The following is a 55053-nucleotide window of genomic DNA, read 5'->3' on the forward strand; positions in this document are numbered from 1 at the left end:
AGCATCGCTGAGTACCAACTCGGCCTTCGGCCGCCCACGACCTGCCACCACCGCAGTCTACATTTAGATAACGAATTTCAGGCGCAGGACACTAGCCGACCGTCCACTGCTGGGCGGGGCGACCGTCGCAGGGCCGCTGCCGGATCTCGTCCCCGGCCTCGGCGCCGTCGTCCTCGGCCTGCGCGCACTTGCCGCTGTGCACCGCCACCAGCAGCACCGGGCCGGCGCCGGTGGCGGTGAGTCGCCACTGCTGGTTGGCCTGACCGTGGCAGGGGAACTGCATCATCCGCGCGCCGTCGTCACCGCTGCCGCCCTCGACGTCGAGGCACTGCCCGTGGGCGGCGTTGGTGAGCGTCGCCGCGTCCGGTCCGACCGGGTTGACCACCCACTGCTGCTCCGGTCCTCCGGTGCACGGGGCCAGCTCGGCCCCGGCCTTCTCACCGTCACCGTCGAGCCCGAGGCAGAGGCCCGAGGGCGACCGCAGCACGTGGGGTCCGGTGCTGGGGACGGCCGGCGTGGCCGACGGGGTCGGCGACGGCTCGGCCGAGGGCGTCGGGCTCGGCTCGGCCTCCGGGACGGTCGGCTCGGCCGCGCTGGACGGTGCGCCGACGGTCGCCGGCACCACCGGCTCGTCGTCGCCGTCGAGCAGACCGGTGGCGAAGACCACACCAAGGAGTACGCCCACCAGCCCGACCGCCAACGCCACCCGCAGCAGCGGGTCGGCCAGCGGCCCCGAGCTGGCTCGGCGCCGGCCGCCGTAGACGGTGCCGGCGGGGTCGGGGTGTTCCTCGGGGGTGGGCATAGGCGCCATCCTCACCCACGGCGGCGCGCCGGAGCCAGTCCGGCGACCGCGGCGGCGCTCAACGGGTGGGCTGCGGATCGGTGACGTCGGCCACAGTGGCGTCGAGGGCGGCGATGGCGGCGTCGGCGTTCACCGCGACGGCGAGACCCCGCTCGCCCGCACCCAGGGTGATCTCCCGGCCCCGCAGGCGCTCGTCGGCGATCACCGGCCACGCCGTGCTCGCGCCGAACGGGGTGATGGTGCCGCGCTCGTACCCGGTGGCGGCCAGCGCACCCGCCGCGTCCGGCATGGAGATGCGCTGCACACCGAGCAGCGCGCGCAGCTTGGGCCAGGAGACGACCCGGTCACCGGGAGTGAGCACGAACAGGTGGTCGTCCTCGCCACGGCGCACGACGATCGTCTTGACCACGTCCGGGATCGCCACGCCGCGGACGGCAGCGGCCTCCGCGAGACTGCCGACCGCGCCGTGACTGACCAACCGGTACGGCAGTCCGGCGGAGTCGAGTGCGACGATCGCGGGCGACGGCATGACCGCCACGGTAGCCGGCGGACCTGCTGTGGGGCGGGAAACAGCAGGCGAGGACATCCCACGATTTTCCGGGTCCAGGCGTAAGGTGATCACATGCGCGCTGAGCGTGTGGATCACCCCATTGACCATGATCAAGCGGTGGACACGTTGCGGCGGTCGTACGCCGCGGTGCCCACGGGCGAGCCTGTCCGGCTGGCCAAACGCACCTCCAACCTGTTCCGTCCCCGATCCGCTCCCCGCACTCCGGGCCTCGACGTGAGTGGCCTGAACGGAGTGCTCTCGGTCGACGAGACCGGGCGTACCGCCGACGTGCAGGGCATGTGCACGTACGAGGACCTGGTCGACGCCACGCTGCCGCACGGGCTGATGCCGTTGGTGGTGCCGCAACTGCGCACGATCACCCTGGGCGGCGCGGTGACCGGCCTCGGGATCGAGTCGACGTCCTTCCGCAACGGCCTGCCCCACGAGTCCGTACGCGAGATGGACATCCTGACCGGCTCCGGCGCGATCGTCAGCGCCCGACCGGACGGGGAGCACGCCGACCTGTTCCGCGCGTTTCCCAACTCGCTGGGCAGCCTCGGCTACGCCACCCGGCTGCGCATCGAGCTGCAACCGGTCGGCCGGTGCGTGGCGTTGCGCAACATCCGGTTCACTCAACTGGAGGCGCTCACCGACGCGATCGCCGAGGTGACCGCCACCCGATCCTGGGCCGGCGAGCCGGTCGACGCGCTGGACGGCGTGATGTTCAGCCCCGGTGAGGCGTACCTGGTGCTGGGTACCTTCACCGATACGGCCGACCCGCCCAGCGACTACACCGGCCAGGAGATCTACTACCGGTCGCTGCGTCAGCGCACCCGCGACGTGCTGACCGTGTACGACTATCTGTGGCGGTGGGACACCGACTGGTTCTGGTGCTCCGCGGCGTTCGGGGCGCAGCATCCGGTCGTGCGCAGGCTCTGGCCGGCGCGTTACCGGCGCAGCGACGTCTACCACCGACTGGTCCGCCTCGAACACCGGCACCAGGTGGCGGCCCGGATCGACCGGCTGCGCGGCCAGCCGGCCCGGGAACGGGTCGTGCAGGACGTGGAGATCCCGCTGGACCGGATGGCCGACTTCCTGCGCTGGTTCTCGGCCAGCGTGGGGATGACCCCGGTGTGGCTCTGCCCGTTGCGGTTGCGCGAGCCGGGGGGTCCCGGTTCCGCGCGTTCGTGGCCGCTGTATCCGCTCCACGCGGGGCAGGACTACGTCAACATCGGGTTCTGGGGGAGTGTGCCGATCGCGCCCGGCGCCGCCGACGGCGACGTCAACCGCACGATCGAGCGAAGGGTGTCGGAGTTGGGCGGGCACAAGTCGCTCTACTCCGACGCGTACTACGACCGGGACGCCTTCGATCGCCTCTACGGCGGCGAGACCTGGCGCGCGGTGAAGGACCGCTACGACCCGGACCACCGGCTGACGGGACTGTACGAGAAGGCGGTAGCACGAGCATGAGCCTGACCGACCGAGATCAGGGGGCGGCGAGCGTCCCCGCCACCCCGCCGGCGGGGGGCCGGCGCACCGGTCCGACCGTCGCGGATGTCGTCCGCGCGGTCACCGGCGGGCCGTTGCCGATCCGCATCGTCGGGTACGACGGCAGCGCCGTCGGGCCGACCGATGCCGGCATCACCCTGTCGATCCGTTCCGAGCGGGGACTGTCGTACCTGCTCACGGCCCCCGGCGACCTGGGCATGGCCCGGGCGTACGTCAGCGGCGACCTGGCGTTGCAGGGGGTGCACCCGGGTGACCCGTACGAGGCGCTGCGGGTGCTCAAGGACGAGCTGCGGCTGCGCCCACCGTCGGTGGCCGACGGCGTGGCGCTGGTGCGGGGGCTGGGCTGGGAGCGACTGCTGCCGCCGCCGGCCCCGCCGCAGGAGGCCCAGCCGCGCTGGAAGCGGGTGATGAACGGGCTGCGGCACTCCCGGGTCCGCGACAGCACGGCGATCTCGCACCACTACGACGTCTCGAACGCCTTCTACGAGAAGGTGCTGGGCCCGTCGATGACGTACACCTGCGCGGTGTACCGCTCCCCGGACGACACCCTGGAGAAGGCCCAGTCGGCGAAGTACGACCTGGTCGCCGGCAAGCTCGCGCTGAAGAAGGGCATGCGGCTGCTGGACGTGGGCTGCGGTTGGGGCGGCATGGTCCGGCACGCCGCGCGCGAGTACGGCGTCAAGGCGCTCGGGGTGACCCTGTCGAAGGCGCAGGCGCAGTGGGCGCAGGCCGCGATTGAGCGGGAGGGTCTGACCGAGCTGGCCGAGGTGCGGTACCTGGACTACCGGGACGCGCCGGCGGAGCAGTTCGACGCCATCTCCTCGATCGGGTTGACCGAGCACATCGGGGTGCGCAACTACCCGTCCTACTTCGGCGCGCTGCGGTCGCGGCTGCGCACGGGCGGGCGGTTGCTGAACCACACCATCACGCGGGCCGACAACCGGGCGCCACACCGCTCGGGCGCGTTCATCGACAGGTACGTGTTCCCGGACGGCGAGCTGGCCGGCCCGGGTCGGCTGATCAGTGAGGTGCACGACGCCGGGTTGGAGGTGCACCACGAGGAGAACCTGCGCCAGCACTACGCGCTGACGCTCGCGGCCTGGTGTCGCAACCTGGTGGAGCACTGGGACTTCTGCGTCTCCGAGGTGGGCGCGGGGACCGCCCGGGTGTGGGGTCTCTACATGGCCGGCTCGCGGATGGCGTTCGAGCGCAACGGCATCCAGCTGCACCAGGTGCTGGCCACCCACAACGGCCCGGACGGTGTGAACGGCTACCCGCTGCGACCCGACTGGTTGCCCTGATCATCTGCTGAACGTCGCCTGAAGCCGCGTCGAGAAAGTCGGCGCGGCTTCTCGCACAGCGATTGACAAACAAGTTTTGCGCAAGGTCCGGGGCATCACCGAGGGCATCTACCAGGCCGCCGCCCGGTCCTACTGGCTCTCACCACGGCTGGTCGGCCGCATCGGGCTGCGCCGCGCCCGTGACGAGCTGAGCCTGGGCTACCTGCTCGACCTGATGGAGGAGGTCCAGGCCGACGTCGCCGCCCTGGACCGGACGGCGCCCGAGCTGCCCTCGATCGGCGTGTCCGGCGAGATCCGGGTGCCCGCCGAGCGGCGACAGGAATTCCTGCACGACCTGCAAACCGCACTTCAGGACCTGTTCACCCGCTACGGCGGCAGCGAAGGAGATGCCTTCAAGCTGGCCGTCGCCTGCTATCCGAAAGGGAACGACGATGAGTGAGCCGTTGAAGGTGCAAGCCCGCCTCTCCGCGCCCGTGGAGCGCGTCCGCCAGGCCCTGACCGACCCGGCCGAGCTGCGCCTCTGGCTGGCCGAGCACGCCGAGGTCGAGCTGCCCGAGCGGTACGAGTTCTGGGGTCGCTACACGCCCGAGGGCGACGCCCCGCATCAGCGTCTGCTGCACGCCGACGACGACACGCTGCGCTTCGCTTGGCTGCTCGACGGTGTGGAGACCACCACCGGGTTCCAGCTCGCCGACGACGGTCCGGACGCCACGGTGCTCACGCTGACGCAGAGCCACTTCGACTTCGCCGAGGCGATGAGCGGCTCCAGCATCCGGGGCGTGCTCCAGACGTACTGGGCGCTGTCCATCGCCAACCTGGCCGCGCACCTGGAAGGCAGGCCGCTGCTGCCGCGCACCGACTTCACCTCCGCCGACCTGCGCGGTGAGCTGGTCATCGCCGCACCCGCCGACAAGGTGTGGGAGTCCCTCACTGACTCCGAGCAGGCCAGCGCCTGGTTCGGCTACCCGATCGGGATCGAGCCGTGGGTCGGCGGCCGGTACGCCATGGGCGGCTTCGAGCAGGGATACGCCGCCAAGATCGTCGACCTGGAGCCCGGCCGGAGGATGTCCGTCGACTGGGGACCGACCGGCGTCACGAGCTGGGAGCTGGCCGAATCCGGCGGTCGCACCACGCTCACCTTCGTGCAGAGCGGCTTCGACGAGACCAACCCGCCGTACGCCGCCTGGTCCGGCTCGGTGGCCGGGCTGTTCGAGCTGCGCCGCTTCCACGAGATGGCGGCCTGGCAGCCGATCTGGCTCGCCGAGGAGGTCCCCGGCCTGGAGCCCCAGCCCACCCTCTGACCGTCCCGCCATGATCGTGCTCGATCAGGGATGTAGTGGCCCCGTTTGCGCCATTGGCCACTACGTTCTGGATCGAGCACGATCTTGTGGGTGGGGAGAGAGTGTTGCCCGCAGGCGGCTCACGCGATGGCGGAGATATCACCGTCGTCGAAGTAGATGGCCTGGTGGAGTCGACCGCCGAGGGCGACGGCGTATCGGGCCACCACCTCCTGGCCGGAAATCCGGCCCTGCTCGATCTGGGACACCCGGCCCTTCGTGACGCCCATGCGCTCGGCGATCTGCTGCTGAGTGAAGCCGCGGGCTCGTCGTACCTCGGCGAGTCGGTGTCCGACGACCTGCGCGAGCAGTTCCTGCTTTCCGGCTTCGACGGCCTCCTCGCCACCGGCCCGCTGTACGTACTCCGACCGAATGTCCGACCACCGCACATGCCCAGTCATCGCTGGCCCCCCTCCTGCTGTGCGCGTTCCTTCAAGTAGATCTCGTAGCGTTGCTCCGCGAGCGGGACGGCCTGTTGATACCAGCTCTGCCACCGGCCTGCCTTGTCGCCCGCGACCAGCAGAATGCTTGCGCGCCACGGGTCGACGACGAAGACCTCCCACTCATCTTGCGGCATCCGGGGAGTATATCAATCGCTATACCGCCTTGTGCGGATCTTGCAGCTCGTGCGGCTGGTTCGGTGACTTTTCCGGGTGGAGTGGGTACTGCCGGGCGATGTTCTTCATCTTTGGTCTGCGTACCAAGGTCGACCGGTCCGGTGTCGTGCAGGAGGTCTGCCGCCACTGCGGTAACCACGCCGCGCAGGTGATCACCCGCCGGTCGACCAAGTTCACCCTCTTCTTCATTCCGCTCATCCCGATCCGCACCCGGTACGCGCAGCAGTGCACGTTCTGCGGAGCCGAGTACGAGATCGCCAAGTCCGACGCCCAGCGTCTGCCGGTCGGCTGAGCCGCAGATGGCCCGCTTCCTGTGCTGGCTGATCGGCCGACCGTCGTCGGACGAGGCCGTGGTGCACACCGCCGCCCGCCCGCCGTGCACTCCGGGCCGGCGACGACGCCGACCCGTGCGTCGACCCCTGGCCGGCACCGCGCTGCCCCGCTCACCCTGGAACCGCTCCGCCGGCCGCTGACCTGATCCGTCGGTCCGCGCAGGACTCAGGCCGCGATGATCGCCCGGGGAGGCCGCGTCGACCTGGATGTTCGGCCCTGGCGGCGTATTCCGGCGGTGGCTAGGCTTTCGGGGTTTGCCGTGGACCGGTCCGACCGATTGTGCACACACGACCAGGAGCCGGAGCGACCGTGTCGCGACAGGACGTGAAGCAGGCTGTGGGGCAGCTCAAGCCCGCCGGCCCGATCGGCGCGGGCTCGGTGATCCTCCTGGAGGCGTTCTGGCTGGTCGCGGCGCTCCCCGGTGCCGCGTTGGTCAGCGACGTGGGCGCGCTGCTGGTGGCCGGCTGGGCGACAGTCGCCTGCGTGACCGTCGCCCGTCGACATCCGACCCCACTGCGTAGGTTCTGGACCCTACTCGCCGTCACCATGGGGCTCGCCGCGTCGGGTCGGGCGATCTGGACGGTGCAGCGGCTCGCCGGTGGCGACCTGCCGCACAACGCGCTGGTCGGGGTGGTCTTCACCGCCGGCATCCTCACCGGCACCGCCGCGCTGCTCAGCTCACCGTCCGGGCCGCGGACAGCGGTCGGGCGTGCGCGGACGCTGCTGGACGGCGTGATCGTCGCGCTGGCCCTGGTACCGGTCGCGTGGGTGCTGGTGTTCCGTGGGGTCGCCTCCGCCGAGCTGGCCGACCCGGCGCGCACGCTGGGGCTCCTCTTTCCGATGTTCGACCTGATGCAGCTCACCATCCTGGTGGCGGTGGCCGGCCCGGCGCGACCGCTGTGGCGGCCGATGCGCCTGCTCGCGGCGAGCCTCACCCTCCGGGTGGTCGCCGACGTCGTGTACGTCTCGCTGGTCGCCCGTGGTGACTACGTCGCCGGTCACCCCATCGACCTGTGCTGGCCGGTGAGCTATCTCCTGATCGGCCTGGCCACCGGGAGCCCTCCACCGCCGGACTGCGACGGCATCGACGAGGCGGCCGAGTCTCCGCTGCCGCCGTGGTGGCGGGTGGCACTGCCGTACCTGCCGGTCGGTGGGGCGATCATCGCGGTGTTGCAGGCCCGCCGGCCCACCGGGCAGACCCCGACGCTGGTCTTCGTGACCATGATGGTGCTGCTCGCCGCCCTCGCGGTGCGTCAGGGGTTGGCCGCCAACGAGAATCTGCGCCTGGTGGCGCGACTGCGCCGGCTCGCGTACGGCGACCAACTCACCGGCCTGCCGAACCGGCTGCTGTTCAACCGACTGCTGCGTCTGGCTCTGCGCGACGGTCGGCCGGTGGCCGTCCTGCTGCTCGACCTCGACGGGTTCAAGCAGGTCAACGACCGGTTCGGGCATGCCACCGGCGACACCCTGCTGACCGGGCTGGCGGCTCGGATGCGGGCTGCCGTGGACGGTGACGGCACGATCGTCCGGCTAGGCGGCGACGAGTTCGCGGTGCTTGTCGAGGGGGACCGTCCGGTGTCCCCCGAGCGCCTCGCCGAACGGTTGCTGGACGCCCTGCGCCCCTCCGAGGGAGAGGAGGGCGTGGGCGTGCACCCGTCGGCGAGCATCGGCATCGCCGAGTACGGGCCGCAGCACGCCACCCACAGCGACCTCCTGCGCGACGCCGACATCGCCATGTACGCGGCGAAGGCCGCCGGTAAGTCGGCGTACCGCACCTGCACCCCGGCGTTGCGCGAGTCGGCCGTGTCCCGGGCCGAGCTGATCGCCGACCTGCGCCGGGCCGTCGACGAGGAGCAACTGCGCCTGGAGTTCCAGCCGATCGTCGACCTGGCCACCGGCGCGGTGCGCAGCGCCGAGGCACTGGTGCGCTGGCGGCACCCCCGCCTGGGGATGTTGCCGCCGGCGAGGTTCCTGCCGCTGGCCGAGGAGACCGGCTTGATCCTCCCGATCGACCGCTGGGTGATCCACGAGGCGTGCCGGGCGGCGGCGACGTGGCGGGAACGCGCGCCGGAGGCGACTGTCGCGGTGAACATCGCTGCGGCGCACCTGCGCCGACCGGACCTGATCGCCACTGTCACGGCGGCGACCGCCAGCGCCGGACTGGCACCACGGGCGTTGACGCTGGAGCTGACCGAGTCGGCGTTGATCGAGGGGACCGACTCGGTGTTGGAACGGCTGCACCAGCTGCGGGAGCTGGGCATCCAGATCGCCATCGACGACTTCGGCACCGGTTACTCGTCGCTGAGCTACCTGCACCGCATCCCGGCCACCGAGCTGAAGATCGACCGTTCGTTCGTGGCGCGGCTGGGGTCGGACGATCGGGCGTACGCCACGGTGGAGATGATCACCCGGCTGGCCGGCGCGTTCGACCTGGCGGTGATCGCCGAGGGGGTGGAGACCGAGCGCCAGCACGACGCGGTCACCGCCATCGGCTGTCCGCGCGGCCAGGGCTATCTGTACGGGCGACCGGACAGCCCCGCCACGGTGGGCCAGAATCGGGCTTGACTCTGACGTAACGGCAGGCGGCAGCCTGGTTCCCGGAAGGGAGGGGAACCATGGCGTACACGGTGGGTCAGGTGGCGAGGATCGCCGGCGTGACGGTACGGACGCTGCACCACTACGACGAGATCGGTCTGCTCTCGCCGAGCGGCCGGACCTCGACGGGTTACCGCCGTTACGACGACGCGGACCTGCAACGGTTGCAACTCGTCCTGTACTACCGCGAGCTGGGTTTCCCGCTTGAGGAGATCACCGCGATCATCGACGACCCGGCGGCCGACGCGGCCGCCCACCTGCGCCGCCAGCACGAGCTGCTGACGGTACGGATCAAGCGGTTGCAGGAGATGGTCACGGCGATCGAGTTCGCGATGGAGGCGAGCAAGTTGAACATCCAACTGACACCCGAGGAGCGGTTCGAGGTCTTCGGTGACTTCCGGCCGGAGGAGTACGAGGCCGAGGCGGAGCGGCGTTGGGGCGACACCGACGCGTACCGGGAGTCGAACCGGCGGGTGGCGCGGTACAGCAAGGACGACTGGCTGCGGAACAAGGCGGAGAACGAGGACTGGGGCCGGCGGATCGTGGCGCTGCTGACCTCGGGCGTGCCGGCGGACAGCCCGGAGGCGATGGACCTGGCCGAGGAGCACCGGCAGCTCATCAGCCGCTGGTTCTACGAGTGCTCGTACGAGATGCACATCGGGTTGGCCGACATGTACCTGGCCGACGAGCGGTTCACCGCGTACTTCGAGAACATCGCCCCCGGGCTGGCCGCGTACGTGAGCGAGGCGATCCACGCCAACGCGATCAGCCGGGCCTGACGGCGGTTCACTCCTCGACCGCTCCGCCGGATGGGGTCTGCCCGCCCCCGTCGCTCGGTCCGTCCCCGTCGCGCCCGCCGTCGGCCGGCGGCCCGTCGGGCGCGTACCCCGGGGTGGTCTGGTGGTCCGGGCCGGGACCGTCGGCGGTCGCCGGGCCGGTCGTTACCACGACCACCAGCGCGACCGCCATCGCGAGCAGGGAAGATGAGCGCTTCTTGTCGCTTTTCCTCACGTTTGCACGATAAGAAGCGGGGGAGGCGGATGGGGTTGCCGGGACGTCAGTCACCCGTCCGGGAGGGCTCGTCCCCGAAAGGGTGATGCCTCAGCGGCATCAAGATGACGCAGAGGCATCACGCTCAACACCGAACAGCGGCGCCCGCGCCGTCACACCACCAGATCGAGCAGGAGTACGCCGGCGAAGCCGATCACCGAGATGAGCGTCTCCATCACCGACCAGCTCTTGATGGTCTGCCCGACGGTCAGGCCGAAGTACTCCTTGACCAGCCAGAAACCGGCGTCGTTGACGTGTGAGAAGAACAGCGACCCACAGCCGATGGCGAGCGCCAGCAGGGCCACCCCGGGCCGGTCCAGGGTCGCGGCGAGCGGTGCCACGATGCCCGCCGCCGTGATGGTGGCGACCGTCGCCGAGCCGGTGGCCACCCGGATGCCGACCGCTACCAGCCAGCCCAGCAGCAGCGGGGAGAGGTTGGCGTCCTTGGCGGCGTCGGCGACCAGGTTGCCCACACCGGCGTCCACCAGCACCTGCTTGAATCCACCGCCGGCCGCCACGATCAGCAGGATGCCGGCGATCGGAGGCAGCGAACCTCCGAGCACCGACGAGACCTGGGACCTGCTGAAACCGGCCTGGTAGCCGAGGGTGAACATCGCCAGGATCACCCCGGCGAGCAGCGCCACGATCGGCGTACCGATGATGTCGAGCGTCTTTCGGCCCGCCGTGCCCTCGTCCAGCGTCAGCTCACCGATCGCGCGGAGCAGCATCAGCACCACCGGCAGCAGCACGGTGATCACCGCTGGCCAGAACGCCGGGGTACGACGAGCGGTCTCCGTGCCGCTGTCGTCCACCGGCTCGCCCGGTCGACCGCCGCCCGGGTTGACGAGATCGTCGTCGGTGAGCAGGTCACCGTCCACGTCGCGCCGATCCGTCGTTCCGGCGGTACCGGTCGTCCCGGTTGCGCCCGTGGGGTGGGCGGGCTGGCGGCGGGTGGGCAGCAGCGCGGCGGGTGCGGTCGCCGGCACGTAACGGGCGATGAGGTTGCCGAAGACCGGCCCCGAGATGATGACCGTGGGGATCGCGACGAGCAGGCCCAGCCCGAGCGTCAGGCCCAGGTCGGCGTCGAGCGACGAGATCGCCACCAGTGGGCCGGGGTGCGGTGGCACGAGGCCGTGCAGCACCGACAGGCCGGCCAGCGCCGGGATGCCGAGTTTCATCAGCGGTACGTCGGTCCGCATCGAGACGAGCAGCACGATCGGCACCAGCAGCACCACGCCGACCTCGAAGAAGAGCGGCAACCCGATGAGTGCCGCCACCCCGGCCATCGCCCAGGGCAGCGCGCGACCGGACACCCGGCCGACGACCCGGTTGACGATGCCGTCCGCGCCGCCGGACTCGGCGAGCAGCCCCCCGATCATGGCCCCCAGCGCGATCAGCAGCCCGACACCGCCGACAGTGGTGCCGACGCCACCGGTGAACGAGGCGATCATCTTGTCGGGCGCGACGCTGGCGACCACGCCGAGCACCGCCGCGCCGAGGATCAGCGACAGGAACGGGTGGACCTTGGCCCAGGCGATCAGCAGCACCACGGCGGCGATGCCGAGCAACGCGGCGAGGACGAGTTGGCCGTCGCCAGCCGTGGTGACCGGCTCGGCCGGCGCGGCAAGGACGGTCAGGGGTTCGACGAGGGGTGGGTGCACGGCGATCACGACCTTCTCCGGTGGGGGTCGGCCCGGGGGCGGGCCGGCCGAAGGGCCTACATCGGTTCGGCGGGTAGGCCGGGCGCCAGTCGACGCATCGACGTGAAGGTGGGCGCCAGCGCGTCGTACAGCTCGGCGAAGAGGGGCAGCAACGCCGCGTACGTGGCGGCGGCTGCCGGGTCGGGGCGGATGACCTCGTCGATGCGGACCAGATCGGCCGCCACGTCGATGCTGGGGATCAGGCCCAGCGCCTGCATGCCGAGCAGCGCGGCGCCGAAGCTCGACCCCTCGCGGCCGGCCGGGAAGCTCACCGGCATGCCGAGCACGTCGGCGAGCATCTGCCGCCACAGGCCGCTGCGGGCGAAACCGCCACCGGCCCGGATCTCGCGGACCTCGTTGCCGGCGGCACGTACGGAGGTGAGCACCAGCGCGAGCTGTTGGCAGACCCCCTCCATCGCGGCCCGGACGAGGTGTTCTCGGCGGTGCCCGTGGGTCAACCCGACGTACGCGCCGCGGGGCAGCGCACTCCAGTGTGGAGCACGTTCGCTGTGCAGGTACGGCAGCATGATGAGCCCGCCCGAGCCGGCCGGGGCGCGGGCCGCCAGGGCGACCAGCTCCTCCTCGGACTGCTCGCCCAGGTCGGGCGCGAGCGCCGAGCCGGCCCACTTGAGGACGATGCCGCCGTTGTTGATCGCGCCGCCGACCGCCCAGCGATCCTCGGTCAGCGCGTAGCAGAACACCCCGCCCAGCGGGTCCACGCTGGGGCGTTCGACCATGACCCGCAGGGCGCCGCTGGTGCCGATCGAGCAGGCCATGATGCCGGGGTGCACGGCGCCCAGACCCAGGTTGGCCAGCGGTCCGTCACCCGCGCCGACCACCACCGGGGTGCGCTGAGGTAGGCCGAGGGAGGTGGCGGCCTGCGGGGTGAGGCCGGGCAGGACTGCGGTGGTGGCGACCAGTTCGGGCAACTGCTCCTCGGTGATGCCGGCGACGGTCAGCGCCTCGGTGTCCCACTCGAGGGTGTGGATGTCCATCAGGCCGGTGGCCGAGGCGATCGAGTGGTCGACGACCAGCGCGTCGCAGAGTCGCAGCAGCACCCATTCCTTGATGCCGACCCAGTGCGCGACGCGTTCGAACAGCCTGGGCTCCTGCTCGGCGTACCAGAGCAGCTTGGGTAGCGGCGACATCGGGTGCACGGGCGTACCCGTGCGCCGGTGCAGGGCCAGCCCGGACGGCACGGCCCGCAACCGCTCGGCCTGGCGGGTGGCCCGGGAGTCGGCCCAGGTCACCGACGGCGTGAGTGGGTTGCCGGCCGCGTCGAGCCCGATCAGGCTGTGCATGGCGGAGCAGAAGGCCAGGCCGGCGACCGGCACGGTCAGCTCGGTCACCACGGTCCGGATCGACTCGACGACGGCGGCGAGGATCACCTCCGGGTCCTGCTCGGCGTACCCGGGGTGCGGGTCGTCGAGGGGGTACGCGGCCGAGTGGCTGGCGAGCAGCCGCCCGTCGGTGTCGTACGCCATGGTCTTGGTGCTCGTGGTGCCGATGTCGACCCCGACGACCACACCGGGCAGGGTGTCCGGCGGCATGACCCTCACCCCCTTCGTGCGGGCGGTGCGGCTGCGTCGCCACCCGGCTGCGGCTGACGTTACCGAGACAGCGACCACCCCGCACGACACGAGCGAAGGTGAATCGGCGCGGCAGTATCGCCCTATCGTCCGGGTTGCTCCACCGTTCGGATAGTTCGCCCGTCCTGGCGTGTCCCGGCGGACCATCACGACTGTTAATCCGAGTGCACCCCGGATTGGTGGCCTGCGCGGCGAAGGAGTCGGCGTGGCAAGGACTGAATCGACGGGTTCCACATGGCGGTACCGCTGGGCGCAGCGGCAGAACGTGCGGCGGGTCAGCACGTACCGCGGCGCTGAGACGGCGTGGCGGCGACGCGACGACGAGTTACGGCGGCTGCGCGCCCTGGCCGCCGACTTCCACGGTTCCGCGGCGGCCGGCGCGGGCCTTCCAATCGAACTCCTCGACGACGAGGTGGTGCTCTGGGCGCTGCCCGCCGCGCAGCTCGTCGAGGTGCGGCACACGACCGTGCTGCCCGCGCCCGACCTGACGGTCGCCGTGCCGGCCGCGCCGCTGCGTCCGCGTCGGCCGGACGGCGTACGCGTCACCGACGCCGGCGTGGCCGTCATCACCAGCCGTCGGTTGGTGCTGCTCGGCGGGCGCGGCCGGCGCGACTGGGCGTACGGCCGGATGACCGGTCTGGCCCACGACCCGGCAGCCCCGGTGACCCTCGTCCAGGTGCTGGACCGGCGGCGTACCTCCGGGCTGTTGCTGCCCACCGACGCGGCGGCGGACTTCCGGTTCAAGCTGACGCTCGCCTTCGCCGACTCGATCGAGCAGCGTGCCGCGGTGCTCGCCCAGCTCGACGAGCTGATCGCGGAACACGCCCAGCTCAAGCCGTTCCGGCCGGCGGCGGCCACGCCGGCGCAGGCCCGGCTCTCCTCGCTCGTGCCCGGTGGTCGTAGGTCCATCGCGGTGGCGGCGGCCGTCGCGCTGCTGGTACCGGCGGCGCTCGTCGACTCGAACCCGTCGCACCCGACACGTGGCGGGGAGGTCGCCGTGGCGGCCACGCCGGCACCGGCCGCCAGCGCGCCTCCCGCGCTGCTGCGGCCGGCGATCCCGCTGCCCGCCGCCACCACCGCGCCGAAACGGAAGCCGTCGCCACGCCCGTCGCCCAGCGCGACGTCCGGGCCGCGCTGCGGGGCGCCGGAGAACCCCCTGGGGTACGACTTCTGTGGCGGGACGCGGATCCGCAAGCCGGCCGCCGAGGTGTGCGACTGGTTCGACTGCGTGCCGCAGTTCTGGGCGGGACGGGGTTACCTGGTGCAGTGCCGGGACAGCTCGGTCAGTCTCGCGGGTGGGCGAGCGGACGCGTGCGCCCAGCATGAGGGCGTCCGGCGGACCGTCACGAAGTAACGCGTTTTGACCATAACGCTCGTTCAGGTCAGTCAGAATGATCGAGTGGAGATCCGATCCGACGACGGCGCCCGGGTGCGGATCCGCCCCGTCGGCTACCAGCCCGGCGTCGATCCGCCCGACGACCTCGACGCGGCCGCACCCGGCTGGCACGACTGGTTGCTCATCGAGGTGGACGCCCGCACCGCCGACGGTCAGACCTGGTCACACCACTATCCGAGCCTCATGGTCGAGGAGGCCCGCGCACTCGGTGGCTGGCTGCACGGGCAGGCCACCGCAGCCCTCGGGCTGAGCGCGCCGCCGGCGACGGTCCGGTTCACCGAACCCAACCTGGCGGTGCGCAGCCGGGTGCTGCGCCGCCGCCGGCTGGAGTTGATCGTGGAGTTCTCCGCCGAGTCGCTGCCACCGTGGATGCGCCGCCCGTCCACGGCGATCTACCCGCTGATCCTCACCGTCTCCGCGGACGCCCTGGCCACCGCCGCCGAGCACTGGGCCGAACACTGCGAGGCGTACCCACCGCGTACCCAGTCGCGGTTCCCGACCCAAGGGCCACAGCCGTACCGGCGGCGGGCGGGCTGACCGCCGGGCGCTGGTCGGCGGCGCGGGCCTGTGTAGGGTGACCGCCGTCAGCCGTGAGAGGAGGTGAGCCCGGTGACCACCCATCGTCATTCCTGGGCGCTCCTTTCGGCCGTCCCCCTCAGCTGACCTCTCGCGTCGGGGAGCGCCCTTCACCGGAGGACACATGTCTGTCTCCCCGTTCCGCATCGACGTTCCCGCTGCGGTTCTCGACGACATGCGGGCTCGACTGGCCCGTACCCGCTTCACCGACCGCAGCGGCACCCGACCGTGGCAGGGCGGCGTCGATCCCGACTACCTGCGGGACCTGGTGTCCTACTGGCACGACGGGTTCGACTGGTCAGCTCGCCAAGCCGAGCTCAACGCGTACCCCCAGCACCTGGCCGTCGTCGGCGGCCGCAAGCTGCATTTCCTGCATGTCCGGGCCGCGCGCCCGGCCGGCGCGCCCGCGCCGTTGCCGTTGATCCTCAGCCACGGCTGGCCCAGCAGCTTCGTCGAGATGCTGCCGCTGGTCGACCGACTGACCGACCCTGACCGGCCCGGCGGCGCGTTCGACGTGGTGGTGCCCTCGCTGCCCGGCTTCGGCTTCTCGGAGACACCGAACGAGCCGGTGACCCGGGCGCTGCTGGCCCGGACGCTGCACGAGCTGATGACCGACGTGCTCGGCTACGAACGCTACGGCGCCTTCGGTGGTGACGTCGGGGGAGTGGTCACCGGTTGGCTCGGCGCCCTCTACCCGGAGCAGGTGGTCGGTATCCACATGATCCATCCACCGTTCCCGGCCAGCTTCGATGCCCACCCGCTGTCGCCGGCCGAGCAGGCGTTCCTGGACGCCGAGGCCGCGTACGACGAGACCGACGGCGGCTACAGCGCCATCATGGGCACCCGCCCGGACACCCTGGCGGCGGCGCTCGCCGACTCACCCGCCGGGCTGGCCGCGTGGATCGTCGACAAGTACCGGGACTGGAGCGACAACCACGGTGACCTGGCGAACAGCATCGACCGGGACACCCTGCTCACCATCATCACGCTGTACTGGGTGACGGGCACGATCGGCTCGTCGTTCCGGCAGTACGCCGACTTCGACCACAACACGCCGCGACCCGACATCACCGTGCCCGCCGCGTTCACGGTGAGCACCGAACCCTCGCAGGCGAACTTTCCCCGCTCGATCGCCGAGCGGGCCTGCACGGACATCCGGCACTGGAGCGAACCGGGCCGGGGCGGGCACTTCATGCCGTTGGAGGAGCCCGATCTGCTGGCGGGTGAACTGACGCAGTTCTTCACCTCGCTGCGGCCGTAGTGCTGGCTCGGCGGCTGTTCCGGTTCGCTGCCGGAGCAGCCGCCGGCAGCGGGCTACGCGCTGCGTCCCGTCAATACTCTTCTTTCGGGCGCAACGGGATACATCGATCCCGGTCGCGTTGCCTGTCACGTACGTGAGCGGTTGTATCGCGTGTGACCGTGACCTCTGTGGCCCACGTCCCTTGGCGGACCGCCTGGGCCGAGCGCGAGAACGAGCGCCGGCAGCGCGCGTACCGGCACGCCACCGACGCCTGGCAGCGCCGCGACGACCACCTGGTCCGGCTCCGCATCGAAGCCGCCAGCTTCCTCGGGTGTACGCAGCCCCGCACCGGCCTGCCGGTGGACCTCGACGACGACGAACTCGTCTTCCGCGTCCTTCCCGTCGCCACGCTTGTCGAGGCCGAGGCGCGACACGTCCCCGGGCTACCCACACCGGGCTCGTGTTCCTTCGCTGAGCCCTCTTCCGAGGCGCTGCCGCCGGGCCTGCGGGCCGTCGACACCGGCATGGCCGTGGTGACCAGTCGACGGGTGGCCTTCGGCGGTCGGGAGCACCGGCGTGAGTGGCGGTACGACGACCTGATCGGCCCCGCCCACCACCCCGAAGTGCCGGTCACCCTGCTGCCCGACCACAGTCGACTCGCCGGACTGCTGGTCCCGCCCGGTGCCGTGGTGAACTTCCGCTTCTATCTCACCCTCGCGACCAGCGAGGATCGCGCCACCGTCATCACGCAGGTCGACGAACTGCTGACCGCCCACCGGGCCGCCCCGCCCGCGCCTCCTCTGTCGGTGGGGCCCGACGACGCGCCGCCGACGGCGGTACGCCCCGACCGGCGGGTGGTCAGTGCCGCCGCCGTCGCCGCAGTGGTGTTCGTGACGCTCGGACCGGGCGCTCTGGGCCCTGGCGCGGCAGGTCCCGTCGGCCCGGTGCCTTCGGCGGAGATCGTCGCGTTGAACCTGCCGAGGGCTCGGGCGGCGCTCGTCCCGATCGGGCTCGTCGGGCCGGTGCCAGCCAGGACGCGGGTCGGCTCGGCCGTCAGTGCCGTATGGACCGCTCCGCCCGCCTCGACTGTCCGGCCGTCCGCCGCGTCGGCCTCACCGACGTCGACCCCGACTCCGACGGCTACGCCCTCACCGGACCCGGAGTCGCTGGCTGTCTGTCTGGACGCCCTTCAGCTGCCGGTGTTGGACCCACTGCTCTGCCCGTCCCCGGCGCCGTGATCGGCGTCATCGCTGGTTGCCGCCGCTTGCTCAGTTCATGGTGCTGAAGTCGGGGACGGTGAGGGAGCCGTCCTCCGCGAGGGTGAAGCCCGGGTTCCAGGCGATCTCCCACAGGTGACCGTCCGGGTCGGCGAAGTAGCCGGCGTAGCCGCCGTAGAAGGTCTCCTGGGCCGGCTTGGTCACCGTCGCGCCTGCCGTGGTCGCAGTCGCGATCACCTCGTCGACCTCGGCTTGTGAGCGGACATTCTGGGCGAGCGTGATCCCACCGAAGCCATCGCTGGCTGGGTCGTCGATGCCGGCGTCGGCGGCGAGCTTGTCGCGGCCCCAGAGGACGAGGGCCAGGCCGCCGGCCTGGATGAAGACCGTCCCCTCGACCTCCTGGCCCCGCCAGCCGAGCTGCTCGTAGAACGCCTTCGCGCGGGCCACGTCCGCGACTCCGAGGGTGATGAGGCTGATCCGCTGCTCCATGGGCTCCAACCTAACGCGCGATCAGCTCGGTCTGGCCCGGGAGGCCGATGTGCTGTTGAGCGGTATACCTCAGAGGTATAAATATGACTCTGAGGTATACCGCTCAATACCGCGTCACCCCGACGCAGGTGGCCGACTGTCACCGCCGGCCACGCCCACAGCCCAGCCCAGGCCGGGTCGGGGCTTGCTCATCTAGGCGGCGATTGTTCGGGCGGTGGCGTAGACGTCGGCGGGTAGGGCGTGGTGGAGCTGCCACAGGACGCGCATGGGTCGGTCGCCGGTGTGGGACTTGTACGTCATGGTGCCGGCGTAGAGGTACGGCGGTGCACCTAGGTCACGGTCGGCGATACGGGTTTCCCGAACGAAGAGGTGCACTGTCGAGCCGCCCGACGTGTAGCGCTGCCCGGTCGCCGACGCCGCCGAGGTGGTGCTCTGTGACTCCCACTGGAACACCGTTTCGGTGATGGCCCGGTCGGCGTACATGGTGGTGGGGGAGTAGTGCGCCTCGGACTTCACCAGGGTGACGAAGAACAGGTCGGCCTGGGCGTCCGGCAGCCACTTCACGCCCTCGCGCAGCGACCCCGGGTTGGTCATGCCGAAGGCGGCGCACGCCTCGTTGCGGCTGTACCGGGCGTGCACCCGCAATGGCACCGCCCCGGCTGCGAGAGCGGGCGTGACCCGGTGGATGCGCTCCCGCAGCACCTCGGCGACCTGCCGCAACTCGGCACACCGCGCCGGCTCCTTCCACAGCCGTGCCAGCCGTTCGTCGCGCGTCGCCAGCGGGGCGTTCGGCCCCCAGAGGCTGAAGTGCAGCATGTCCAACAGTCGGCTGCTGCCCACGTACACCTGCTGACCTGGCGCGGGCGGTCCGGCCGCGACCTTCGTCAGCAGCTCCAGCCGGTCGGTGTCGTCGGTGTGCAGCATGCGACCGATGGCGCGGCCCAGCTCGCGGTCGTCCGGGCCGGGTGCGGCCGTCTCGACGCCGGCGAGCCGCCGCAGCCCGGTCCAGCCGCCGATGCTGGCTGATCGGTACACGTCCTCGATCTCCAGGCCGGTCTCGCGCAGGAACGTCGCCAGGGTGACGTCACCGAGTTGCCGCAGCTCAGAGACCAGGCCGGCCTTCGAGGTGGGCAGTGCGCTCTTCAGGTTGGCGAGGACGACCTCCTTCGCCACCCGGTCCAGCTCGACGTGGCAGCCGCTCGGCAGGCTCGGGAAGTCGTCGCGGACGGCCTCGGTGATCGCCCGGCGGCTCACCCCGGTCAGGGCACGCCAGCGCAGGTCGAAGCGGAAGTTGGCGTTCTGCCCGCCGATGAAGTCGAGCACCGTGAGGCAGGGCTTGTCGTCGTCGAGGCGCAGGCCACGGCCGAGCTGTTGCAGGAAGATCGTGGCGCTCTCGGTGGGTCGCAGCATCAGGATCGTGTCGACCATCGGCAGGTCGACGCCCTCGTTGAAGAGGTCCACGGTGAAGAGCACCCGCAGCTTGCCGGCCTTGAAGTCCCGCAACAGCCCGGCCCGGTCGGTGCCGGCCCGCGACGTCACCGCCGCAGCCGGTACGCCGTGGTCGTTGAACCACTTGGCCATGAACTCGGCGTGTCCGATGCTCACGCAGAACCCGAGTGCTCGCATCCGCCCCACGTCCACCTTGTCGCTGACCGCGCGCAACACCGACCGCGCGCGTGCGTGGTTGCCGGTGTAGACGACGTCCAGGTCGGTCGGGTCGTAGCCTTGGCCGCGTTTCCACGCGAGGTGCGACAGGTTCACGTCGTCGTGCAGCCCGAAGTACTGGAACGGCGCGAGCAACTGCCGCTCCAACGCGTCCCACAGGTGCAGCTCAACCGCCGCGCGCCCGTCGAACCACCGGCGCACGTCGCCGCCGTCGGCCCGGTCGGGGGTCGCGGTCAGTCCCAGGAGTACGCGGGGACGTAGCCGCTCCAACAGCCGCGTGTACGTGGGCGCTTCGGCGTGGTGGAACTCGTCGACGATCACCATGTCGTACGCCTCGGGGTCGACCTCACGCCGGTGCAGCGACTGGATGGAGGCGAAGACGTGCTTCCAGCCGTTGGGCTTCTCGCCCGCGACAAGGGTTTCGCCGAAGCTGCCGTCGCCCATGACCTGCCGGAACGTGGACAGGCTCTGCCGCAGGATCTGCTCCTGATGAGCGACGAAGAGCAGCGAGTCTGCCCGGTTAGCGCGGTGCAGCCGGCGGTAATCCAGTGCAGCAACGACTGTCTTGCCGGTGCCCGTCGCCATCACCACCAGGTTGCGCCAACGCCCGTGCACCAGGCGCTCGGCGTCCAGGTCGGCCAGGATCTCTGCCTGGTACGGGTACGGGCGCACGTCCAGGTTCGAGATCTCGGTCGGAGTCTGGTCTCGCCGCTCCCCGGTGAGTGCGTGCCGCAGCCGCTCGGCGTCCCGGCTCGCGTCGTACGCCTCGAACGCCGGATCGTTCCAGTAGTCCTCGAACGTCGCAGTGAACGTGTCGATGACGTGCGGCTGCTCCAGGTTCGAGATGCGGACGTTCCACTCCACGCCGTCCACCAGCGCGGTCTTCGACAGGTTCGACGAGCCGACGTACGCGGTGGTGGTGCCGTTGGAGCGGCGGAACAGCCACGCCTTGGCGTGCAGCCTTGTGGTCCTCGTCTCGTACGAGACCTTGACCTCGGCGCCCAGCTCGGCGAGCCGGTCGAGCGCTCGCTGATCGGTAGCGCCGAGGTAGGTGGTGGTGATGACGCGGACCCTGCCGCCTCGGGCGATCAGCTCGCGGATGGCCTGCTCGACGATGCGCAGGCCGTACCACTTGATGAACGCGCAGAGCAGATCGACGCTCTCGGCCGACGCCATCTCGTGGTTGACCTCGTGGCCGATGCGGGGCTGGTGCCGGCCGTTGACCAGTAGCGCGCCTGTGGAGAGGGGAGTGGTGGGGCGCTGCGGGAAGGCGGGCTGCGCGGGTGGGGTTGGCGGGGCGGCGATGGCGTGGAGCAGGTGCTTTGCGTCTGTTACCTGGTCCTGGTCTGTCGCTGCCTTCGGGCTCAGGGTGGCGATGGCTTCGGCGATCTGGTTCGCCATCTCGACCTGGTGGCGGAGCTTGTCGTCGCCGCTGGGGACCGCTTGCAGGGCTCTGGCGGCCAGGGCGGCGATGTGGCGGGCGAGGGTGTGGTGGGCGTCGGCGGGGTCGAGGTTGTGGTGTTGGATCAGGGCGGGATCGACGTGCTGGAGGCGAGTGGCCAGCTCACGTGTGATCAGGTGCTCGTACACACCCCGCTCAAGATCCGTCATTCGAGCAACCTAAGCACACGACCCAGCTACAGGTGGGGCACGGCGACCGTTCGCATAGGCAGAAGTTGTCGCGTAATTGTCGAGGCCGCCTCACCCGAGTGGCGACTCACGCAAGTCGTCGTGCTCGGCTCGGGTAGCGGTCGGTGGCCTGGATGAGCGTGACGCGACCGGGGTCAGCGGTGGACTTTTGGCCACTATCGGCATGTCGGCCGGGTCGGGTGCGCCCTCCGGCCGGAAGAGCAGGACCCGCACGTCGGGGGTCTCGGCGAAGGCGCCTTCGATGAGGGGCCGGACATCTTCCCAGTTGAGTCCACCGTTGCCGCAGCCCAGGGCGGGCATCGCCACAGAGGTGATCTTCCGCTCACGAACCACGCGGACGAGATCGGACAGTCCGGCTCGAATGTCGTCGAGCTTCGAGTTGGCCCGCCAGTGGCCCTTGGTGGGGAAGTTGATCACATATCTGCGCGGGCCGAGTCGCGTTGATTCGAAGACGAACATTCGCCCCAAGGCGACGTGGTTCTCCCGGCATGCCGTGCGGTAGGCCGCGTAGTTCGCTGGGTAGGCGCGCTTGAACTGAAGAGCGATGCCCTTGCCCATGACTCCGACCGTGTTGACGGCGTTGACGAGCGCGTCCGCCTCGGCGGTCAGTAGGTCGCCATGGCTGACGATGATCATTCGCGCACCTCCTCCGGGTGTTTACCCGTATTACCAGCCCGGTCTGACATCGCGAATCTCTCGTAGCGCCCCGATGACCACGTCCCAGCGGTCCTCCTCGGCCGCAGGGTTCAGCGCCATACCGTCGGCAACCTTGACACCAGCGCCACGTAACGCTGCTACGTGAGGCGCGTAGGCCGGATGCGCGGCCAGCTCCGCCTTGACGTGTGGAAAGGCAAAGATCGGTAGACCCGCGCCCAGCGACTCATTAAGCACGCCCAGCGCCAGGGTGTCGTTGATGCCCAGCGCCCACTTCGTCACCGTGTTGAACGTGATGGGCGCGGCCACCACTACGTCTGCCGGCGGGTGCGGCTCCGGGTCGCCGGGCATCCGCCACTCCACACGGACGAGGTAGCCGGTCTTTTCTTGCAGCGCCGCTCGGTCGAGCCATGTCGCGGCCGTAGGACTGGCGATCATGCAGACCCGCCATCCGTCGGCAAGCAGCAGGTCGACCAACTCGTCGATGTGTTCCGCCGGACCGGCGGCGCAGACGACCAGATACAGCACCGGACCTTCTGTCATGCCCGCAGTCTGCCCGAGCCAGATGATGCGCGATCGAGCGGACACGGACCGGATCCTCGGCACCTCTCAGAATTTGATTCGCACGTCTTCGGCAGTGATGAGCTGCCCGGCGCCGATGAAGCGGCGCGCAACCAACAGACCGGCCTCATGTGCCGGTTGCCCGCCGTGGCTCCCAGACGCGTCCGTCACCAGCCACGGCGTCAGGTCGCGCTCGAAGGCGTCAACTGCTGACTTCAGCACGCAGCTCTCGGTCGCCAGGCCACAAAAGACCAGGTCAGTCCACCCCTCCTGCTCCGTCAACGCCGCACCGGCAGAGGAGAAGTATGAGTAAATCTTCTTGTCGATCACCGCTTTGGCGCGGCCAGCATGCTCTGCCAGCTCAGGCACGATCTCCGTCTCGGGTGGGCTCTGCACGGAGGACCAGTGGATCAGTCGTTCGAATGGGCTGTCGGGGTAGTTGTGGTAGCGGGTGAACACCACCGGCCGCCCGGTCGTCTCCCAGTGCTCCACCAGCTCGACGACTTTCGGGATGACACCCCGACTTCGATCGTTGATGAAGCCGTTCTGCATGTCGATCACGATCAGGGCGGCACGCGTCTCGCTCATGCGTCGACTCTGCCACTCAACTCCGCGGTCTCGCGAAGGGCGATCTGGGCCTGCATCAGACGTGCCGGGAGGCCGCTCGTCGAGAGCGCCGCGTCCCGCATCATGCAGTGTTGCGTTGTCTCGCGTGCCCTGGCTGTGGTCAGCCGTGAGTGGGCCGCGCGTAGGAAGCGCCAGCCGAACTCTGGTGGCATGTCCGGGTCTCGCCCGTCTTCGACCTGACGCTGGATGTGGCGGCAGTACGCCCAGAGCATCTGCACGTCGACCTCGCAGGACACGAGGTCGTCGACCATGAGGGCTTGCTCGGGGGAGATGGCGTGGTAGGCCAGGCCCGCCCAACTGGCGAAGCCCAGGGAGACGCCATGGACGCCGAAGGGCTGGACTGACGGCTGTGCGAAACCCTGGGCCAGCAACCGGCGTTCGACGTGGTCGTCGACCGGTTCGGGACGAGGCTGTGCGCGGCGGTTGACCAGCACGGACGGCAGGCTCATGAGGCGTAGCGCGTTCTCTAGCTCGTCACCGGTCCATGCCGACTCCTTGAGGACGTACATCGACAGGACGTACTCGGGCGCGACGGGCTCCGAGGACGGAGGAGGCGAGAGAAGCCCCGCAACCTGGCCGGCCGTCCACGGCACGTCCTCCTCGTAGGTGGCGTATCGCCATGCTGCCAATGCGGCCAAGGTGGGGAAGTGCAGTTCCTGCATGACGTGCAGGACCACGACGCCGCAGGCAAAGACGTGGGCGGTGCACGTTCCCTCCGGGTGGGGCAACCCGGCGACCGTCACCTCCAGCCACTCGTGGTGACGTGACTTGAAGGCTTCTTGCGCTGCCAGTTCCGCGGCTGCGGATGCGCCGATATAAACCGGAATGAACTTGTGGGACTGAACCCGGTAGCCACTACTGACGGGGTGGTGCTGAGGAACGGCTCTGTTGGTGGTGCTGACGAATCGATCTGCCGCCTGACTGCCGGCTCTGCTCAGCACCGTGTCCAGTGCGGCCTGCATCTCGGGTCGAGGGTGAACCGCTTCTCGGCCAGCCTCCCACTTGGAGACAGTGCGCTCACTGACGCCGAGGTTCTCTGCGAAGTCGCGAATGCTCATGCGCAGCGCTTGTCGCAGCGCACGGGTTTCGCGACCTGTCCACGCTTCGACGGTCGGCAAAGTTCTCGCCTCCCATCGCATCCTGGCCGCTTTGGGCAGCCTATCGGCTCTGGGTGCAGCGTAGGTACAGCGCAGATACAGCGAGTAGTCATACCGGGAGACCGAGGCCTTGGCGAGGGTGGATGCATGGCCCGGGGCGGGTGCTGGCTCCGGAGTTGTGCCGGCCCTCAACGGCGCAACCCCGCACCCGCCCGCCCCGGCGCCACCCGATCCGTCACCATACTCGGAGCCGCCATGACCACCCCGCAAGAACCAGAAGGTGCCACGACCACGGCTGACATCGTCGAGCGTTGGCTGCGGCTGGTGGCGGCGGACGCGGAGCTGTCGCCGTACCTCATCGGGGTTGATCTTGATGGGTTCGCCGCGCACCTCACCGCGAGCCTGGCGCGCGGGCTCGACGGCGAGGCGACCCAATGGCGTGGCCTGGGGTTGTCGGAGGCGCAGCATCGGCGGATCGTCGACTACCTGCCGGACGATCAGGCCGCCGAGGTGAGCGCGTGAGCCTCGCCGCCGCCTGGGCGGCAACCGACGACCGGGCTGCCGCCGACTTCTGGTGCGCCCTGGAGGACCACCGCCCCGGCCTGCTGCCCAACAGCGAGGCGTCGCTGTTCTTCGCCACGCTTGGCAGTCTCGTGGCCGGCGGCGACGACCGGGCGGGTCGGGCGGCGCTGCTCCTGGTGCTCGGCCGCGCGTACCGTCGCTATGACCTGCTCCCATACGCCACCACCGTCAGCGACGCGCTGCTCGCCACCGTCGCTCGCCACGGAACGCAGCCACTGTGGAAGGCGGCCGCGGACCGCGCCACGCGCGCCATTCGTCGGGTCGCCGCCCAGGTCGGCGACGGCCCGGCGTGGTGGCCCGCCCAGGTGATCGGCCACGAACGGCCGTCGCCCGGCATCGCCATCCTGACCGTACGTCCCTGGCGCCGGCTGCCCCACCACCCCGGCCAGGCCGTCCCGGTCTGCACACCACGCCTGCCCGGTCGTTGGCGCTGGCTCTCGCCGGCCAACGCCCCACGCGCCGACGGTACCGTCGAGCTGCACGTCCGCGCGGTAGCCGCCGGTGCCGTCTCCCACCGCCTGGTTCAGCAGGTACGCCCCGGCGAGCTGATCTGGCTCGGCCCACCCGGCAACACCGGCCTGAGTCTCGACCGGTCGAACACGAACGACCTGCTGCTCGTCGCCGGTGGCACCGGTCTCGCGCCGCTGCGCGCCCTGGTCGAACAGGTCGCTACCGCACAGGCCGGCCGGCGGGTGACGCTGATCGTCGGCGCGCGCGCCTTCGTCGACCTGTACGACGCGACGGCCCTCGACAAGCTGCAATGCGCCCACGACTGGCTCACCGTCGTGCCGGCGTTCTCCGACGACCCCTGCGCCGAGCCGGCCGAGCAGGGCGACGCCCTCACCATCGCCCTCGACCACTACCGTCCCGACCAGGACGTCTACCTGTGCGGGCCGCCCGGGATGCTTGCGGGTGCCCGGTCACGGCTGCTGGCCCTCGGCATCCCCGCCACCCGCGTCCACACGCCCGCGACCTTCACCCGCTGACGGGCGGACCCCGCGAGGTCAAATAGATTCACTTTCCCCTATCCGAAAACACGAAAAACTCAGACCCGGCCCTGGCCCTCGCCTTGTTAGCCCGGCCGTCAATCCACAATCGTGGGAGATGAACATGACCGGACATTGGGAAGCAGACCGCACTGCACGCATCTCGCGCAGGCTCGGCAAGTCGGCCGCAGAACTGGGTGAGAGCGGGGGAACGACGACCTGTCCCGACGTCTGGGAACTGTCGAACGGCGATGTCGCGGTCATCGGGCGCGATCTGACCGACGTTCTTGCCACCCGCCTACCCGACGGGGTGAGTGTGGGTGCAGACGAACGAGTTGTCGTCGTCCCGCGAAGCATGATCGTCGCCGCCAAGCCGGACATCCCGGATGCGTGATCTGTTGGATGCGGTCGGCCGGCAACGGTTGAGCCTCGCAGAGTACGACGCCGACTTCTACTCGACCGTCGAGTCAACCGATGGCCCCATCCTCAAGACCGAGCGGATGCAGACCTTCCGCGAGCCGGGCAGCCCCAGTTGGGAGGCCTACGCCGATGGCCGATGGGAGGAGGCTCTTCGGATCGCCGCCGAGCCGAACCCGGAGCTGGTGGCGTTCTTCGAGCACCTTGACCAACTGGGTTCCGGCCTTCGACGCCTGCGGATCGTCGAACTGCCGCTGACGCCGTACCTGATCTGGGAACTGAATTTCCTGCGCTACCGGGCGGAAGCCGGAGAGCAGATTCGCGTGCTGGACGCGCAATCGGTCAGCCAGTGGGAGGCGGCGGCCGGGGCGGTTCCGGAGCTGATGGTGGTCGGCGGTCAGGCCGTCTACGAGGTTCTCTACGACGATTCCGGTGCCCCTGTCGGTGCCGAGAAGACAGTTGAACCGGCCGTGGTGGCGGGCTGCCGGAGCCGTGTGCTGTCGCTGCTTGAGCAGGCCGAGCCCTTCGAATCCTTCTTCCGTCGAGAGGTCGACGGGACAAGGCCGGGACTGCCGCAGCTGTAGTAGCCTGCCTCCACCAGCGAGCGTGGAGGCAGTGTGCCCCGACTCCGGACGGTCGCCGATCTGGCCCGTCGTTCCGCCACGCCAACGATCCTGCTCCTCGCCGTCCTGGCCATGCTGGCAGCCGTCCTGTTCTCGCCCGCTGTCCTACTCTGGATCGGCAGGCGGCCCGGGTACGACTGGCCGTTGTTGGGCAACGTCGGCCAGACGTACGGCGCTGCCTCGGCGATCCTCGCGGCTCTTGCGCTCATCGGTGTGGTGTCGTCGCTGGCGCTGCAGGCACGGGAGGCCAAGGCGGCCCGTGAGCAGGCCCTGCGCGCCCTGCACACCGACCTGCTCAAGATGGCCATCGACGAACCCGCGCTTCTCGAATGCTGGGGGCCGATCGAGGACGCCACCGACATCGAATGGTTCCGCAAGCACGTCTACGCGAACCTCATCGTGTCCCACTGGCAGTTGATGTGGGAGGTGGATGTTCTCACCGCACGGCACCTGGAGGTGCTCGCGGACCAGTTCTTCAAGGGGCGCGTTGGCCGGCGGTTCTGGGCCGAGGCGCGTGCGCCGCGGATGACCGCCGAGACGTCGCGACGCGCCCGGCGTTTCACGGCGACCGTCGACCGTCGCTACCTGGCAGCAGTGGGCGCAGGGCCGGCCGAGGATGAGCCCGTCAGGACCGCAGGAACGACCAGTCCCGACATGGCGCCTGCGCGAGGGGGCCGGCCGGCGGGGCAGGCGACCGCGCTCGCTGTCGGCGTCGTACTCGGTGCCGCTGTCGTCCTTGCCGGTCGCCGTCGACGCCTCGGAGGCTCAGCCCGACGCGACGGCTGAGCGCCTCAGCCGAACGCGTCGCCGAATTCGCGTACCCCGTCGACGTCCAGAACTGAACGGCGTTGCGGCTAGTCCTCGTGCGCGGGGAGTCGGCCGTCTGCTACGCGACGTAGTCGGTTTGGAGATAACGCCTGGTCACGCGACTACTTACCGTCAAGTGGTCATCACCACCGGCTTCGATCCTGGCGTCACAACAGGGCCGTCGAGGTCTCAGACGGGAGAAACACCATGCGTGCTCAGAACCAAACCCGGCGGTTCGGCGCCCCAGTATCCGTACTCGTGCTCGGTCTCGTCGTTGCCGCGACGGTGCTCGCCCCGGCGAGCCCGGCTTCGGCCGCGGTCCCCGGCCTGGTGCGGATCTCCGCGACCAGCGTCGCCGACTCCGCCGACTTCCACTCCATCACTGCCACCTGCCCGGTCGGCAAGGTCCTCACCGGTACGGGCTACGAACTCAACGGCGCGACCGGCGAGGCCATCCTCGACGACCTGCGCCCCAACGGAGGCCCGGCAACCGCGCCGACGGCCGTAACGGTGGGCGCCTATGAGGCCGAGCCGTACGCCGGCGTCTGGTCGGTGACCGCGTACGCGATCTGCGCCAACCCGGTGCCGGGGCTCGTGCGGGTGTCGGCGGTAAGCGTCAACGACTCGGCCGACTTCCACTCGACCACCGCCACCTGTCCCGTCGGCAAGGTCCTCACCGGCACGGGCTACGAACTCAACGGGGTCACCGGTGAGGGTGTCGTCGACGACTTTCGCCCCAACGGCGGCGTCGCCACCGCGCCCACCGCCGTCACCGTGGGCGCCTACGAGTCGGATGCCACCGCGTTGACCTGGTCGGCGACCGCGTACGCCATCTGCGCCAACCCGCTGGCCGGCCTGGTACGTACGTCCACCGTGGGCGCCAGCAACTCGCTCGACTTCCGGAGCGTCGTGGCGGGTTGCCCGGTCGGGAAGGTGCTGACCGGCGCCGGCTACGAGCTGAACGGCGTCACCGGTGAGGGTGTCGTCGACGACTTCCGGCCCAACGGCAACACGACGACCGCGCCGACGACTGTCGACTCGGGCGCGTACGAGGAGGACGCGTTCGCCGGCAACTGGTCCGACACGGCGTACGCCATCTGCGCCACCGCCTGACCGCGCGCTGTCCGGTGTGGCCGCCTCGCACGTTTGGGGGCAGCCACGTCCGTCAGGCTCGATACCCCGATATGACGTTCTCGGACGGTCAGGCCGGTGGGCGCGCCATAGCGTGCAGGCGACGGAGGCGCCCGAGCACGGCGGGCTGCTTCGCGACCTGAGGGAGGCGGTCATGCGGCAAGCACTACCGGGGGAGTGCCCGATCCCCGTCCAGGTGGACCGGTGGCGGGCAGGGCTGCCGGCCGACGCCTGGCCCGACGGCTTTCCGGCCAGCGGCGATGTCTGGCGGCGGGACGTGTTCGCGGTCGCCGACGCGTACCGAACCGGGTCGGCGACCGCGCGGCAACTCCTGGCCGCGGTGCTGATGTGGGGTTACGGGCCCATCGGGTACGGGCCGTGGCGGGCCGCCACGTCGCTCGGCGGCGACCCGACGGGCCAGCGCCTGGTGGCGGCCCTCGACGAGGTGTCGGCGTCGGTGTTGGACGAGGACATGCTGCGCACGGCGTACCGCCGGTTCCGCGACCCGGGCCAGGCCCGCCTGCCCTGGTTGGGGCCGGCCTTCTTCACGAAGGTTCTCTACTTCGTCGGCTACCGCCAGGGGGCGGGCGGCGTGCAGCCCCTGATCCTCGATCGCGTCGTGGCCGGTCACCTCCCCGCCGAGGCCGGTGTCACCCGCCGCAACGGTTGGTCGTCGGAGGAGTGGTTGGCCTACCTGTGCTGGGCCTCCGGACAGGCCCGGAGCAGGGGCGTTGAGCCCGACGAGGTGGAGTTGGCGGTCTTCCAGAGCCGGTGGCGGCGTCAGGACGCGGCGCGCAGCCGCTCGTCGAGGGCATCGAGGTCGGGCACGAACCAGACGTGCCCGCCCCGGTTCGACTCGTGCACGAGAGCGCGCAGCGCCGAGCTCTGGGCGAGCTGCGTGGAGATGTCACCGACCACGGCGAGTCGCAGCCGGTAGTTGACGAACTTCTGCATCACGTCGCCGGCGAAGCGGGTGCCCAGCGAGAAGAAGCTCTCGTCGAACCGGTTGGCCGGCACGGCCACCACCTGGGCGCCGAGGAAGGCCGCGCCGATGAGGTCCAGCGCGTCCTGCTCGGTGGCGACCGGCGGGCCGGCCGGGTCGCAGACCAGCACCGGCACCCCGGCGCGCTGCTGCATCTCGTCAGGCATCGTGGACCTCCCGGTCGAGTAGGCCGTTGTCGGCGGTGAGGACGGCGTCGAGCAGGTGCAGCAGTTCGGCAGTGCCGGCGGGATCGCCGATGATGATGATCTTCAGGCGGCGGCGCTGCTCGTCGTGCACGGTCTGCACGCGCAGCGGCCGGGCCGGGTCGTGGCCGGTGTTGGCGCTGGCGAGCACGAGCGTGCCGAGCCGGTCGGCGGCCGCCCGGTCGACGCCGTCGATCTGCACGATGCTCGACACCTCCGCCTGGCCGGCCACGATGGCGGCGGGCGGCTGTCCGATGAGCGCGTCGAGGTCGCTGGCGGCGATCCGGTACTGCTTGCCGATCCGTACGGCTCGCAGTCGGCCGGAGCGGATGTAGCCGCGCACGGTGCGCACGTGCAAGCCGAGCCGGTCGGCGACCTGCTCAACCGAGTACATTTCTTCCGTCATCGTTCCCCATCCTACTCTGTATAGGAAGGATGCGGAGTAATAGGTTCGGCCCGCATATTCGACGTCCAGCGTCGGAGGGTTCCAGTACCGTCTGGAAACCATGGACGTGCGGGTCGGCGACGCCATCATCGGGCGGGATCACCCCGCGGGTCTGCTGCGCGCCGAACTGGACCGGGCCGCCACCAGCCATGGCGGTCTCGTCCTGGTCACCGGTGAGCCGGGCATCGGCAAGACCACACTCGTCACGTCGGCGGCGCGGGAAGCCCGCCGGCGGGGCGCGCTCGTGGTCGGCGCGGCCTGCTGGGACTCCGACAGCGCCCCCGGTTACTGGCCGTGGGTGCAGGTGTTGCGCGCGATCCGACGCTCCGCCGACGACTGGGCGCTCGCACGCCCGGACGCCGAGCCCGCCCTCGCCGCCCTGCTCGGCGAGACCGGCACCGGTGACGTACCCGGCCTCACCGTCGCCTGGTCGACTCGCGACGGCCAGGATGTCGCCGACCAGGAGGCGTTCGCCCTGTACGACGCGGTGACCGCGGCACTGGTCGCCGTCTCCGCGCGCCGGCCGGTGGTGGTCGTCCTCGACGACCTGCACTGGGCCGACCCGGCTTCGCTGCGGCTGCTGGCGTTCGCCGCCCAGCACACCTGGTTCGAACGCCTGTTGCTGATCGGCACGTACCGCGACGCGGAGGTCGAGGCGGGCGACCATCCGCTGCGTGCGCTGTTGCTGCCCCTGGTCGCCAAGGCCACCACGATCACCCTCACCGGCCTGGCCCGCGACGAGGTGGCCGCGTTGATGGCGCGTACCGCCGGCCGGGAACCTGCCCCTGACCTGGCCGACGAGGTGCACCGCCGCACCGGCGGCAACCCGTTCTTCGTCGAGGAGACCGCGCGGCTGTGGCACGCCGACGGCACGACCGGCACCATCCCGCCCGGCGTACGCGAGGCGGTGCGACGTCGGCTCGCCCAGTTGCCCGCCGCGGTGGTCGAGGCGCTGACCGTCGCCGCCGTACTGGGCCGCGAGTTCCACCGGCAGGTCGTGGCGGCCAGCGCGGGGGTCCCGCCCGCGCAGGTCGACCGGCTCCTCGACGACGCGGTGACCGCCCGCCTGGTGGTCGCCCGGGGCGGCGGTCGCTTCACCTTCGCCCACGACCTCGTCCGGGAGACCCTGTACGACGGGCTCACCGTCGACGACCGGCAGGCCCGCCACGCCGCAGTGGTCCGGGCGGTGGACCCGCCGAGAGCGCCCACCGACCGGCCGATCCCTGCCGACCTGGCCCGCCACGCCTACCTGGCCGGTGCCGCGCTCGACCGGACCCGGGCCGTCGAGCTGCTGGTCGCCGCCGGGCGGGACGCGTTCGCCCGGCTCGCCGCCGACGAGGCGGGGATGCACTTCCGCCGAGCGTTGGAGATCGTCGAGGACCCCGCGCAGCGGATTCGGCTGCTCGTCGACTTCGGGGAGGTGCAGTCCCACCACGCCGGCAGAGCGGAGGCCGTACGCCTGCTGGCCGAAGCCGCGACGCTCGCCCGTACGCTCGACGACCCCGTGCCGCTGGCCCGCGTCGCGCTCACCGTGCACCGCGCCCGCCAGGTGGACACCACCCACGCGGTCGACACGACGGACCTGATCCGCGAGGCGTACCGGCGGTTGATCGGCGAGCCCGCCGCCACCGCCCCGACGGGCACTCTGGTAGCGGATCTGATCACCGCCACGGAGACCATCGCCCGTCGGGGTCGCGACGACGAGGCGCTCACCTTCAGCCTGTGGGCCCGCCACGACACCACCTGGGGGCTGGGCACCGCGGCGGCGAGGGCCGCGCTCACCGCCGAGATCCGGGACGTGGCCCGACGATCGGGTGACCGGGAGACCGAGCTGTGGGCCACGTCGCTGCGCTGGGTGGCGTTACTGGAACTGGGCGATCCGCGCTTCATGGAGGAGTTCACCGCGTTCGTCACCGTGGGCCAGCAGGGTGAGTTGGCTCGTCCCCGGATGGCGGCGGCGGTCGACGGTGGGATCATCGCGGCGTTCCGGGGCGACTTCGCCGAGGCGGACGAGCGGTTCACCGTCATCGCCGAGCTGTCCGACCCGGGGCACGCCGAATTCGCCTTCATGGGTCACCACCTGCGCTGGGCCCGGCTGCTGTTGCAGGGGCGCTTCGACGAGATCGACGCGCTGCTGCGCGAGTGGGCGCCGACCGACTACCCGTACCGGGAGCTGCTGTCGGCCATCACGGCCGCCGAGCGTGGCGACGACGACGAAACGGTGCGGTTGACCGCCGGCATCGAGGCCGCCGGCATCCACTACCCGCGTCCGGTGTCGCCGCTGTGGCTGCGCCTGCGCGCACAGGCCGCCGCCGCGTCCCGGGACCCGCGCCGCTGCGACGACGCCCGCGTCGCGCTGACCCCACACGCTGGACAGTGGGCGGTAGGGCTGTTCGGCTGCGACATCAGCGGACCCATCGACCACTGGCTCGCCGTCGTCAACGCCGCACAGGAGCGCTGGGACGACGCGATCACCGGCTTCACGGCGGCCCGCGACGCCGCCGACCGGATGGGCTCCCGACCCTGGTCACTCATCGCCCGCGCCGAACTGGTGAACGCCCTCGCCCGCCGTGGCCACCCGGGCGACGCCGCGACGCTGGCGGAGGTGCGCGCCACCACCGTCCGGGACGCCACCGCCCTCGGCATGAAGCAGGTGCTCCTCCGGCTCGCCAACCCGGACCCAACCCACGCCGAGCCGGGCCAAGGCGGGCTGGCTCACGCCGCGTCGGGCCGCGCCGCGTCGGGGCCCGCTGGGTCGGGGCCCGCTGGGTCGGGCCCCGCCGCGTCGGATCACGCTGCGTCGGGGCCCGCCGGTGGCCGGGCCGGGGGCAGTGGGCTGGGCGATGTCGCGCTGGCGGGCCAGGCCGGCGGCGGAGGCCACGCAGGCGGGGGCGACCAGGTGGTCGGGGGCGGCCCGGCCGTCGGCCGGCGTCAGGTGGTGCCGTCCGACCCCACCATCGAGGGGTACGCGTTCCAGCGCGACGGGCCGGTCTGGCGGCTCGCGTACGCGGGAGTGGTGGCACACCTGCCCGACGCCAAGGGCCTGCACGACCTGCACCTGCTGCTGGGCCGCCCCGGCAGTGACGTCCCGGCGGTGGAACTGCTCGACCCGGCCGCCGGGCCGGTGCTGGTGGCCGCCCGTCGGATGGGCGGCGACCCGGTCCTCGACGACGAGGCGAAGGCCCGCTACCGGCGGCACCTGACACGCCTCGACGACGAGATCGACCGGGCCGCCGCGCGTGGCGACACGGCGAAGGTAGGGGCGCTGGACGTCGAGCGCGGCGCGTTGATCGAGGAGTTGCGCGCCGCGGCGGGGCTGGCCGGTCGAAGCCGACGGCTGGGCGACGAGGCCGAACGCGCCCGCAAGACGGTCACCGCGCGAATCCGCGACACCCTGCGCAAGCTCGACGACAACCATCCCGCGCTGGCCAACCACCTGCGGGACGCGGTCTCCACCGGCACCACCTGTCGCTACCTCCCGCAAACCCGCCTCCCCTGGCACCTCTAACCAAGCCCCAAGCCCTCACACCCCGCACCCCGCACCCCGCGCCCCGCGCCTCCGCGATCTTGCACTTTCGGTTGTCGACTTGGGCATTTGCGTCGCTTATGTCGCCGCAGAAAGTGCAAGATCGCCGGGAGCGGGAGCGGGGGGTTGAGGGTTGGTGGCTGTTAGGCCGTGTGTCAAAGCCCCTGGCCGGCCTGCGGAGGCCGAGAGGACCGGCCGTTTCGGCCGCTGGTGAACCGTCGCTCGCGGGCCCGTGGTCCGGCCGGATCGGAGCCGCCCCCTCCATTGAGCGTGATGCCTGTGGGTCATCAAGATGACTCACAGGCATCACCCTCATCGTGGTGTCCGCCGTCCGCCGTCCGCCCCTCTGCTCGACCGAGGACCTTGACACACGGCCTAGCGGCGGTTGTAGCGGTGCATTGTCAGGGTGCCGAAGACGACGACGAAGCCGGCGCTCCACACCAGGAGCCACATCGTGGCGGACGGGTCCGTTTCGCCGGACATGACGGCGCGTACCGCGGCCACCAGCTGCGTCACCGGGTTGACCTTCACGAACGCCTGGAGCCAGCCGGGCATGGTGGTCGGCTCGACGAAGACGTTGCTGAGGAACGTCAGCGGGAACAGCACCATCATGCTGACCCCCATCACCGACTTCTCGCTGCGCAGGATCAGGCCGAAGAACGTCCACACCCAGGAGAACGCGAACGAGAAGACCACCAGCAGCCCGATCCCGGTGGCCACGCCGGCGACGCCACCGGCGGGCCGGAAGCCGAGCGCCAGCCCGACACCGAGGATGACCAGGGCGGCGAGGACGTAGCGCAGCACGTCCCCGAAGATCATGCCGACCAGCGCGGCGGGCCGCCAGACGGGCAGCGTCCGGAAGCGGTCGAAGATGCCCTTCTCGATGTCGGTGTTGAGGCCGATGCCGGTGTACATGGTGATCATCACGACGCTTGTCACCATGATGCCGGGCAGGAAGAACTGGAGGTAGTCACGCGGGCTGTCGGCGAGGGCACCACCGAACAGGTACGTGAACATCAGCACCATGATGATCGGGAATGCGGTCACGTCGAAGAGCTGTTCCGGCACGTGCTTGATCTTCAGCAGGGCTCGCCAGCCGAAGGTGAGCGACGCGCCCAACGCGCTCGGCCGGGTCGGTCGGGCACCCGGCGCGAGGACTGTCGCCAACGCCTCGGCGGACGGTACGTAGACCGACGGTGCCCGTTCGGCGGTGGTGGCGGCGGTGGTGGTGGTGTCGCTCATCGGGCTGCCTCCAGCTCGTCGTCGCGCTCGTCGGCCGACACGGCCGGGTGGTCGGTCAGGGCCAGGAAGACCTCGTCCAGGCTGGGCTGGCCGAGGGAGAAGTCGTCGACGACGATGCCGGCGCGGGTCAGGTCACCGAGTGCGCGGGCCGCCTGCGCGCTGGCGTCGAGGTCGGTGCCGGCCTCGCCGACGCGGGCGGTCAGGGCCACCGGATCGGCGGCGAGCTGCACCGGCACGTTCAGTGCCTCCCGGAGTACCTGCTCGGCCTGGGGCCGCTGGCCGGGGTCGCGCAGTCGCAGGTGGACCGTGCCGGAGCCGACCGACGACTTCAGCTCGCCCGGTGTGCCCTCCGCGATCACCCGACCGTGGTCGACGACCGCGATCCGCCCGGCGAGCTGGTCGGCCTCGTCGAGGTACTGGGTGGTCAGCAGCACGGTCGTGCCGTGCGACACCACGGCGCGGACGATCTCCCACACCTGGTTACGGCTGCGCGGGTCGAGGCCTGTCGTCGGCTCGTCGAGGAAGAGCAGGTCAGGGGCGTTCAGGATGCTCGCGGCGATGTCGATGCGTCGTCGCATGCCACCCGAGTACTTCTTCACCTGGCGGTCGCTCGCCTCGGTCAGACCGAACGCAGCCAGCAGCGCCGCCGCGCGGTCCCGGGCGGCCGGCTTGCGCAGGCCCAGCAGACGGGCCAGCAGCACCAGGTTCTCCGTGCCGGTGAGGTCCTCGTCGACGGAGGCGTACTGGCCGGTGAGGCTGACCCGGCTGCGGACCTTGTCGGCCTCGGTGACCACGTCGTGCCCGAAGACCCGCGCCGTGCCGCCGTCGGGACGCAGCAGCGTCGCCAACACCCGGACCGCCGTGGTCTTGCCGGCCCCGTTCGGGCCGAGTAGGCCGTAGACGGTGCCGGCGGGCACCCGCAGGTCCATGCCGGCCAGCGCCCGGGTCTCCCCGAACGAGCGGGTGAGCCCCTCGGCCTCGATGGCCAGGCCGGTGGCGCGTCTGTTCATCTTTCGTACCTCTCGTCCGATGGCCGGCGACGTCGTGGTCGGTGTGACCAACGACCCCGCCGTCCTACAGGCGCGAGGTGACGATCGCCTGTCCGCTAGATCGGAACTAGCGCGTGCCGTTTCGGGACGGAATGTCGGTGGGACCGGCTTGACTGGGGTCGACGAGGGGGACGGAATGACGCCGGTACGCATCGAGCCGTGGCACGAGGATGATCTCGATCTGCTGCGGCAGCTCAACTCACCGGACACGCGCAGACACCCGGGCGGCCCGGAGACCGACGAGCAGGTGGTCGCCCGGCACGACCGGTACGTGCACTTCGCCGAGGGCGGGCAGGGGTGCATGTTCACGGTGGTGCTGCGGGACGGCACGCGGGCGGGCAGCGTCGGCTACTGGGCTCGCGAGTGGTGCGACCAACCGGTGTACGAGCTGGGCTGGGCGGTGCTGCCCGCGTACCGGGGGCAGGGGCTGGCGACCGCCGCGGTGCGCGCGGCTCTCGACGTGGCGCGCGCCCGACGGGACCGGCGCTATGCGCACGCGTACCCGTCCGTCGACAACCCCGCCTCGAACGCGGTCTGCCCCAAGGCGGGCTTCACCCTGCTGGGCCGTCGCGCCGGTCTGCCCGGCGACCTCCCGTAGGGCGGCCAGCCGCCGGGGTGCGCTCGGCAGGTCGTACGCGGTACTGCATCCGGGTCGCGGGGGGAGGGGGGAGAACCCGCCGTCGCCCGTCGGACCGAGCCGCGTGGTGCCGCCCGGGCTGCGGCACCTGCTCGACGCCATGACGGAGACCCCTGCGCGTGATCCGCTGGACCTTCCGGCAGCCGGTGACCGACGCCCACTGGTCCGATGCCGACGCCCGCCGGTTCGTGCACAGCACGGTCGCCGACCTGCGGGCCGCCTACGGCCGTTACCCGGACGATCCGGCGATCCGCGAGCTGGTCACCGAGCTGCTCGGCACGTCGCCACGCTTCGCCCGGCTCTGGGCCGAGCACGAGGTCGAGGAGCGGCGTCCTATCGTGAAGCGGGTGACCCACCCCGAACAGCACGCTGCCCCGGAGCAGTGACTCCGGGGCAGCGCGCGCGGCTCAGCGGGGTACGTAGGCGAAGGTGTCCGGGTTCGGGCCCTGCCGCCCGGCCTCGCCCTTGTTCAGTCCGGTGATCCGCTCCATCGCCGCGTCGTCCAGCTCGAAGTCGAAGATCCCGGTGTTCTCCTCGATCCGCTTCGGGGTGGTCGACTTCGGGAAGATGATGTCGCCGCGCTGCACGTGCCACCGCAGCACCACCTGCGCCGGCGTACGGCCGACCTGCCCGGCGATGTCGACCACCGTCGGGTCGTCCAGCACCTTGCCCTGCGCGATGGGCGACCAGGCCTCGGTGAGGATGTTGTGCTCGCGGCCGTAGGCGCGGACCTCGTCGTTGGTGAAGTACGGGTGCGCCTCGATCTGGTTGACCGCCGGCACCACGCTCGCCTCGTCGGCCAGCCGCTGCAGGTGCGCCACCTGGAAGTTCGACACGCCGATCGAGCGGGCGCGACCGTCGCGCTGGAACTCCTCCAGCACCTTCCACGTCGAGACGTAGTCACCGTCGTAGAGGGTCGGCAGCGGCCAGTGGATCAGGAACAGGTCGATGTAGTCCATCTTCAACGCCGACAGCGTCGAGTCGAACGCCTTGCGGGCGTCGTCCGGGCGGTGGAAACCGTTGTTCAACTTGCTCGTCACGTACACCGAGCCGCGGTCGAGGCCGGACGTGCGGACAGCCTCGCCGACCTCGGCCTCGTTGCCGTACATCTCGGCGGTGTCGATGTGCCGGTAGCCCACCTCGAGCGCCGTGGTCACCGCCGCGACGGTGTCCTTCGGCTCGATCTGGTAAACCCCGAAGCCGAGCTGCGGGATCGTGGTGCCGTCGTTCAGGCTGATGTCAGGAATCGTGAGTGCCACTGCGGCTCCTTCGCGTCTTCGTTATCCGCTATCCGTTATCCATACCCGAGCAGGTGGATGATTCACCGCCCAAAGCGAGGTGACGAGCGCAACGGCGATTCGGTTCACCCGGTCGTGTCGAACAGCACAGGCCAGGGCCGTGCCGCCGGCACCGACGGCGACGTGGGTGGCGCCGGCTCCACGGCGACCCCACCGCCGGCCAGCACCAACCCGAACAGGAACTCCGGGTTGCGGGCGGGCCGTACCCGCGTCGGCTGCCACCCGTGCCGCCGGCACACCGCGAGCAGGTGGTCGTGCCAGCCCGGCGCGGTGGCCCGGGGCGCGGCCACCAGGTCCAGGCCGGCGAGCGCGGCGAGCGGTACCTCCCGGCCGCGCGCCAGCGGCGAGGTCCGCGGCAGCAACACCCCCAGCGGTACGTCGACAGGGGCGCCGAAGCGCAGCCCGTCCGTGTCGACCGGGTGGCGAGCTGGTCCAGCAGTCCCCGCAGTGTCACCGCGGGGGTCTCCGGCGGCACACCGGCGCGCAGGACGCTCAGCTCACCCGCGCGGACCTGGACCATGAGGTTGCGCAGCCGGCCCTCCCCGGCGAGGAGTTCCTCTGCCTCGGCGAGCAGCAGACCACCGGCGGTGGTGAGTCGCACCTGTCGGCGGGAGCGGTCGAACAGCTCGACGGCCAGTTCCCGTTCCAGCCTCTGGATCGACTGGCTCAACGGCGGCTGGGCCATCCCGAGACGGTCGGCGGCCCGTCCGAAGTGCAGCTCGTGGGCGACCACCACGAAGTGCCGCATGTCGGAGCAGGTCCACGGCCGGACCCTACGCCAGCGGCGGGGCACCGCCACTGGATACCGTGCCGGGGTGGACGTGGGGGAGCGGATCGAGCGAGCAGGTGGTGATCGCGTCGATCTTCAAGATCCTGCTGGTGCTGGAGTTCGCCCGGCAGGTCGAGGCGGGCCAGGTCGACCCGACCGAACGCGTCCTGGTGACCGCCGCCGACCGGCTCGGTGGTTGGGGGCTGGCCGGCTGCGCCGACGACGCCGAGGTGTCGTTGCGGGACCTCGCGTACTTCGCCATGTCGGTGAGCGACAACACGGCCGGGTCAGCCGGCCGCCAGCTCCGCCAGGGTGCGCACCGATTTCCAGTTGCGGGTGGTGCCCACCACGCCGAGCTTCTTCTCCAGGTACGCGTTGGTGAACTTCGTCCGGCCGTAGCCACCGTCAGGGAAGTGCAGGAAGACCTCGCGGCCGGTCACCGTGAACGCCGCGTTCTCACCACCGGGCACGGTGAGCGCGTCGGCCAGGGACTTCTTCGGCGCTGCCGCGAGGAAGGCCACCAGCAGCCGCTTCGGGTCGTCGTCGATCTCGGCGTACGGGTTGCCGCCCGCCACCGCCGCCAACTCCCGGCCGCTGCGCACCAGCACCGGCACGGTGAGCCCCAGCTCGTCGGTGAGCGCCCGCTCGATGCCGGCGGCCAGCTTCTCCGCGTCGCGCACCGTGCTGCCGAAGACCACGTTGCCGCTCTGCAGGTACGTCGTGACGTCGTCGTGCCCGAGGTCGGTGACGATCCGGCGCAGGTCGGCCATCGCGAGGCGGGTGCTGCCGACGTTGACGCCCCGCAGCAGGGCGACGTACCGGGTCATGGCTCCTCCTGGGTGTACGGCCGAACCGGCTCAGCGTAGGCCGCCCGGCCCCACCAGTCCCGTCTCGTACGCGACGATGACCAGTTGCGCGCGGTCGCGCACCGCCAACTTCGTCAACAACCGCCCGATGTGGGTCTTGACCGTGGCCTGGCTGAGGTTGAGATGCCCCGCCAGCTCGGTGTTGGACAGGCCACGACCGATCAGCGTGAGCACCTCGCGTTCCCGATCGGTCACCCCGTCGAGACGTCGGGGCAGGGGTCGGCTCGGCTCCGGCCGCCGGGCGAACTCGTCGATCAGCCGGCGGGTCACCGTCGGCGCGAGCAGCCCCTCCCCGGCGGCGACCACCCGGATTCCGGCCAACAGGTCCGCCGGCGGGGTGTCCTTGAGCAGGAATCCGCTGGCACCGGCGCGCAGCGCCCCGTAGACGTACTCGTCGAGGTCGAACGTGGTCAGGATGATGACCCGGCTGCCGGCCGTGGCCGGGTCGGCGCAGATCCGACGCGTCGCCTCGATGCCGTCCACCTCCGGCATCCGGACGTCCATCAGCACCACGTCCGGCCGGTGCTGCCCGGCCAACGCCACGGCCTCCACCCCGTTGCCCGCCTCGGCGACGGTGGTGCAGTCCCCGCTGAGGTCCACCAGCAACCGGAAGCTCCCGCGCAGCAGCGCCTGGTCGTCGGCGATCAGCACGCGGATCACGCGGCCACCCGGTAGGGCAGGCTGGCGCTGACAGCGAAGCCACCGTCGGAGCGGGGACCTGCCCGGAACTCCCCGCCGTGCAGCGCCACCCGTTCCCGCATGCCGATCAACCCGTGCCCCTCGCCGACCGTCGACACCGGTCGCCGGCCGTCGTCGGTCACCTCCACCCGCACCTCGGTGGGCAGGACGGTCACCGTGGCACGGCAGGCGGCCGGAGCGGCGTGCTTCACCACGTTGGTCACCGCCTCCTGCACGATCCGGTAGACCGCGAGGCCCACCGACTCCGGCACCGTGGCGGCCGGCTCCTCGCGCCGTACGTCGAGCCGTACGTCGACGCCGCCGATCGCCGCCTGCTCGGCGAGCACCGGCAGCTCGTCCAAGCCCGGCGGCGGTGCGTACGGGGTGCCGTCGCGCAGGACACCGAGGACCCGACGTACGTCGGTCAACGCGCCACGGCCGGTCTCCTCGATCACCCGGAGGGCGGCACCCGCCTCCCGAGGGTCGGCCTCGGCGACGTGGTTGGCGACGGCGGCCTTCACCACGATGAGGCTCAGCGTGTGGGCCACCACGTCGTGTAGCTCGCGGGCCACCCGCAGGCGCTCCTCGGTGGCTGCCTGACGGACCAGGTGGTCACTCTGCCGGGCGGCCAGGGCACGCCGCTCCCGGATCAGCCAGCCGATCAGCCAGGCCGGCGCGATCATGACGAGGGCGTAGGCGACCGCCCCGGTCCGTGACCAGAGGTCACCTGCGGTCAGCACCAGCGCGACGCTCACCAGGGCGAGGCAGACGGCGGCGCTGAGCATCGATCGGCGCGTGGTCGTCGACACCGCCACCGTGTAGAAGGACAGGCCGATGGCGAGGGCCGGCGCGGCAGCGGCGAAGTTGGGGATCACGCCGGTGATCAGGGCGACGGTGGTGACCGCGCTGATGACGGCGGCGACGGTGACCGGCCAGCGTCGCCGGACGGCCAACGGCAGCCCGAGGGCCATTCCGACCAGCACGGAAATCCAGAGTGGCTCGCGGACGCCGCCGTGCAGCGGCGACTCCAACGCCGCGTACGGGCAGAGCAGCCCGCCGACCGCCGCAGCCAGGACGGCGTCCACGACGTACAGGTCCGCCGGCCGCAGTCGCCGGGACAGCAGGTGAGCGATCACGCCACGAACGCTATCGACAAGCGGCGGCGGGCGCGTCCACCCGTGGGCCGTCATCCCCGGGTACGACTCCCGGTCGCCTGCCGCTCCCGAGGTCCGCCCAGGGGCGGGCGAGAAACTGTCCGCGCTGGCACGACGCGTGACACCGGCCGGAAGCGGCACTGTGACGGCCATGACCACAGACACGGTGACCCTGACGGGACTACGCGCGGTGTACGGCACCCCGGGACGGCCGGTGACGGCGCTCGACGGCGTGACGACCAGCTTCGCGAGCGGCACGTTCACGGCGGTGATGGGCCCGTCCGGCTCGGGGAAGTCCACCCTGTTGCACTGCGCGGCCGGGTTGGACACCCCGACCGAGGGGACCGTCACGATCGACGGTGTCCGACTTGACGACCTCGGCGAGGACGAGCTGACCCGACTGCGGCGGGACCGGATCGGCTTCGTGTTCCAGGCGTTCAACCTGGTGTCCACACTGACCGCCGCGCAGAACGTCGAGTTGCCGTCCCGCCTTGCCGGCCGCCGTCCACCGGCCGGGGACGTGGCCGTCGCGCTCGCCGCCGTCGGACTGGCCGACCGGGCCGGGCACCGGCCGAGTGAGCTGTCCGGTGGCGAGCAGCAGCGTGTCGCCGTGGCCCGAGCGTTGATCACCCGTCCGGCGGTGCTCTTCGCCGACGAGCCGACCGGCGCGCTGGACAGCGGGGCGTCGAGTCAGGTGCTCCGGCTGCTGCGCGCGCTTGTCGACGACCACGGGCAGACGGTGGTGATGGTGACCCACGATCCGGGCGCGGCCGCGTACGCCGACCGGGTCCTCCTGCTCGCCGACGGGCGCGTGGTCGACGAGTTGACCGACGGGATCACCGCCGCCGTTGTCGCCGCCCGGATCGCCGAGCGGGAGACCGTCGAGGAGCCGTCGTGGTGAGCGTCCGGCGTTCGGCCAGCGCGTTCGTGGCCGTCGCTCTCGGGGTCGCGCTGGTCGCGGCGGCGACCCTGCTGCTCGCCTCCGGCCGGCCGCAGGTGCCGGACCGGCTGGCGCGGGCGGCGGTGGTGGTGCAGAGCCCGGAGGCGGGCGCCTCTCCCGACTCGTTCGTGCCGACCCGCCCCTGGTCCGCCGAGGTCGCGGCGGACCTCGTCGGCAAGCTGACCGAGTTGCCGGGCGTCGTGGCGGCCGTTCCGGACCGGACCTTCTACGCCCAGCCGCTCGTCGACGGTCACCCCGTGGCCGTCGACAGTCGGCGCGAGGACGCCCACCAGGGGCACGGGTGGTCCAGCGCCCAGCTCGGTGGACTGCGCACCACGGCCGGCGATCCGCCCCGCAGGGCCGGCGAGGTGGCCGTCGACCGTGCGCTCGGGCTGCCGATCGGCGCGTCGGTCACCCTCCTCACCGCCTCGGGTCCGGAGCCGTACACCGTGCGCGGTCTGGTCGCCGCACCCGGCGTCCACGTCGCGGACGAGGTGGCCGCCGTGCTCGCGCCCGGCGTCCGGGCGATCGGTCTGCTGCTCGCGCCCGACGCCGACCCGGAACAGGTCGCCCGGGCGGCGCGTGGTGTCGTCGGCGGCGATGGACGGGTGCTGACCGGCGACGCGCGTGGCGCCTTGGAGCCTCGTGGTGACGCCCGTACCCGGTGGATCGGCATGCAGGTGCTCACCGCCACGGCGGCCCTCGCCGGCTTCGTCACGGTGTTCGTGGTCGCCTCCACCTTCGCGTTCACCGCCGCGCAGCGCCGCCGCGAGCTGGGTCTCCTCCGCGCCGTGGGCGCCACCGGGCGTCAGGTCCGCCGCCTGGTGTACGCCGAGGCGCTCGCCGTCGGGGCCGGCGGCGGATTCGTCGGCCTGCTGGTCGGCGCGGCGCCCGCCCCGGCGATGGGTCGGCTGCTGGTCGACGGCGGTCTGGAGCCGGCGACCTTCGCGGTCCGCTACAGCCTCTGGCCGGTTGCGGTCTCGCTCGTCGCCGGACCGGTGATCGCGCTGCTGGCCGTCTGGTCGGCGTCCCGGCGGGCGGCACGGGTCCGTCCGCTGGAGGCGTTGCGCGAGGCCGCGGTGGAGCAGCGGCCGATCGGGCGGGTGCGTGTCACCACCGGTGTGCTCCTGGTCGCGGCCGGGATCGCGCTCAGCGTCGGAACGGCGACGGCCGACGAGGCCCGGATCGCCGCGCAGTACGCCCTCTACGCGGTGATGGCCCTGGTGGCCGGTGCCACAGTGCTCGCGCCGGCGGTGGTCGGGCCGGTCGTACGGCTGCTGCGGTCGCCGGTGCGGCGGCCCGGAGGCGCGATCGGGATGCTGGTCCGGGGCGGGGCGTTGACCGCCACCCGACGGACCGCCTCCATCGCCGCGCCGGTTCTGCTCACCGTCGCGTTCGCGGTGCTGGTGTCCGGGATGGTGCGCACCACGACCGCCGCGTACGCGGCAGGTCGGGCGGACAACGTGAACGCCGGTTGGATCGTCGTGCCCGAGCGGGGACCGGGTCTGTCGGACGCGGCAGTCGCCGAGACCGGCGGGACCGCCCTCCTGCCGACCACGGTCTACCGCACCGATCCCCGGGCGCTGCCGGCGAACCGTCCACTCACCGCTCTCGGCGTGGACCCGGTGGGCTTCGCCGCCGCGAACCGGGTGCTCACCGTCGTCGCCGGTTCGCTGGGCGACCTGCGGGGCGACGACACGGTAGTGGTCACCGCCGCGACGAACCTGCGCCCGTCCGCACCGTACGAGGTGGTCTTCGCCGACGGGAGGACGGTGTCGCTGCGCGTCGTCGCCGTGGTCACCGACGGCTCGCTCCCCGGTGACCTGCTGGTGCCCCGGGCGGTGGTACGGGCGCACGACCCGTCGGCGCTGACGTCCACGGTGTACGTCCGGGACCGGATCGGAGCACCCCTCGGTGGGCGGGTCGTCGACGTCGCCACCTGGGCTGCCGAGGCGGACGCCGCCGAGGACCGCCTGGTGTGGCTGTTCACGCTGCTGCTCATCGGGGTGACCGCCGGCTACGGGGCCATCGCGGTCGCCAACACGTTGCTGCTGGCCGCCGCCGGTCGGGCCGCGGACCTGCGGCTGATCCGGCTGGCCGGGGCGACCCGGAGGCAGGTCGTCTGGTTGGTCACGGCGGAATCCGCCCTGGTGGTGCTGATCGGCGCGCTGCTCGGTGGGACGGTCGCGCTCGTCGGTCTGCTCAGCATCCGTGCCGGCCTCGCCGAGCAGGTGGGCGCACCCGTCGACCTGGTGGTGCCGTGGACGGTCGTCGGCGCGGTGGTGGGGCTGTGCCTGCTGCTGGCCGTCCTCGCCAGCGTGCTGCCGACGTGGCGGGCCCTGCGGCACCGCCCCGGGCGGTCCCCGCTCGGCACGGTCGGCTGACCGCCCGTTCACTCCACGACCGGCAGCACGACCTCGTTGCGCCGCAGGAACCATGGCTTCCACGGCGGGTCGAAGCGCGCGTACCGGATGGCCCCGGTGGGTTGCAGCCCGGCGGCGGTCACCGACCGGCCGAGCATGGTGGCCCGCCGGCTGAACGCCTGCTCCGTCCACCGACCGGAGAAGCGCACGGCCGCCGCCAGTTGGGCCGCGACCGCACGGATCCGCACCCGGGCGTCCACCGGCTCGGGCACCGTCGCGGTGGTGACGGTGGCCGGCAGGACGAACTGGATCAGGTACGCGCCCGGCCGCTCGCCCTCGATCTGGATGACCGGCACGGTCATCGCGATCTTCTCCGAGTCGCTGGCCGTCGACGTCGCCGGCACGCCGGACCCGACGGGGTGCCGGGCCTGGTTGGCGCCACCGACGTACGCGGCCAGCGGCCGGAACGCCTCGATCGGCGCCCGGGTGAACGACGCCTGGACCTGCATCTCGGCCACCAGGTGGGCCGGGTAACGGCGCAACTCGAAGCCGGGGTGTCGGGACACCACCCGGTACGGCTGCTGCTCGGTCATCGCGCGCTCCCAGGATCTCCTGGGACTGACGCTACCGCCCCTCGGGCTCCCGCTCGGCCGAAGTCGGCTGTCCCGTTCCGGGGGCGACGGTCCGCCAGTACTGGCGTCCACCCTCGTCGCGCAGCACCACCCCGAGCCGGCCGAGTTCACGGCGCAGTTCCCGCACGTCGTCGCGGCGGTCCCGTCCGAGAGCCCGGTCGCGGGCGCGCAGCAGCGCGTCCGCGCCGCCCGGCAGGCCGGGCAGGTCGGGCACCCACAGCCGGTATGCCGACCGGTGCGGGTCGTCGTCCGCCCAGGCCCAGCCGTGCGCGCGGAACGCCTCCGCCAACTGGGCCGCCGGCAGGTCCGTGGACTCCCGCAGGAGTTCCGCGCCGTGGCCGTCGAGCAGCACCAGGTGCTTGTCGGCCAGGAACACCACCCGGGTGTCGGCCCGCGCGGCGGTGCGGATCTGGTCGGCGCGGCGCAGTCGGACCTGCGCCCCGTCCACGCTGACGATCAGCCGTTCGGCGGTGCCGACGCCGGCGACGACCAGGCCGGCGAGGACGCCCACGGCGATCGCGCCGAGGGTCGCCTGGGGTTCGGGCAGCCTGTCCAACCACCTGACGAGGTCGCCGAACGGCACCCACGACAGCCGGGCCAGCCACCCAGTCGACACCGCGAGGAGCCAACCGGCGCCCGCGCCGAGCAGCGGGAAGCCACCCCACAGGACGACCAGTTCCAGCGGGCCACCGCTGACCACCGTGCGGGGGTGACAGTCGGCCGCGTCCATGGTCAGGACACCTCGCGGCGCAGCGTCCGGACCAGGCCGGCGGCCAACGGAAGGACCATCCAGACGAGCAGGGACACCGCCAGCCGCCCCCACTGTCCGCCGGTGAGCGCATCGCTGCCGAACAACGGCTCCATGGTCCGGCTGGTGTCCAGCCACCCGGCCGGACCGCGCAGGGGCCGGACCATCCCGCCGAGCACCGACCAGAGCGTCGGCAGCAGCAGGTAGCCGACGATCGCCAACGGCGTGTTGAGCAGCAGCAGCCCGAAGGCGGCACCCATCAGCACCACGGCCACCTGGACGATCACCCCGTTGACGATCAGCGTCGCGCCGACCTGCCAGGTGCCCGCACCGCCCGTGGCCGACGCCACGAGCGTCCCGACGCTGGCGACGGCCAGGGTGACCAGCACGGAGGCGACCGCGGCCAGCTCCACCGCGATCAGCTTCGCGGCCACCACCCGTTCCCGCCGGGGCACCAGCGCGTACGTGGTGAGGGCGGTGCGCTGCGACCACTCGCTGGTGATCGACAGGATGCCCAGCACCGGCAGGAGCACGTTGGCGGGCAGCAGCGAGGTCACGAAGAAGGTGCCGAAGGTCTGCTCGGCGTCCTCCGCGTAGATCAGCAGGAGGGTGACGACCGCGACGACGACGAGGCCGATGGTGATCAGCAACCAGCGGCCGGCCCGGGTGTCGACGAGCTTGCGCAGTTCGACGGCGGTGAGCCGGAGCAGTGACGGTCGGCGTACCGGGGAATGGTGCCGGGGCGCGACGGCGCCGGCGGTGGGCGCGGTGGTGGTGGTCATCGGACGGCCTCTCTGGTGGATTCGCCGGCGGTCAGGGTGAGGAAGAGCTGTTCGAGGCCGCCGCTGCCGGCCGGGCGCAGCTCGGTCAGCGCGACTCCGGCGTCGGCCGCGGCCTGGCCGACCGTCTCGGCGTCCGCCTGTACGAGCAGGCCGTCGGCGCTGTCGGCGGCGGTCAGGTCGGCCGCCTCCAGCGCCCGACGCAGCGCCACGTCGTCGCGCGCCCGCACCACCGTGCCGCCACCGGCCAGCAACTCGTCCTTGCTGCCCTGGGCCACGATCCGGCCACCCCCGATCACCACCAGCCGGTCCGCGACCGCCTCCACCTCGCGGAGCAGGTGGGAGGAGAGCAGCACCGTGCCGCCCCGGTCGGCGAAGTCGCGCAGCAGACCCCGCATCCAGAAGATCCCCTCCGGGTCCAGGCCGTTCGCCGGCTCGTCGAGGATCAACACCCGGGGGTCACCGAGCAGCGCCTGCGCCAGGCCGAGCCGCTGGCGCATGCCCAGCGAGTACGCCCGTACCCGACGCTTCGCCGCCACCGCGTTCAACCCGACCAGGTCGAGCTTCGCGGCGACCTCGCGCTTGTCCAGACCCAGGGTGTACGCGGACAGCGTCAACGCCTCGCGGCCCGTGCGCCCGGCGTGCTGGGCGGAGGCGTCCAGCAGCACGCCGACCTCCCGCCCCGGGTTGGGCAGCTCCCGATAGGGGTGTCCGGAGACGGTGGCGCGACCGGCGGTCGGTGTGGTCAGCCCGCAGATCATGCGCATGGTTGTCGACTTGCCGGCGCCGTTGGGGCCGAGGAAGCCGGTGACGGTGCCCGGCTCGCACTGGAACGACACGTCGTCCACCGCCGGGTGCGGCCCGTACCGCTTGGTGAGGTTCTCCACGCTGATCATGCGGTCGAGCCTGCCCGCGCCGTCCGGTCATCCGCTGCGGCCACCGGTCGGCGTCGCGTCGACCTTGGTCGACCGCGGGGTCTCGACTTTGGTAGCTGGTTGCCGGCGCCTATTGCTGCCTAGCATGGTCGGATGACCAGCATCGCCTTGCCCGAGCACCCCTGGCTGCTGCCGGGGGAGCTGGTGGTGCCGGCGGAGCCCGAGCGCGCTCGTCCGCGTCGCACCACCCGTGACTGGGTGGTGGACAGCCTGGCATTCCTGATCAGCCTGCTCTGGGTGCTGTTCGCCACCGTCGACGGCCTGTCGCCCAACCCCGAGGCGGCGGTTCCGCTGCCGCACGACTGGATGGTCGGCGTGGACGCGCTGATCGGACTGGTGTGCTGCGGGCTGCTCTGGCTGCGCCGCCGGTGGCCGCTCGGGTTGGCGGTGCTCACCCTTCCGTTGAGCCTGTTCTCGCTGGCCGCCGCCATCCCGCTGTTGATCCTCTACTTCACCGTGGTGGTGCACCGGCGGACCGCTGTCGCGATCGCGATCACCGCCGCCGGCCTGGTCTGCAACCTGGTCTTCAGTTGGACGCGCCCGGACCCGAAGTGGCCGTACTGGCTCACCGTGGCGTGGGGTGTCGTGATCACTCTCGCCGTGTTGGCCTGGGGGATGTTCGTGCGGGCCCGGCGGCAGTTGATCGTTTCGCTGCGCGAACGCGCCGAGCGTGCCGAGGCCGAGCAGCAGTTGCGGGTCGCCCAGGCCCGCCACCTCGAACGCACCCGCATCGCCCGGGAGATGCACGACGTGCTGGCCCACCGGATCTCCCTGCTCAGCCTGCACGCGGGCGCGCTGGAGTTCCGCCCCGACGCCCCGGCCGACGAGGTCGGGCGGGCGGCCGGGGTGATCCGAGCCAGCGCGCACGCCGCTCTGCAGGACCTGCGGGAGGTCATCGGGGTGCTCCGGGCCGAGGGCGACGCCACCGGCGACGCGCCCGAGCCGCCGCAGCCCACCCTCGCCGACCTGCCGGCCCTGGTCGACGAGTCGCGGACGGCCGGGGTGCGGGTCAACGTCAGCGACAGCGTCGCCCGGCCGGAGGAGGTGCCAGCGGCGCTGGGGCGGGCCGCGTACCGGATCGTCCAGGAGGGGTTGACCAACGCCCGCAAGCACGCGGCCGGCGCGGCCGTCACCGTGGACGTCGCGGGCGGGCCGGGCACCGGGCTGACCGTGGCGATCGCCAACCGATGGCCGGTGGGCGCTCCGGTCGGCGGCACACTTCCGGGCGCGGGCACCGGCCTGGTCGGCATCAGCGAACGGGTCACCCTGGCCGGCGGCCGACTCGCCTACGGTCGGGACGACACCGGCGACTTCCGGCTGGCAGCCTGGCTGCCGTGGCCGGCGTGACCGGGCCGGCCGGCGGGCCTGGCTCTCCTGACGTGCGCGGCGCCCGCGACGGGTCCGGCCTGGCCGGCGGGGCGGAGCCGGTACGGGTGCTGATCGTGGACGACGACGCGCTGGTCCGGGCGGGGCTCTCGATGATCCTCGGCGGCCTGCCGGACCTGTTGGTGGTGGGCGAGGCGGCCGACGGCGGCGAGGTGCCCGCGGCGGTCGCCGCGTACGCCCCCGACGTGGTGTTGATGGACATCCGGATGCCCCGGGTGGACGGGCTGGCTGCCACCGAGGCGCTGCGCACGCAACCGCACCCGCCCGAGGTGCTGGTGCTCACCACCTTCGACGCCGACGAGCAGGTGCTGCGGGCACTGCGCGCGGGCGCGGCCGGTTTCCTGCTCAAGGACACCCCGCCGGCGGACATCGTGCACGCGGTACGCCGTGTCGCCGCGGGCGAGGCGATGCTCTCTCCGACGGTGACCCGCACGCTGATCAACCACGTGACCGCCGCCAACCCGGGCCTGCCCGGCCCCGATCCGCGTCAGGAGCGGGCGCTGCGCCTGCTCGGTGGGCTCAGCGAACGGGAGCGGCAGGTCGCCATCGCCCTCGGCCGGGGCCGCACCAACGCGGAGATCGCGGGGGAGTTGTTCATGAGCGTGGCGACGGTGAAGGCGTACGTCTCCCGCCTGCTGACCCGACTCGACCTCAACAACCGGGTCCAGGTGGCTTTGCTCGTGCACGACGCCGACCTCGTCTGAACAACGCGGATGCGGTTACACTCATTTCTGGTTGTTCCATCGTTGGCAGTACCAGGAGTGATCGTGGACGGCTGGTCGGCCGTTTCACCAGCGGGCCACCGAGATGATCATCCCTCCGCTGAGCCCGGCCGACGTCCGCGACATGCTCGACCTGTCCGCCGCCGACGCGTTCGACGCCTATCTGGTGTCCGGTGGTCTGCCGCTGATCCTCGACGAGTGGCCGACCGGTGCGTCGGTGCGCGAGTATCTGGCCGACGCCGTACGCGACCCGACCTCGGCCCTGCTGGTCAGCGGCGAACGCGCGCTGGCGGCGGAGTTCCCACCCCAGTCCCAGGCGGGTCTGGTGCTGCGGGCCATCGGCACCGGTGAGCGGACCTTCACGCTGATCTCCCGTGCGGCGGGGGATCTACCGCAGGCGTCCCTGAACCGCCCACTGGGTCTGCTGACCCAGAAGCGGGCCGTGGAGGTCGCCGTCCCGCTGTCGACCAGGCCGTCGCGAGAGACGAGGTATGCGGTGGCTGACCCGTACCTGCGTTTCTGGCTGTCGTTCCTGGGGCGCCGGCTGCCCGGTGGCACGCTGCCAGCCGAAGCATCGGTGATCGGCGGCTACTGGACCCGTACGAACGACCCCGAGATCGACATCGTCGGTGCCGATCGCGGGCCGGTCGCTCAACGCATCTGCTTCGTCGGCTCGGTCAAGTGGCAGGAGAACCGTCCCTTCGATGCCCATGACCTGGACCGACTGTTTCTGCACCGGTCCCGGCTGCCCGGAGCGGACGAATCGGTGCCGACCGTTGCCGTGTCGCGTAGCGGCACCGCCGTCGACGGAATCCACGTGCTGTCGCCAGAGGATCTGCTCGACGCGTACCGGGATTGAACTTTCGTCCGATGCCGGCCGTACCACTGCCCGAGGATGTCGGTGCGGTGGGTCCGCCGTACCGCTGCCGAACTGCGGGAGGCCTGCCGTGCGAGTTGGTGAGCAGTCGACGGATCCCATCGACCAGGTGCTGGGTGAGGTGCCGATGCCGGCGCCACTGACCCCCGAGGATGTCCGGCTCGCGGTCCGGGCGGTGGTCGTGCACACCGCCGAGGAGTGGCCGACCGGGCCGCTGTGCCGCAACGACGGCGCTTCCTATCCGTGCCGCCTGCATCGGTGGGGGCGGCGGGTCCTGGAGACACACGGGCTCAACGAGCGGCAGATCGAGGCGCTGATCCGGCACGGCAACCCGTTCGTGCACGTGCCCTTCCCGTTCACCGCGACCGGGCCGTCGTCCGCGCGGCCGACCGGCGTCCGGCCGGCGACGACCGCCGGCCACGCGGCGCCGCCACCCGGCCGGGCCGGACTGCCGGCCCGGCACCAGGCCGCGCGGGTCACCCCCACGGGGGTACGACCTGCTGCCGCCGCCGGCCGACCGGCGGCTCCCGGTGTCACCGCGCCGCGCTGGCCCCGGGCGAGCTGAACGGCCTACCCCGGGCCGCCCTTCAGGGGACGACACGACGCCGGCCCGACGCGGGGTTCCCCACCCGCGCCGGGCCGACGTCACGCCGACCGGCTGCTCCAGTCGTCAGCCGCCGATCCCGCAGTCCGGTGCGGACCAGCTCGTCGTGTTCGAGCTGTTGTCGCTGTTGTTCTCGCGCCGTGAGTCGACGTGCACGTGGTCGTCGTGATCGGGGTAGCCCGGTCCGTAGATCCCGCTGAAGCCGTGGTTACGGGCATCCTTCGCCACCCGGCACAGCGACGACGTCCGTGAGGTGACATCGGCCGCGTTGCCGTACAGGTGCTGACTGTCCGACGCGCCGCCGACCTGGTTGTTGCAGGCGCGGCTGCGGTAACCGCTCGACACGTCCAGCGGCTTGTCGCCGAGACTCTTGCGCAGCGCCTCCAACTTCCACATGGTGCGCAGCGCGTTCTGCTTCGTCTGGGCCGCCGACAGGGGGCCGCCGCTCCAGCCGCTGCCGCCGCACCCGTTGTCCAGCTCGCCGTAGCTGAAGTGCGCGGGGGTGCAGTCGTTGTCCTGGAGTTGGTACAGCTTGGCGTAGGTCTGCGGGCCGGCGATGCCGTCGGCGCGCAGCCCGTACGCCTGCTGGAACCGCTTCACCGCGGCGGCGGTCTTTGGTCCGTAGCGGCCGTCGTTCTCCACGATGTCCCGGTAGCCGGCCCAGCCGGCCACGCGGATCTGCAACTGACGGACGTCGTCGCCCGAGCGTCCCTGGTACAGGTTGCGGTTCCAGGTGTAGCAGCCGTCCGCGTACGCTGCCGGCGCGGCGACCACCGCAGCGATCGCTGCCCCGGGCAGTGCCAGGGCGAAAGCGACTGCGACTCGCTTCAAGGTGTTTACGCGCACAGAAGTCCTCCCGATAGGAGAGCGAATGGGGTGGGCTCTGGGACATCGACCGGGACGTCCCGTGATTTCCACCCTCGCACTGATCAGGGCGCTTGGCGGCAATAACGAGAATTGTCCTCACGAAACGCCTGTTCCTGGGCGTCGCCTGTGAATTCGGCTGATTTGTGAAACAGCCATTTCCCCCGATCGCGCAGGTAGCGCGAGAACCGCACCGAACGTCGCAATCAGCCACACCCAGGGTGATGTTCCTCGCCGACGAGCAGCCGGTAACGTCAGCCTCGGGCGGCGAACTGGCGGAGGTGCACGTGGCACGCGGTGGCGTCTTCTGTGTCGAGGGTCAGTGGCACCGCGACCTCAACGAACGCGGCTCCGTGCTGCCCACCCTCGAACTGCTGGAGCGGCTGGGCAAGATCCGGTTCATCCACAAGGACGCGGCCACCCGCGACGAATTGTTCTACTTCCTGGACCGCTGGCTGCTCAAGCAGTACGCCGACCACCGCGTCGGCTTCTTCGCCATGCACGGCGAGCCGAGTCGCCTCTGCCTCACCGACTGGCAGTCCGTGGAGCTGAACGAGGTGGCCGAGTTGATGGCCGGCCGCTGCGAGGGGCGCAGGCTCTATTTCGGCAGCTGCTCCGTGCTGCGCGCGTCGGACGCGGTGCTGCGCGAGTTCCTGGAGGTCACCGGCGCCGCGCTGATCTGCGGATTCACCCGGGACGTCGACTGGGTCGAATCGGCCGCCTTCGAAACCGTCCTGCTCGACGTGCTGGCCAACGGGCAGCGGCACAACGCCGCCGAACTGCGGATGGGCTCGGCGCACTGGGCACCACTCGCCTCGTACCTCGGCTTTCGGGTGATCTACGCCAACGGCCGGGCCTGGCGCCCGGCCGGGCGACCTCGCGTGCCCACCCAGGCGGTGCCACCCACCGCTGCCCGCCCCCGCTGACCCCCACCGCCCCCGGACCCGCCGCCGCCCTGGTAGGAACGAGAGATGGCACCCAGCATCGCGAAGAACACCCGGGTCGACCGGGACACCCTGCTCGACTTCCTCCGCCCGCGACACCGGGTGGTGCTGATGACCACCCGGGCCGACGGCCGCCCGCAGTCCTCCCCGGTCTCCGCCGGCATCGACGGCGAGGGCAGGCTGGTCGTGTCCACCTACCCCGAGCGGGCGAAGGTGACAAACATCCGCCGCGACCCCCGGGTCTCGGCCTGCGTGCTCTCCGACGACTGGAACGGCCCCTGGGTGCAGCTCGACGGCACCGCCGAGGTGCTGGACCTGCCCGAGGCGCTGGAGCCGCTGGTCGAGTACTTCCGCAGCATCTCCGGCGAGCACCCGGACTGGGACGACTACCGGGCGGCCATGGTGCGTCAGGGCAAGTCGCTGATCCGGGTCACCATCGACGCCTGGGGTCCGATCGCCACCGGCGGCTTCCCGGCCCGCCTCGCCGGCTGACCGCGCTGTCGCGGTCGCCGGGGTGGAATTCCAGCGGTGGAGGCGAGACGTACGTCCAGCGCACCCCGTCGGCGGAGCTGCGGTAGTAGTCCAGCGCGTCGGCCTGGCCCATCGCCGACTCCCGGTACTGATCGGGGAAGTCCGGCCCAGGCTAAGGATCGGCCCGCCCGCCCGCCCGTCAAACGGCGATCCCGGTCAGTCGACCAGGGCGGCGTAGACGAGCTGGCGCAGTTGGGAGCGCAGTGGGTAGGTGCTCGACGGCATGAGCTGCGTGAACAGCAGCGCGGTGATCTCCTCGGCCGGGTCCACCCAGAAGGCGGTGCTGGCGACCCCACCCCAGTAGTACTCGCCGACGCTGCTCGGCACCCGGCTCGGAATCGGATCCTCGACGACCGCGAAGCCGAGGCCGAAGCCGATCCCGTCCAGGGTGCTCTCGGCGAAACCACCGGTGGACAGGGTGCCCAGGTCCTGCCCGCCGGGCAGGTGGTTGCGGGTCATGAAACGCACCGTGCGAGGCCCGAGCAGACGTACGCCGTCCAACTCGCCGCCGCGCAGCAGCAGTTGGGTGAAGCGGTGGTAGTCGGCCGCGCTGGAGATCAGGCCACCGCCACCGGAGAGCAGGCCGGGCTTGTGGTGCGCGAGGGCGCCGAGCCGGTCGTAGCGGGTCGCCTGCCCGTTGCGCGGATCAGGCGCGTAGAGAGCGGCGAGCCGTTCGGCCTCGTCGCCCTCGACCCACCAGCGGGTGTCCGTCATGCCCAGCGGGGCGAAGATCCGGTCGGCGAAGAAGGCGTCGAGGCTCTGCCCGGAGACCACCTCG

Annotated in this window: 55 protein-coding genes and 6 pseudogenes (1 of these 61 only partly in view); 31 read left to right on the plus strand and 30 right to left on the minus strand. The window is 71.4% G+C overall.

Annotated features, from left to right (window positions below; translation table 11 throughout):
• Positions 1-91: 91 nt before the first annotated feature.
• A complete protein-coding gene (locus tag ACGFH9_RS12745; protein WP_393217971.1) occupies positions 92-802 on the minus strand; it encodes an RICIN domain-containing protein in 711 nt (236 codons plus the stop codon).
• Positions 803-860: 58 nt separating this feature from the next.
• Positions 861-1331, minus strand: coding sequence for an aminoacyl-tRNA deacylase (locus ACGFH9_RS12750; protein WP_393217974.1), 471 nt, complete (start codon positions 1329-1331; stop codon positions 861-863).
• Positions 1332-1424: 93 nt separating this feature from the next.
• Between ACGFH9_RS12750 and ACGFH9_RS12755 the strand changes: the two genes are divergently transcribed.
• From ACGFH9_RS12755 to ACGFH9_RS12770, 4 genes are all read left to right on the plus strand, one after another.
• Positions 1425-2822: an FAD-binding oxidoreductase gene (locus tag ACGFH9_RS12755; protein WP_393217977.1), complete on the plus strand. Its 1398-nt coding sequence runs from the start codon at positions 1425-1427 to the stop codon at positions 2820-2822.
• Entirely contained in the window at positions 2819-4162 is a 1344-nt protein-coding gene (locus ACGFH9_RS12760; RefSeq protein ID WP_393217980.1) for a class I SAM-dependent methyltransferase, read from the plus strand. The genes ACGFH9_RS12755 and ACGFH9_RS12760 overlap by 4 nt, the downstream gene beginning before the upstream one ends.
• A gap of 76 nt (positions 4163-4238) precedes the next feature.
• Positions 4239-4601, plus strand: coding sequence for a hypothetical protein (locus ACGFH9_RS12765; RefSeq protein ID WP_393217983.1), 363 nt, complete (start codon positions 4239-4241; stop codon positions 4599-4601).
• Complete coding sequence (locus ACGFH9_RS12770) at positions 4594-5463, plus strand: SRPBCC family protein (protein ID WP_393217985.1); 870 nt, start codon at positions 4594-4596, stop codon at positions 5461-5463. Before ACGFH9_RS12765 ends, ACGFH9_RS12770 begins: the two co-directional genes overlap by 8 nt.
• A gap of 119 nt (positions 5464-5582) precedes the next feature.
• On the opposite strand, the gene ACGFH9_RS12775 is transcribed toward ACGFH9_RS12770, so the two are convergent.
• Positions 5583-5900 carry a helix-turn-helix domain-containing protein gene (locus tag ACGFH9_RS12775; RefSeq protein ID WP_393217988.1) on the minus strand — a complete coding sequence of 106 codons (318 nt, stop codon included), beginning with the start codon at positions 5898-5900 and terminating at the stop codon, positions 5583-5585.
• Positions 5897-6055, minus strand: a pseudogene (locus ACGFH9_RS12780) (type II toxin-antitoxin system RelE/ParE family toxin); the annotation flags it as partial. The pseudogene ACGFH9_RS12780 and the gene ACGFH9_RS12775, both read right to left, overlap by 4 nt.
• 119 nt (positions 6056-6174) lie before the next feature.
• Between ACGFH9_RS12780 and ACGFH9_RS12785 the strand changes: the two are divergent.
• The 4 genes from ACGFH9_RS12785 (at position 6175) to ACGFH9_RS12800 (ending at position 9823) form a co-directional block, all read left to right on the plus strand.
• Positions 6175-6408 carry a zinc-ribbon domain-containing protein gene (locus tag ACGFH9_RS12785; protein WP_355051967.1) on the plus strand — a complete coding sequence of 78 codons (234 nt, stop codon included), beginning with the start codon at positions 6175-6177 and terminating at the stop codon, positions 6406-6408.
• Positions 6409-6415: 7 nt separating this feature from the next.
• Positions 6416-6589 carry a hypothetical protein gene (locus tag ACGFH9_RS12790; RefSeq protein ID WP_355623211.1) on the plus strand — a complete coding sequence of 58 codons (174 nt, stop codon included), beginning with the start codon at positions 6416-6418 and terminating at the stop codon, positions 6587-6589.
• A gap of 169 nt (positions 6590-6758) precedes the next feature.
• Positions 6759-9014, plus strand: a complete 2256-nt coding sequence (locus ACGFH9_RS12795; RefSeq protein ID WP_393217991.1) for a putative bifunctional diguanylate cyclase/phosphodiesterase — start codon at positions 6759-6761, stop codon at positions 9012-9014.
• A 50-nt stretch (positions 9015-9064) separates the two neighbouring features.
• A complete protein-coding gene (locus ACGFH9_RS12800; RefSeq protein ID WP_393217994.1) occupies positions 9065-9823 on the plus strand; it encodes a MerR family transcriptional regulator in 759 nt (252 codons plus the stop codon).
• A 7-nt stretch (positions 9824-9830) separates the two neighbouring features.
• Here the strand turns inward: ACGFH9_RS12800 and ACGFH9_RS12805 are convergent, their stop codons facing one another.
• The 3 genes from ACGFH9_RS12805 to ACGFH9_RS12815 form a co-directional block, all read right to left on the minus strand.
• Positions 9831-10055 (minus strand): hypothetical protein, encoded by a 225-nt coding sequence (locus ACGFH9_RS12805; RefSeq protein WP_393217997.1) that lies wholly within the window; start codon positions 10053-10055, stop codon positions 9831-9833.
• Positions 10056-10207: 152 nt separating this feature from the next.
• Positions 10208-11755 carry an SLC13 family permease gene (locus ACGFH9_RS12810; RefSeq protein ID WP_393218321.1) on the minus strand — a complete coding sequence of 516 codons (1548 nt, stop codon included), beginning with the start codon at positions 11753-11755 and terminating at the stop codon, positions 10208-10210.
• 56 nt (positions 11756-11811) lie between these two features.
• Positions 11812-13344: a gluconokinase gene (locus ACGFH9_RS12815; protein WP_393218001.1), complete on the minus strand. Its 1533-nt coding sequence runs from the start codon at positions 13342-13344 to the stop codon at positions 11812-11814.
• 244 nt (positions 13345-13588) lie between these two features.
• On the opposite strand from ACGFH9_RS12815, the gene ACGFH9_RS12820 reads away from it, so the two are divergent.
• The 4 genes from ACGFH9_RS12820 (at position 13589) to ACGFH9_RS12835 (ending at position 17833) form a co-directional block, all read left to right on the plus strand.
• Positions 13589-14737: a hypothetical protein gene (locus ACGFH9_RS12820; protein ID WP_393218003.1), complete on the plus strand. Its 1149-nt coding sequence runs from the start codon at positions 13589-13591 to the stop codon at positions 14735-14737.
• 45 nt (positions 14738-14782) lie between these two features.
• Positions 14783-15316: a hypothetical protein gene (locus ACGFH9_RS12825; RefSeq protein ID WP_393218006.1), complete on the plus strand. Its 534-nt coding sequence runs from the start codon at positions 14783-14785 to the stop codon at positions 15314-15316.
• Positions 15317-15479: 163 nt separating this feature from the next.
• Complete coding sequence (locus tag ACGFH9_RS12830; RefSeq protein ID WP_393218009.1) at positions 15480-16616, plus strand: epoxide hydrolase family protein; 1137 nt, start codon at positions 15480-15482, stop codon at positions 16614-16616.
• Positions 16617-16783: 167 nt separating this feature from the next.
• Entirely contained in the window at positions 16784-17833 is a 1050-nt protein-coding gene (locus tag ACGFH9_RS12835; RefSeq protein WP_393218012.1) for a hypothetical protein, read from the plus strand.
• A gap of 30 nt (positions 17834-17863) precedes the next feature.
• Here the strand turns inward: ACGFH9_RS12835 and ACGFH9_RS12840 are convergent, their stop codons facing one another.
• The 6 genes from ACGFH9_RS12840 to ACGFH9_RS12865 form a co-directional block, all read right to left on the minus strand.
• On the minus strand, positions 17864-18301 hold the full coding sequence (locus tag ACGFH9_RS12840) for a VOC family protein (RefSeq protein WP_393218015.1): 438 nt from the start codon (positions 18299-18301) through the stop codon (positions 17864-17866).
• Between the two features lie 192 nt (positions 18302-18493).
• The gene (locus tag ACGFH9_RS12845) at positions 18494-21577 is read right to left on the minus strand and encodes a DUF3427 domain-containing protein (protein WP_393218017.1); all 3084 of its coding nucleotides are present in this window, start codon (positions 21575-21577) and stop codon (positions 18494-18496) included.
• A 90-nt stretch (positions 21578-21667) separates the two neighbouring features.
• Positions 21668-22252 carry a macro domain-containing protein gene (locus ACGFH9_RS12850; RefSeq protein ID WP_393218020.1) on the minus strand — a complete coding sequence of 195 codons (585 nt, stop codon included), beginning with the start codon at positions 22250-22252 and terminating at the stop codon, positions 21668-21670.
• Between the two features lie 30 nt (positions 22253-22282).
• Positions 22283-22813, minus strand: coding sequence for a flavoprotein (locus tag ACGFH9_RS12855; RefSeq protein WP_393218023.1), 531 nt, complete (start codon positions 22811-22813; stop codon positions 22283-22285).
• Positions 22814-22879: 66 nt separating this feature from the next.
• Complete coding sequence (locus tag ACGFH9_RS12860; RefSeq protein WP_393218026.1) at positions 22880-23419, minus strand: cysteine hydrolase; 540 nt, start codon at positions 23417-23419, stop codon at positions 22880-22882.
• Complete coding sequence (locus ACGFH9_RS12865; RefSeq protein WP_393218029.1) at positions 23416-24597, minus strand: helix-turn-helix domain-containing protein; 1182 nt, start codon at positions 24595-24597, stop codon at positions 23416-23418. The genes ACGFH9_RS12860 and ACGFH9_RS12865 overlap by 4 nt, the downstream gene beginning before the upstream one ends.
• Before the next feature lie 213 nt (positions 24598-24810).
• On the opposite strand from ACGFH9_RS12865, the gene ACGFH9_RS12870 reads away from it, so the two are divergent.
• The 7 genes and pseudogenes from ACGFH9_RS12870 to ACGFH9_RS12900 all read left to right on the plus strand — a co-directional run.
• Positions 24811-25077, plus strand: a complete 267-nt coding sequence (locus ACGFH9_RS12870; protein ID WP_393218032.1) for a hypothetical protein — start codon at positions 24811-24813, stop codon at positions 25075-25077.
• Positions 25074-26123 (plus strand): FAD-binding oxidoreductase, encoded by a 1050-nt coding sequence (locus tag ACGFH9_RS12875; protein WP_393218035.1) that lies wholly within the window; start codon positions 25074-25076, stop codon positions 26121-26123. Before ACGFH9_RS12870 ends, ACGFH9_RS12875 begins: the two co-directional genes overlap by 4 nt.
• Before the next feature lie 118 nt (positions 26124-26241).
• Positions 26242-26517, plus strand: a complete 276-nt coding sequence (locus tag ACGFH9_RS12880; protein WP_393218038.1) for a hypothetical protein — start codon at positions 26242-26244, stop codon at positions 26515-26517.
• Complete coding sequence (locus ACGFH9_RS12885) at positions 26510-27124, plus strand: DUF6879 family protein (protein ID WP_393218040.1); 615 nt, start codon at positions 26510-26512, stop codon at positions 27122-27124. Before ACGFH9_RS12880 ends, ACGFH9_RS12885 begins: the two co-directional genes overlap by 8 nt.
• Positions 27125-27157: 33 nt before the next feature.
• Positions 27158-27949: a DUF6082 family protein gene (locus ACGFH9_RS12890; RefSeq protein ID WP_393218043.1), complete on the plus strand. Its 792-nt coding sequence runs from the start codon at positions 27158-27160 to the stop codon at positions 27947-27949.
• Positions 27950-28228: 279 nt separating this feature from the next.
• Positions 28229-29083, plus strand: coding sequence for a hypothetical protein (locus ACGFH9_RS12895; protein WP_393218046.1), 855 nt, complete (start codon positions 28229-28231; stop codon positions 29081-29083).
• Positions 29084-29255: 172 nt separating this feature from the next.
• Positions 29256-29852: pseudogene (locus ACGFH9_RS12900) on the plus strand (hypothetical protein); the annotation flags it as partial.
• A gap of 29 nt (positions 29853-29881) precedes the next feature.
• Here the strand turns inward: ACGFH9_RS12900 and ACGFH9_RS12905 are convergent.
• Together ACGFH9_RS12905 and ACGFH9_RS12910 are read right to left on the minus strand one after the other, a co-directional pair.
• Positions 29882-30250: a DUF4180 domain-containing protein gene (locus ACGFH9_RS12905; RefSeq protein ID WP_393218048.1), complete on the minus strand. Its 369-nt coding sequence runs from the start codon at positions 30248-30250 to the stop codon at positions 29882-29884.
• A complete protein-coding gene (locus tag ACGFH9_RS12910; protein WP_393218050.1) occupies positions 30243-30692 on the minus strand; it encodes a helix-turn-helix domain-containing protein in 450 nt (149 codons plus the stop codon). The genes ACGFH9_RS12905 and ACGFH9_RS12910 overlap by 8 nt, the downstream gene beginning before the upstream one ends.
• A gap of 100 nt (positions 30693-30792) precedes the next feature.
• Here ACGFH9_RS12910 and ACGFH9_RS12915 point away from each other — a divergent pair, with 100 nt between their 5' ends.
• Positions 30793-34239 (plus strand): ATP-binding protein, encoded by a 3447-nt coding sequence (locus tag ACGFH9_RS12915; RefSeq protein ID WP_393218053.1) that lies wholly within the window; start codon positions 30793-30795, stop codon positions 34237-34239.
• 393 nt (positions 34240-34632) lie between these two features.
• Here ACGFH9_RS12915 and ACGFH9_RS12920 read toward each other — a convergent pair whose 3' ends face one another.
• A complete protein-coding gene (locus ACGFH9_RS12920) occupies positions 34633-35499 on the minus strand; it encodes an ABC transporter permease (protein WP_393218056.1) in 867 nt (288 codons plus the stop codon).
• Positions 35496-36509, minus strand: coding sequence for an ATP-binding cassette domain-containing protein (locus ACGFH9_RS12925; protein WP_393218059.1), 1014 nt, complete (start codon positions 36507-36509; stop codon positions 35496-35498). Before ACGFH9_RS12925 ends, ACGFH9_RS12920 begins: the two co-directional genes overlap by 4 nt.
• A gap of 175 nt (positions 36510-36684) precedes the next feature.
• On the opposite strand from ACGFH9_RS12925, the gene ACGFH9_RS12930 reads away from it, so the two are divergent.
• Entirely contained in the window at positions 36685-37146 is a 462-nt protein-coding gene (locus ACGFH9_RS12930; RefSeq protein WP_393218061.1) for a GNAT family N-acetyltransferase, read from the plus strand.
• A 158-nt stretch (positions 37147-37304) separates the two neighbouring features.
• On the plus strand, positions 37305-37571 hold the full coding sequence (locus ACGFH9_RS12935) for a hypothetical protein (RefSeq protein ID WP_393218064.1): 267 nt from the start codon (positions 37305-37307) through the stop codon (positions 37569-37571).
• 21 nt (positions 37572-37592) lie between these two features.
• On the opposite strand, the gene ACGFH9_RS12940 is transcribed toward ACGFH9_RS12935, so the two are convergent.
• From ACGFH9_RS12940 to ACGFH9_RS12950, 3 genes and pseudogenes are all read right to left on the minus strand, one after another.
• On the minus strand, positions 37593-38444 hold the full coding sequence (locus ACGFH9_RS12940) for an aldo/keto reductase (RefSeq protein WP_393218067.1): 852 nt from the start codon (positions 38442-38444) through the stop codon (positions 37593-37595).
• Between the two features lie 104 nt (positions 38445-38548).
• A pseudogene (locus tag ACGFH9_RS12945) lies at positions 38549-38896 on the minus strand (LysR substrate-binding domain-containing protein); the annotation flags it as partial.
• Positions 38897-39123: 227 nt separating this feature from the next.
• Positions 39124-39231 (minus strand): annotated as a pseudogene (locus tag ACGFH9_RS12950) (LysR family transcriptional regulator); the annotation flags it as partial.
• Between the two features lie 101 nt (positions 39232-39332).
• Here ACGFH9_RS12950 and ACGFH9_RS12955 point away from each other — a divergent pair.
• A pseudogene (locus tag ACGFH9_RS12955) lies at positions 39333-39476 on the plus strand (serine hydrolase); the annotation flags it as partial.
• A gap of 63 nt (positions 39477-39539) precedes the next feature.
• Here the strand turns inward: ACGFH9_RS12955 and ACGFH9_RS12960 are convergent.
• From ACGFH9_RS12960 to ACGFH9_RS12970, 3 genes are read right to left on the minus strand one after another with little or no spacing between them, the layout of a single operon-like run.
• Positions 39540-40079, minus strand: a complete 540-nt coding sequence (locus ACGFH9_RS12960) for a DUF1697 domain-containing protein (protein ID WP_393218070.1) — start codon at positions 40077-40079, stop codon at positions 39540-39542.
• A 30-nt stretch (positions 40080-40109) separates the two neighbouring features.
• The gene (locus ACGFH9_RS12965) at positions 40110-40778 is read right to left on the minus strand and encodes a response regulator (RefSeq protein ID WP_393218073.1); all 669 of its coding nucleotides are present in this window, start codon (positions 40776-40778) and stop codon (positions 40110-40112) included.
• Positions 40775-41932 (minus strand): sensor histidine kinase, encoded by a 1158-nt coding sequence (locus tag ACGFH9_RS12970; RefSeq protein ID WP_393218076.1) that lies wholly within the window; start codon positions 41930-41932, stop codon positions 40775-40777. Before ACGFH9_RS12970 ends, ACGFH9_RS12965 begins: the two co-directional genes overlap by 4 nt.
• A 169-nt stretch (positions 41933-42101) precedes the next feature.
• Here ACGFH9_RS12970 and ACGFH9_RS12975 point away from each other — a divergent pair, with 169 nt between their 5' ends.
• Positions 42102-42851 carry an ABC transporter ATP-binding protein gene (locus tag ACGFH9_RS12975; protein ID WP_393218079.1) on the plus strand — a complete coding sequence of 250 codons (750 nt, stop codon included), beginning with the start codon at positions 42102-42104 and terminating at the stop codon, positions 42849-42851.
• Positions 42845-45274 (plus strand): FtsX-like permease family protein, encoded by a 2430-nt coding sequence (locus ACGFH9_RS12980; RefSeq protein WP_393218082.1) that lies wholly within the window; start codon positions 42845-42847, stop codon positions 45272-45274. The genes ACGFH9_RS12975 and ACGFH9_RS12980 overlap by 7 nt, the downstream gene beginning before the upstream one ends.
• Before the next feature lie 8 nt (positions 45275-45282).
• On the opposite strand, the gene ACGFH9_RS12985 is transcribed toward ACGFH9_RS12980, so the two are convergent.
• From ACGFH9_RS12985 to ACGFH9_RS13000, 4 genes are read right to left on the minus strand one after another with little or no spacing between them, the layout of a single operon-like run.
• Positions 45283-45846: an SOUL family heme-binding protein gene (locus tag ACGFH9_RS12985; RefSeq protein ID WP_393218084.1), complete on the minus strand. Its 564-nt coding sequence runs from the start codon at positions 45844-45846 to the stop codon at positions 45283-45285.
• Between the two features lie 31 nt (positions 45847-45877).
• A complete protein-coding gene (locus tag ACGFH9_RS12990) occupies positions 45878-46615 on the minus strand; it encodes a hypothetical protein (RefSeq protein ID WP_393218087.1) in 738 nt (245 codons plus the stop codon).
• Between the two features lie 2 nt (positions 46616-46617).
• A complete protein-coding gene (locus ACGFH9_RS12995; protein ID WP_393218089.1) occupies positions 46618-47415 on the minus strand; it encodes an ABC transporter permease in 798 nt (265 codons plus the stop codon).
• Positions 47412-48308, minus strand: a complete 897-nt coding sequence (locus ACGFH9_RS13000; protein WP_393218092.1) for an ABC transporter ATP-binding protein — start codon at positions 48306-48308, stop codon at positions 47412-47414. The genes ACGFH9_RS12995 and ACGFH9_RS13000 overlap by 4 nt, the downstream gene beginning before the upstream one ends.
• Positions 48309-48440: 132 nt before the next feature.
• Between ACGFH9_RS13000 and ACGFH9_RS13005 the strand changes: the two genes are divergently transcribed.
• From ACGFH9_RS13005 to ACGFH9_RS13020, 4 genes are all read left to right on the plus strand, one after another.
• On the plus strand, positions 48441-49694 hold the full coding sequence (locus ACGFH9_RS13005; RefSeq protein WP_393218095.1) for a sensor histidine kinase: 1254 nt from the start codon (positions 48441-48443) through the stop codon (positions 49692-49694).
• On the plus strand, positions 49673-50437 hold the full coding sequence (locus ACGFH9_RS13010; RefSeq protein WP_393218323.1) for a response regulator: 765 nt from the start codon (positions 49673-49675) through the stop codon (positions 50435-50437). Before ACGFH9_RS13005 ends, ACGFH9_RS13010 begins: the two co-directional genes overlap by 22 nt.
• 103 nt (positions 50438-50540) lie before the next feature.
• Complete coding sequence (locus tag ACGFH9_RS13015; protein WP_393218098.1) at positions 50541-51314, plus strand: ATP-binding protein; 774 nt, start codon at positions 50541-50543, stop codon at positions 51312-51314.
• 88 nt (positions 51315-51402) lie between these two features.
• The gene (locus ACGFH9_RS13020; RefSeq protein WP_355232803.1) at positions 51403-51897 is read left to right on the plus strand and encodes a hypothetical protein; all 495 of its coding nucleotides are present in this window, start codon (positions 51403-51405) and stop codon (positions 51895-51897) included.
• Positions 51898-52002: 105 nt separating this feature from the next.
• On the opposite strand, the gene ACGFH9_RS13025 is transcribed toward ACGFH9_RS13020, so the two are convergent.
• A complete protein-coding gene (locus tag ACGFH9_RS13025; protein ID WP_393218100.1) occupies positions 52003-52782 on the minus strand; it encodes a D-Ala-D-Ala carboxypeptidase family metallohydrolase in 780 nt (259 codons plus the stop codon).
• A 305-nt stretch (positions 52783-53087) separates the two neighbouring features.
• On the opposite strand from ACGFH9_RS13025, the gene ACGFH9_RS13030 reads away from it, so the two are divergent.
• Both ACGFH9_RS13030 and ACGFH9_RS13035 read left to right on the plus strand, forming a co-directional pair.
• On the plus strand, positions 53088-53726 hold the full coding sequence (locus ACGFH9_RS13030; protein WP_393218326.1) for a DUF6642 family protein: 639 nt from the start codon (positions 53088-53090) through the stop codon (positions 53724-53726).
• Positions 53727-53771: 45 nt separating this feature from the next.
• On the plus strand, positions 53772-54236 hold the full coding sequence (locus tag ACGFH9_RS13035; protein WP_393218103.1) for a PPOX class F420-dependent oxidoreductase: 465 nt from the start codon (positions 53772-53774) through the stop codon (positions 54234-54236).
• A gap of 10 nt (positions 54237-54246) precedes the next feature.
• Here the strand turns inward: ACGFH9_RS13035 and ACGFH9_RS13040 are convergent.
• Both ACGFH9_RS13040 and ACGFH9_RS13045 read right to left on the minus strand, forming a co-directional pair.
• Positions 54247-54381 (minus strand): annotated as a pseudogene (locus tag ACGFH9_RS13040) (potassium transporter TrkA); the annotation flags it as partial.
• A 50-nt stretch (positions 54382-54431) separates the two neighbouring features.
• Positions 54432-55053, minus strand: partial view of a serine hydrolase domain-containing protein gene (locus tag ACGFH9_RS13045; protein WP_393218106.1) — the 3' portion only. The gene runs 611 nt beyond the window's last position; 622 of the gene's 1233 nt are visible here — the last part of the coding sequence; its start codon lies beyond the right edge, outside the window — the gene reads right to left on this strand; its stop codon occupies positions 54432-54434.

The organism is Micromonospora sp. NPDC049102, from assembly GCF_043197485.1.
Classification (GTDB): domain Bacteria; phylum Actinomycetota; class Actinomycetes; order Mycobacteriales; family Micromonosporaceae; genus Micromonospora.

Excerpts from the sequence above, each read along its gene's own strand:
- ACGFH9_RS12745 (WP_393217971.1), bottom strand. The coding sequence starts at position 802 with ATGCCCACCCCCGAGGAACACCCCGACCCCGCCGGCACCGTCTACGGC.
- ACGFH9_RS12750 (WP_393217974.1), bottom strand. The coding sequence starts at position 1,331 with ATGCCGTCGCCCGCGATCGTCGCACTCGACTCCGCCGGACTGCCGTAC.
- ACGFH9_RS12755 (WP_393217977.1), top strand. The coding sequence starts at position 1,425 with ATGCGCGCTGAGCGTGTGGATCACCCCATTGACCATGATCAAGCGGTG.
- ACGFH9_RS12760 (WP_393217980.1), top strand. The coding sequence starts at position 2,819 with ATGAGCCTGACCGACCGAGATCAGGGGGCGGCGAGCGTCCCCGCCACC.
- ACGFH9_RS12770 (WP_393217985.1), top strand. The coding sequence starts at position 4,594 with ATGAGTGAGCCGTTGAAGGTGCAAGCCCGCCTCTCCGCGCCCGTGGAG.
- ACGFH9_RS12775 (WP_393217988.1), bottom strand. The coding sequence starts at position 5,900 with ATGACTGGGCATGTGCGGTGGTCGGACATTCGGTCGGAGTACGTACAG.
- ACGFH9_RS12785 (WP_355051967.1), top strand. The coding sequence starts at position 6,175 with ATGTTCTTCATCTTTGGTCTGCGTACCAAGGTCGACCGGTCCGGTGTC.
- ACGFH9_RS12790 (WP_355623211.1), top strand. The coding sequence starts at position 6,416 with ATGGCCCGCTTCCTGTGCTGGCTGATCGGCCGACCGTCGTCGGACGAG.
- ACGFH9_RS12800 (WP_393217994.1), top strand. The coding sequence starts at position 9,065 with ATGGCGTACACGGTGGGTCAGGTGGCGAGGATCGCCGGCGTGACGGTA.
- ACGFH9_RS12815 (WP_393218001.1), bottom strand. The coding sequence starts at position 13,344 with ATGCCGCCGGACACCCTGCCCGGTGTGGTCGTCGGGGTCGACATCGGC.
- ACGFH9_RS12830 (WP_393218009.1), top strand. The coding sequence starts at position 15,480 with ATGTCTGTCTCCCCGTTCCGCATCGACGTTCCCGCTGCGGTTCTCGAC.
- ACGFH9_RS12840 (WP_393218015.1), bottom strand. The coding sequence starts at position 18,301 with ATGGAGCAGCGGATCAGCCTCATCACCCTCGGAGTCGCGGACGTGGCC.
- ACGFH9_RS12845 (WP_393218017.1), bottom strand. The coding sequence starts at position 21,577 with ATGACGGATCTTGAGCGGGGTGTGTACGAGCACCTGATCACACGTGAG.
- ACGFH9_RS12850 (WP_393218020.1), bottom strand. The coding sequence starts at position 22,252 with ATGATCATCGTCAGCCATGGCGACCTACTGACCGCCGAGGCGGACGCG.
- ACGFH9_RS12855 (WP_393218023.1), bottom strand. The coding sequence starts at position 22,813 with ATGACAGAAGGTCCGGTGCTGTATCTGGTCGTCTGCGCCGCCGGTCCG.
- ACGFH9_RS12860 (WP_393218026.1), bottom strand. The coding sequence starts at position 23,419 with ATGAGCGAGACGCGTGCCGCCCTGATCGTGATCGACATGCAGAACGGC.
- ACGFH9_RS12865 (WP_393218029.1), bottom strand. The coding sequence starts at position 24,597 with ATGCGATGGGAGGCGAGAACTTTGCCGACCGTCGAAGCGTGGACAGGT.
- ACGFH9_RS12870 (WP_393218032.1), top strand. The coding sequence starts at position 24,811 with ATGACCACCCCGCAAGAACCAGAAGGTGCCACGACCACGGCTGACATC.
- ACGFH9_RS12880 (WP_393218038.1), top strand. The coding sequence starts at position 26,242 with ATGAACATGACCGGACATTGGGAAGCAGACCGCACTGCACGCATCTCG.
- ACGFH9_RS12885 (WP_393218040.1), top strand. The coding sequence starts at position 26,510 with ATGCGTGATCTGTTGGATGCGGTCGGCCGGCAACGGTTGAGCCTCGCA.
- ACGFH9_RS12905 (WP_393218048.1), bottom strand. The coding sequence starts at position 30,250 with ATGCCTGACGAGATGCAGCAGCGCGCCGGGGTGCCGGTGCTGGTCTGC.
- ACGFH9_RS12910 (WP_393218050.1), bottom strand. The coding sequence starts at position 30,692 with ATGACGGAAGAAATGTACTCGGTTGAGCAGGTCGCCGACCGGCTCGGC.
- ACGFH9_RS12915 (WP_393218053.1), top strand. The coding sequence starts at position 30,793 with ATGGACGTGCGGGTCGGCGACGCCATCATCGGGCGGGATCACCCCGCG.
- ACGFH9_RS12920 (WP_393218056.1), bottom strand. The coding sequence starts at position 35,499 with ATGAGCGACACCACCACCACCGCCGCCACCACCGCCGAACGGGCACCG.
- ACGFH9_RS12925 (WP_393218059.1), bottom strand. The coding sequence starts at position 36,509 with ATGAACAGACGCGCCACCGGCCTGGCCATCGAGGCCGAGGGGCTCACC.
- ACGFH9_RS12930 (WP_393218061.1), top strand. The coding sequence starts at position 36,685 with ATGACGCCGGTACGCATCGAGCCGTGGCACGAGGATGATCTCGATCTG.
- ACGFH9_RS12960 (WP_393218070.1), bottom strand. The coding sequence starts at position 40,079 with ATGACCCGGTACGTCGCCCTGCTGCGGGGCGTCAACGTCGGCAGCACC.
- ACGFH9_RS12975 (WP_393218079.1), top strand. The coding sequence starts at position 42,102 with ATGACCACAGACACGGTGACCCTGACGGGACTACGCGCGGTGTACGGC.
- ACGFH9_RS12985 (WP_393218084.1), bottom strand. The coding sequence starts at position 45,846 with ATGACCGAGCAGCAGCCGTACCGGGTGGTGTCCCGACACCCCGGCTTC.
- ACGFH9_RS12990 (WP_393218087.1), bottom strand. The coding sequence starts at position 46,615 with ATGGACGCGGCCGACTGTCACCCCCGCACGGTGGTCAGCGGTGGCCCG.
- ACGFH9_RS12995 (WP_393218089.1), bottom strand. The coding sequence starts at position 47,415 with ATGACCACCACCACCGCGCCCACCGCCGGCGCCGTCGCGCCCCGGCAC.
- ACGFH9_RS13000 (WP_393218092.1), bottom strand. The coding sequence starts at position 48,308 with ATGATCAGCGTGGAGAACCTCACCAAGCGGTACGGGCCGCACCCGGCG.
- ACGFH9_RS13005 (WP_393218095.1), top strand. The coding sequence starts at position 48,441 with ATGACCAGCATCGCCTTGCCCGAGCACCCCTGGCTGCTGCCGGGGGAG.
- ACGFH9_RS13015 (WP_393218098.1), top strand. The coding sequence starts at position 50,541 with ATGATCATCCCTCCGCTGAGCCCGGCCGACGTCCGCGACATGCTCGAC.
- ACGFH9_RS13035 (WP_393218103.1), top strand. The coding sequence starts at position 53,772 with ATGGCACCCAGCATCGCGAAGAACACCCGGGTCGACCGGGACACCCTG.